The following is a 43,545-nucleotide window of genomic DNA, read 5'->3' on the forward strand; positions in this document are numbered from 1 at the left end:
AGTATTTATTGAAAACCTGTGCGGCGGGATGGGCACGGCCGCTTTCGTCGCCCTGCTGATGACGCTGTGCAATAAGTCGTTCTCGGCCACGCAATTCGCCCTGCTCTCGGCGCTGTCAGCAGTGGGCCGCGTCTATGTCGGTCCGGCGGCAGGCTGGCTGGTTGAGCTGTGGGGCTGGCCGACCTTTTATGCCTTTACCATTGTCGCAGGCGTCCCCGGTTTGCTGTTGCTGTGGGTGTGCCGTAACACGCTGCAGGCGATGCAGCAGAGCGGCGAATTTACCCGACGCACCTTATGGCCGCAGGGCTATCGCTGGACAGTTCGCCTGTTTGGCACGGGCTGCCTGCTGCTGGTAGCATGGCTGCTAACATTGGCGCTGGACGCAGCCGACCTGTGGCAAAGCGGTGCCATCCTGAGCTATCTGTTTGAAGCTGGTATGATATTTGCGCTTTTTGCCGTTATGCTTGGGGTAATACTGGATTGTCTGGCACAGCGAAAAATGTCGCGCGATAATTTGTAATAGCGTCAGGTTATTTGCCGGCGGATATTTATCTGGCAGAAAATATCCGCCGCTGCGTTTTCACCAATAGCATTTTTTTTAACGCGAATTAGAAACATTAAATTAACAATCCTGCGCGATATTTAAATCCGGTGCGCAATTACTTTGTAGAAAATTTATCACCTGAATGATGCAGAATTGTTAAATAAATGGGCATTAAAAGTACGGTTTATGCTTTCCCTGATTTTTCTGCGGTTTCTGTCATCGGTTTTTGTTATATTAATGCCAACTGCTTGTCGCAGTTAATAATTTGTCACCCTGCGCAACATCTGTGACACCCTTAGCAAAAGGTGTCAACAGCCTTCTGACACATCCTTAAGCTGGTTTACACTGCATAAACCTTCCCGTAAAATGCGCGCACACTTAAACGACAATAGAGCCCTTTGTCATTGAGGTCGTTAAATGAGACTCAGGAAATACAATAAAAGTTTGGGGATTTTGTCATTAATTGCAGGCGCTGTATTACTCAGCGGCTGCGATAGTGCGTTGTTAAATCCCAAAGGACAGATTGCACTGGAGCAACGTTCGCTGATTCTGACAGCTTTCGGCTTGATGATGATCGTCGTAATTCCGGCAGTCTTAATGGCTGTGGTGTTCGCCTGGAAATATCGGGCAACCAACACCGATGCGAAGTATAGCCCTAACTGGTCACACTCTAACAAAGTGGAAGCCGTGGTCTGGACCATTCCGATCCTGATCATTGTTTTCCTTGGCGTGCTGACCTGGAAATCAACCCATGCGCTGGAGCCGAGCAAACCGCTGGCCTCGGACGTCAAACCGGTTGAGATCGATGTTGTGGCACTGGACTGGAAATGGCTGTTCATTTACCCGGAGCAGGGTATTGCGACCGTTAACCAGATTGCCTTCCCGGCAAATACTCCGGTGAACTTCAAGATCACCTCCAACTCCGTAATGAACTCCTTCTTTATTCCTACGCTCGGCAGCCAGATCTACGCCATGGCGGGCATGCAGACCAAACTGCACCTGATCGCCAATGAGCCAGGAACGTTCGACGGTATCTCTGCTAACTTCAGCGGTCGCGGTTTCTCTGGTATGAAGTTCAAAGCCATTGCCACCAAAGACGATGCGGAATTCCAGCAGTGGGTTGCCAAAGTTAAAGCGGCACCTAACACGCTGACCACCATGGAAGATTTCGAAAAAGTGGCAACACCAAGCGAAAATCATCCGGTGGAATATTTCTCAACTGCTAATCCGGAACTGTTCAAGCAGGTTATTGATAAGTTCATGATGAGCCACGGGAAAATGGACATGTCGCACGAAGGCATGGACATGAATCACGCCGCTGCTGCGGGAGCCGAGGAATAATACGATGTTCGGAAAATTAACACTGGATGCAGTGCCCTACCATGAGCCCATTATCATGGTTACGGTCGCCGGTATCATCATTGGTGGTCTGGCGCTGATTGCTGCCATTACCTATTTTGGTAAGTGGAAGTATCTGTGGTCGGAGTGGTTAACCTCTATCGACCACAAAAAACTGGGTATCATGTACATCATCATGGCTTTCGTCATGCTGCTGCGTGGCTTCGCCGATGCAGTGATGATGCGTACCCAACAGGTTCTGGCATCTGCCGGAGAAGCGGGCATATTACCCCCCCATCACTACGACCAGATCTTTACCGCGCACGGCGTGATTATGATCTTCTTCGTGGCGATGCCTTTCGTGGTGGGTCTGATGAACATCGCGGTTCCGCTGCAAATCGGTGCCCGTGACGTTGCGTTCCCGTTCCTGAACAACCTGAGCTTCTGGTTCACTGCGATCGGTGTGATCCTGGTTAACCTGTCGCTGGGTGTGGGCGAGTTCGCGCAGACCGGCTGGCTGGCCTATCCGCCGCTTTCGGGTGCGGAGTACAGTCCTGGCGTCGGGGTCGATTACTGGATCTGGAGTCTCCAGCTATCCGGTATCGGTACGACACTGACCGGTATCAACTTCTTCGTGACCATTCTGAAGATGCGTGCGCCGGGCATGGACCTGTTCAAAATGCCTGTCTTCACCTGGGCATCACTGTGCACCAACGTCCTGATCATCGCTGCGTTCCCGGTTCTGACCGTGACGCTGGCACTGTTGACGCTTGACCGTTACCTTGGCTTCCATTTCTTTACTAATGATATGGGCGGTAACATGATGATGTACGTCAACCTGATCTGGGTCTGGGGTCACCCGGAGGTGTACATCCTCGTTCTGCCGGTGTTTGGTGTCTTCTCTGAAGTTACTGCCACCTTCTCGAAAAAGCGTCTGTTTGGTTACACCTCGCTGGTGTGGGCGACCATCGCGATTACCGTACTGTCGTTCATCGTTTGGCTGCACCACTTCTTCACCATGGGTGCGGGCGCGAACGTTAACGCCTTCTTCGGTATCATGACGATGATCATCGCGATTCCAACCGGCGTGAAGATCTTCAACTGGCTGTTCACCATGTATCAGGGTCGTATCGAGTTCAACTCGGCGATGCTGTGGACCATCGGCTTCCTGGTGACCTTCTCAGTGGGTGGTATGACCGGCGTACTGCTGGCAGTACCGGGTGCGGACTTCGTGCTGCACAACAGCCTGTTCCTGATCGCGCACTTCCATAACGTTATCATCGGCGGTGTGGTGTTCGGTTGTATGGCTGGCGTGACCTACTGGTTCCCGAAAGCGTTTGGTTTCACCCTGAACGAAACCTGGGGCAAGCGCGCCTTCTGGTTCTGGATCATCGGCTTCTTTGTTGCCTTTATGCCGCTGTACGCACTGGGCTTCATGGGTATGACCCGTCGTATCAGCCAGGACATCGATCCACAGTTCCACTCTCTGCTGGTTGTTGCAGCAGGCGGTGCGGCACTGATTGCCTGCGGTATCCTGTGCCAGCTTATCCAGTTCTGGGTATCGGTACGTGACCGTGAGCAGAACCGCGATCTGACCGGTGACCCGTGGGGCGGCCGTACGCTGGAGTGGGCAACCTCTTCACCACCACCGTTCTACAACTTTGCTGTAATCCCGCATATCCACGAGCGTGATGCGTTCTGGGAGATGAAAGAGAAAGGCGAAGCGTACAAGCAGCCAGAAAAATATGAAGAGATTCATATGCCGAAAAACAGCGGCGCGGCGATTGTTATTGCAGCCTTCATGACAGTCTTCGGTTTTGCCCTCATCTGGCACATCTGGTGGCTGGCAGGTCTGACTTTCCTGGGCACAATTGTGACCTGGATTGTGAAGAGCTTTGATGAAGACGTGGATTACTACGTACCGGTTGCTGAAATCGAGCAGATCGAGAAGAAGCACTTTGATGACATCAGCAAAGCAGGTCTGAAATAATGTCAACTGAAACCGTAAAACACCACCACGACGCCCATGCGGAGCATGGGCATCACGATGCAGGAGCCAATAAAGTCTTTGGCTTCTGGATCTACCTGATGAGTGACTGCATTATCTTTGCAACCCTGTTTGCGACCTATGCAGTTATGGTCAACAACACTGCCGGTGGCCCGGCAGGTAAAGATATCTTCGAACTGCCGTTCGTACTGGTTGAAACCGCGCTACTGCTGCTGAGCTCCATTACCTATGGTATGGCAGTGATCGCGATGAACAACCAGAACAAGGGTTCGGTCATCAGCTGGCTGGCGTTGACCTTCCTGTTCGGTGCCGGATTTATCGGGATGGAGATCTATGAGTTCCATCATCTGATCGTGGAAGGCTTCGGTCCTGACCGCAGCGGCTTCCTCTCCGGCTTCTTCACGCTGGTTGGTACGCACGGTCTGCACGTGACCTCTGGTCTGATCTGGATGGCTGTGCTGATGTTCCAGATCTCGAAGCGTGGTCTGACCGCAACTAACCGCACCCGTATCATGTGCCTGAGTCTGTTCTGGCACTTCCTGGATGTGGTGTGGATCTGCGTATTCACCGTTGTCTATCTGATGGGGGCCATGTAATGAGTCATTCTGTTAACGAACATGGTGCATCTCACGGTAGCGTGAAGTCTTACATGATCGGTTTCATCCTCTCTATCATCCTGACGGCAATCCCGTTCTGGATGGTAATGGATGGCAGCGCCTCTCACGGCACCATTCTGGGTGTGGTTCTGGTGTGTGCAGTGGTCCAGGTTCTGGTTCACCTGGTGTACTTCCTGCATCTGGACAGCAAATCCGAGGGTGGCTGGAACATGGTGGCCATTGTGTTCTCAGCAGTCATCATCCTGATTGTTGTGATCGGCTCACTGTGGATTATGTGGAACCTCAACTACAACATGATGGCCCACTAAAGAGTCACGCGTAATGATTAAGCAATACCTGCAAGTAACAAAACCAGGAATTATTTTCGGCAATTTAATTTCTGTGATCGGTGGATTCCTGCTGGCTTCGAAAGGCAGCATTGATTACACCCTGTTTCTCGTCTCACTGGTGGGCGTATCGCTGGTTGTCGCATCCGGTTGTGTTTTCAACAATGTGATCGACCGTGATATCGACATCAAGATGGAGAGAACGCGGAACCGTGTTCTGGTCAAAGGCCTGATCTCGGCGAAAGTAAGCCTGGTTTATGCAACCGCATTGGGTATTGCTGGCTTTGCGTTGCTGTATTTTGGCGCTAACCCGCTGGCCATGTGGCTGGCGGTGATGGGCTTCGTCGTTTACGTCGGCATTTACAGCCTCTACATGAAGCGTCATTCGGTCTATGGCACGCTGATTGGTAGCCTCTCCGGCGCAGCGCCGCCGGTCATTGGCTACTGCGCAGTGACCAATGAGTTTGATGCTGGCGCACTGATCTTACTGGCGATCTTTAGCCTGTGGCAGATGCCGCACTCGTATGCGATTGCGATCTTCCGCTTTAAAGATTACCAGGCCGCTAACATTCCGGTTCTGCCGGTCGTGAAAGGCATTTCGGTGGCAAAAAATCATATTACGCTCTACATTCTGGCGTTCATGATTGCCACGCTGATGCTGACGCTGGGCGGTTACGCTGGCTACAAATATCTGGTGGTCGCAGCGGCGGTAAGCGTCTGGTGGCTCGGTATGGCACTCTCAGGTTACAAAACCTCAAATGATAAAGTTTGGGCGCGTAAACTGTTTGTGTTCTCGATTGTCGCCATTACCGCGCTTAGCGTGATGATGTCGGTGGATTTTATGTCCCCGGCCTCTAAAGACCTGCTGACTTACGTCTGGTAAGTCAGACCGTTACTCCGAATAAGGGCGCGACTATCGCGCCCTTTCTTTTTGTTACCACTGCTTAAAAACTATTGTTTTACCCGCCCTGCCCCGCTCCCTAAAATATATGTAGCAAATTTTCAGAGGTTGGAATGAACGACAATAAAATGACCCCGGTAGAGCGTCGGGCAACATGGGGTTTAGGCACGGTTTTTTCCCTGCGTATGCTGGGAATGTTTATGGTCCTGCCGGTCCTCACGACCTACGGCATGGCTTTGCAGGGCGCCAGTGAAACCCTCATCGGGCTGGCAATTGGTATTTATGGTCTGGCGCAGGCGGTGTTTCAGATTCCGTTTGGCCTGCTGTCCGATCGCGTCGGCCGCAAGCCGTTGATTGTCGGCGGGCTGATGCTGTTTGTACTCGGCAGCGTGATCGCCGCCATGACCACCTCTATCTGGGGCGTCATTCTCGGCCGGGCGCTGCAGGGGTCAGGGGCTATCGCCGCAGCGGTAATGGCATTGCTCTCCGATCTTACCCGCGAGCAGAACCGCACGAAAGCCATGGCGTTTATTGGCATCAGCTTCGGCGTCACTTTTGCTATCGCGATGGTGATCGGTCCGATTGTTACTCACGCGCTCGGTCTGCATGCGCTGTTCTGGATGATCGCAATTCTCGCTACCTTAGGCATCGCGATTACGCTGCTGGTGGTACCGAACGCGCCGGGTCACGTTCTGAACCGGGAATCCGGCATGGTAAAAGGCAGTATTCGTACGGTACTCGCCAATCCTAAGCTGCTGAAGCTCAATATCGGTATTCTCTGTCTGCACATCCTGCTGATGTCGAGCTTTGTTGCCCTGCCGGGGCAGTTTGAGCAGGCTGGCTTCCCGGCGGCTGAGCACTGGAAGGTCTATCTGGTGACCATGCTGGTGGCGTTTGTTGCCGTAGTGCCGTTCATCATTTACGCCGAAGTGAAGCGCCGCATGAAGCGCGTATTCGTGGGCTGCGTGGCGCTGATCATCATTGCTGAAATCGTCCTGTGGGGCGCAGCCGGTCACTTCTGGACGCTGGTGATTGGCGTGCAGCTGTTCTTCCTCGCATTCAACCTGATGGAGGCGATTCTGCCTTCGCTAATCAGTAAAGAGTCACCGCCCGGTTATAAAGGCACGGCGATGGGCATCTACTCCACCAGTCAGTTTATTGGCGTTGCGATTGGCGGCAGCTTTGGCGGCTGGGTATTCGGCCACTACGATGCGCAGACGGTATTTCTTATTGGGGCGATTGTGGCAGCCGCCTGGCTGTTTGTGGCGATGTCGATGCAGGAGCCACCTTATGTCAGCAGCCTGCGCCTGGTGCTGAGCGATGCGGTGCTGGCGGTACCGAACCTGGAGAAGCGCCTGCGCGCGCAGCCGGGCGTCACCTCGGTGTTTATCGTGCCGGAAGAGAAAAGCGCTTACATCAAGATAGACAGTAAAGTCACCAGCCGCGTTGAGCTCGAAGCGTTAATCGCCAGCAGCTAATAAAATGGCGGCCATCAGGCCGCCTGCTATCAGAGCGACATATCCACCACAATGCGGCCCTCGATTTTGCCGGCGTGCATACGCGCAAAGATGTCGTTAATGTTGGTCAGCGGCTCAACCGCTACGCTGGCTTTCACCTTATGCCGTCCGGCAAAATCCAGCGCCTCCTGCAGATCTTTACGCGTGCCCACAATGGAGCCGCGCACGGTGATACCATCCAGCACCATATCGAAAATCGACAGGTCAAATTTGCCCGGCGGCAATCCGTTCAGCACCATGGTGCCGCCGCGGCGTAGCGTGCCGATCGCCTGCTCGAACGCTTTTGGCGATACCGCCGTAACCAGCACGCCGTGCGCGCCGCCGAAGCTCTCCTGAAACAGCTGCGCCGGGTCCACCTGCTTTGCATTGGCGGTCACGCTGGCACCCAGGCGTTTGGCGAAGGCCAGCTTGTCGTCATCAATATCCACCGCCGCCACGTTCAATCCCATCGCGACCGCATACTGAATCGCCATATGGCCCAGTCCGCCGATGCCGGATACCACTACCCAGTCACCCGGTTTGGTATCGGTCATCTTCAGGCCTTTATAGACCGTGACGCCCGCGCACAGGATCGGCGCTACCTCGTTAAACTCTACATTATCCGGGATAATACCGACGTAGTTAGCATCAGCGAGACAATATTCGGCGAAACTGCCGTTAACGGAGTAGCCGGCATTCTGCTGGGATAAACAGAGCGTTTCCCAACTATCCAGGCAGTGCTCGCAGTGGCCGCAGGCGGAGTAGAGCCACGGCACGCCAACGCGATCGCCCAGTTTAAGGTGCTTCACGCCCTCCCCCACTGCCACCACCTGGCCCACACCTTCGTGGCCGGGGATAAAGGGTGGATTGGGTTTGATCGGCCAGTCACCTTCGGCGGCATGCAGGTCGGTATGGCATACGCCGGTCGCCGCAATTTTTACCAGAATCTGTCCCGGCCCTACCTGCGGCACCGGCACCTGCTCAATCACCAGCGGTTCACCGAAGGCTTTAACCACGGCGGCTTTCATGGTGGTTTTGATTTGCATCGTCATCTTTCACTCTCCCGTTATATGCATGCGGACTCAGAACAGGCCCAGAGGTGCAGTGCCGTAGCTGACCAGCAGGTTTTTGGTTTGCTGATAGGCGCTGAGCGCCATTTTGTGGGTCTCGCGCCCGACGCCCGACTGTTTATAGCCACCGAACGCCGCATGCGCGGGATAAATGTGATAGCAGTTGGTCCAGACGCGACCCGCTTTGATGCCGCGTCCCATGCGGTAAGCCAGATTGCTGTCGCGCGTCCACACGCCTGCGCCAAGGCCAAACTGGGTTTCATTGGCGATCGCCAGCGCTTCGGCCTCATTTTTAAAGGTAGTCACGCCAATCACCGGGCCAAAAATCTCCTCCTGGAAACAGCGCATCTCATTGGTGCCTTTGATCAGGGTGGGCTGAATATAGAAGCCGTTATCCAGTTCGGCGCTGATGCTGGCGCGCTCACCGCCGGTCAGAATCTGGCCGCCTTCGTCACGCGCGATAGTGATATAAGAGAGGATCTTGTCGAACTGCTGACGTGAAGCCTGCGCGCCAATCATGGTGTCGGTATCAAGCGGATCGCCACGGCGTATCGTTGCCACCTTCTCCAGCACGCGCGCCATAAATGGCTGGTAGATCGATTCATGAATCAGCGCCCGCGATGGCAGGTGCACACTTCGCCCTGGTTAAAGAAGCCGAGCACCAGCCCCTCCACCGCTTTCTCAATGAATTCCTCTTCGCCATCCATCACATCGGCAAAATAGATGTTTGGCGATTTGCCGCCCAGCTCGACGGTACAGGGAATAATATTCTCCGCCGCACAGGCCATGATGTGGCGGCCGACCGGGGTTGAGCCGGTGAAGGCGATTTTGGCGATACGCTTACTGGTCGCCAGCGCCTCACCGGCTTCGCGACCAAAGCCCTGAACCACATTAAGCACACCCGCCGGGAACAGATCGCCGATGATCTCCATCAGCAGCGTGATGGCGAGCGGCGTCTGTTCGGCCGGTTTTAGCACCACGCAGTTGCCCGCCGCCAGCGCAGGCGCCAGTTTCCAGGCCGCCATCAGTAGCGGAAAATTCCACGGGATGATCTGTCCCACCACACCAAGCGGTTCATGGAAGTGATACGCCACGGTGGTCTCATCGATTTCTGCGGTACTGCCCTCCTGCGCGCGCAGGCAACCGGCAAAGTAGCGGAAGTGATCCACTGCCAGCGGCAGATCGGCATTCAGCGTTTCGCGGATCGGCTTGCCGTTGTCCCAGCTCTCGGCAACCGCCAGTTTGTCCAGATTAGCTTCAATGCGATCGGCCACCTGCAGCAGCAGGTTGGCACGCTGCTGTACGCTGGTTTTTCCCCAGGCGTCAGCGGCCTGATGCGCGGCATCCAGCGCCAGATCGATATCGCGCGCATCGGAACGCGGGAACTGCGCGATATCGCTGCCATCCACTGGTGAGGTGTTCATGAAGTAGCGGCCGCTGAGCGGCTCGATGAAGTTGCCCGCAATATAGTTGCCGTAGGTCGCTTTAAAGGTCACTAACGCGCCGGGCGTGCCGGGATGTGCATAACGCATCGCAAACTCCTTAGGGTCAGATAGTGTTATCGGCCAGCAATCGTCTGTGCGTTGCCGTGCTAAACCCTGTTGCAGCGTGCGTGCCACTTTTGCCACGCAATCCCACATCCGTTTAAAAATAAATATTATCAATTAGTTATAAATCTCATCCCTCTTTTACCTCTTTTCCTTACGCAACAATCACGCTAACTGTGTTGCGTATCGCAACACTGAAAGATCCTGAACGCTACAATCCTGCAACACTTTCGTCAGGGCATGAGGTCATCAATGCAGGGAAATTCCGCCGCGTCTGCCGTTAACGCCACCCCGCTGTTAAGCGACTCCTGGTTTCGCAGCCAGCTGTATGGCCTCGACCGCACTGCCGATGATTTTCCCCGGGTTCGCCAGGGTGAACTGGCCGACGTACTGGCCAGTAATGCCGGCTTACAGCAGTTCGCCCAGCCGGTTATTCAGCGGCTGGCGCAGCAGATGGCGCAGCAGCAGTCGGTAGTGGTGCTGTCAGATGCAAGCGGGCTGGTGCTGCATACGTTTGGTGACATGCAATCGATGGAGCGGGCGCAGCAATTTGCACTGGCGCCGGGCAATTTATGGAGCGAGTGTGGCCGCGGCACCAATGCCATTGGTACCGCGCTGGCGATCAATGATGGCTGTGAGATTGACGGTCAGCAGCACTTTCTCACGCTCAACCAGGATCTCTACTGTGCCGCTATGCCACTGCAGATGCCTAACGGACAGATCGCGGGAGTGATCGATATCTCCGGCCCTGCCCACTTCTCCCATGCGCATACGTTTGGCTGGGTGAAAGCTGCAGCGAAACAGATTGAGTATTTGTGGGTGAAACAGAGCCTGCATCCGCAGCAGTGGCTGATGAGCCTGCACGCGCAGCCGCAGGGCATCGATACCGTTGACGAACTGCTGCTGGTGTTCTCCGATAATCTGCTCACTGCCGCTAATCGCCTGGCGATGCGTGAACTGCAGCTGAGCGCGGAACAGCTGGGCAGCCTGACCTTCCAGCAGCTCTTTCCACAGCAGCCGCAGCAGGCCACCAGCGTTCCCCTTACGCTTGATATGAGCCGGCAACGCTACTATTTTCGCCTGCGTGCCCCCGCAGCGGCGCCATTTCGCAGCCCCCGCCGCGCCGGCGCCCGATCTGCCCTTTTCTCTGGGCCGTGAGGGGGAAAAGCTGGTGCGACTGCTTAACGCCGGCGTTTCGCTCTGCATTCACGGAGAGACCGGCAGCGGCAAAGAGTTTGTTAGCCGGGCGCTGCATCAGCAGAGCCGCTGGCGCGAGGGTAATTTTGTCGCCATTAACTGTGCGGCCATCCCGGAAGCGCTCATTGAATCCGAGCTGTTTGGCTATCAGCCAGGTGCCTTCACCGGCGCCAGCAAGAACGGCTATATCGGTAAGATCCGTGAAGCCGACGGCGGCGTGCTGTTTCTGGATGAGATTGGCGACATGCCGCTGGCGCTGCAGACCCGGCTGCTACGCGTATTGCAGGAGAAAGAGGTCGCGCCGCTGGGCTCCAGCCGCAGCTGGCCGGTAAACTTTGCCGTTATCTGCGCCACGCACCGCGACCTGGCACAACGCGTAGCGGCTGGCGAATTTCGTGAGGATCTGCTCTACCGCCTGCAGGAGTTCGCCATGACGATTCCGCCGCTGCGCGACTGGCCGGACGTGCCGGGTTTCATCCGGCGCTTATGGCATGAGCTGGGGGCCGGGGAGCGCGACATTCAGCTCGCGCCGGCTCTGGTCACTTCGCTGGCGCAGCTTCCCTGGCCGGGCAACGTTCGTCAGTTACGCAGTTTGCTGCGCGTATTGCTGGCACTGGCCGATGACGGGGAAGAGGTAACAGAGCGCCATCTGCCGGCAGAGTATCGCCTGACTGCAGCACGGCCCCTGACCGGGCGTCAGCATCAGGACGAGCGGCTCATCCGCGACACCCTGCAGCGCTATAATGGCAACATCAGTAAAGCAGCTGAAGCATTAGGGGTCGCGCGCAGCACGCTCTATCGTCGTGCCGCGCGCGAAAAAGGCGATTAGTCGCGGAAGTTTTTGAACTGGAAAGGCTGGCCGAGGTTGCCGCCGCGCACCAGCGCCATGGCGCCCTGCAGGTCGTCGCGTGATTTGCCGGTGACGCGCAACTCTTCGCCCTGAATCTGCGTCTGCACTTTCAGCTTGCTGTCTTTGATCAGCTTGACGATTTTCTTCGCGACATCACTCTCGATGCCTTTCTTCAGCTTCGCTTCCACGCTCCAGCTCTTGCCGCTGTGCACAATCTCTTCAGGCACTTCGATGGCCGCGCCTTCAATACCGCGCTTCAGCAGCTTTTCCCGCACGATATCCACCAGCTGCTTCACCTGAAAATCAGATTCGCTGGTAATTTTGATGGTCTCACTCTTTTCGTTGAGCTCAATGGTTGCGCTCACGTTACGGAAGTCAAAACGGGTTGAGATCTCACGGTTGGCATTTTCTACCGCGTTACGCACTTCCGGCAGTTCAACTTCGGAAACGATATCGAAAGATGGCATCTTTTCTTCTCCTGATACTAAAGTGACATGCATAATACGCGTCTTATCGCGCTAATAAAACACGAGACGCGGAAAGCTATACTTAATGGATATCCACCCGCCAGCGGGAGGCAAAATGAAAATTACCGTGTTGGGCTGTGGCGCACTGGGGCAGATCTGGCTCGCCGCGCTTGCCCGCCAGGGGCATGATGTTCAGGGCTGGCTGCGCGTGCCGCAGCCTTACTGCTCGGTGAATGTTGTCGATCCGCAAGGTCACATCAGCAATCACACCTTTATTGCGAACGATCCGCTGTTTCTTGCCGCCAGCCAGCTGCTGCTGGTCACGCTGAAGGCCCCGCAGGTGTCGCCTGCCGTGAAAAATCTGCAAAGCGTACTGCCCGCGCATGCGCCTGTTCTGCTGCTGCATAACGGGATGGGTACGGTAGAGGAGCTGAAAGAGCTGACGCAGCCGCTGCTGCGCGGCATTACTACCCACGCAGCGATGCGCGACGGCACCGTGATTAAACATGTGGCGCACGGCATTACGCACATCGGCCCGGCTAACCGTGAGAGCGCCGGACTGAGCGACATCGCGGATGTGCTGCATCAGGCTCTGCCGGACGTCGCCTGGCACGACAATATTGCCTCCGCCAGCTGGCGTAAACTGGCGGTGAACTGCGTCATCAATCCAATGACCGTCGAACATGACTGCCAGAACGGCGCGCTGCGCGCCTGGCCACAGCAGATCGATGCGCTGTGCGAAGAGATCGCCTGGCTGATGGAGCGCGAAGGTCAGCACATTACGCTGGAGAACCTGCGCGACACGATTTATGACGTGATCGACAACACGGCAGCCAACGTTTCGTCAATGCTGCAGGACGTGCGTGCACAGCGCGCCACCGAAATTGATTACATTACCGGCTATCTGCTGCGGCGCGCCCGCGCGCAGGGAATGTCACTGCCGGAGAACACCCGCTTATACGATCTGGTTAAACGTAAGGAGTCCCAATATGAACGCGAACGCATCGGTTCTGGTTTGCCTGGCACATGGCAGTGAAGAGACCGAAGCGGTCACCACCATCGACCTGCTGGTGCGCGCTGGCCTTAATGTCACTACCGCCAGCGTAGAGAGCAACGGCATACGGGAGATCGTCTGTTCGCGCGGCGTGCGTCTGCTGGCGGATGCTGCGCTGGTTGAAGTGGCTGATAACGATTTCGAGGCGATCGTACTGCCGGGTGGCTTAAAAGGGGCTGAGACTTTCCGCGACAGTACGTTGCTGGTCGAAACGGTGCGTCAGTTTCACCTGGCGGGCAAAATTGTGGCCGCTATCTGCGCCGCGCCGGGCACGGTGTTAGTGCCGCACGATCTGTTCCCGGTCGGCAATATGACCGGTTTTCCCGGTCTGAAAGAGACCATCCCGGAGGCAAAATGGATGGAGCGCCGCGTGGTGTGGGATCCGCGCGTGAATTTGCTGACCAGCCAGGGACCGGGAACGGCGATCGATTTTGCCCTGAAGCTGATTGATCTGCTGGTGGATAAGGAGACCGCGCGCGACGTCGCTTCACAGCTGGTTCTGGCGGCGGGGATTTACAATTATCAGGAGTTTGAAGAGCGGTAATTAAAAGGGTCGTCATTTATGACGACCCTACAGATCCGCACAGGGTGTTGTTGGGTGCGCATTCGTGCGCACCGGCGCTAAGGGCGATAAACCTTCACGTTTTTGAATCCCTGCTCATGCAGATAGAGCGCCTGCAAACGGCTCATCACGCCGCGATCGCAATACAGCAGCCAGGTTTTTGTCTGGTCGAGATCGCCAAACTGGGTGCTGAGTTTGTAGAACGGCAGCGATTTCACCTCAACGCCATCCAGCGCCAGCGGCTTATCGTCTTGCTCATCCAGCGAACGGATATCCAGTACGCCATCGTTGCTGCTGAACGACGCCACGGTCTCCACTTCAACCACCTCTTCTTCGGTCTGCTCAGCAATTTCGCGGATATCAACATTGCTGGCCTCCTGCACCACCCGCTCCAGAATCGCAAAGTCGAAGTTCAGCTCTTCCGCTTCGATCTTCGCTTTCACCGCTTTCACCGTCGGGCTTTTCGAGATCACGCCGCAGTACTCCGGCATGGTTTTCGCAAAGTCTTCCGTGCCGATGTGACGCGCGATATCGATGATGTGCTCTTTATCATGCGAGATTAACGGGCGCAGAATCAGCGTGTCGGAGGCATTATCAATCAGGCGCAGGTTGGTCAGCGTCTGGCTGGAGACCTGGCCGAGCGCCTCACCCGTCACCAGCGCCTGCACGCCGTAGCGCTCCGCGACCATGGAGGCGGCGCGCACCATCATACGTTTCAGCACGACGCCCATCTGGCCGTCGTCCACTTTCTCCAGGATCTCACCCACCACCGGCTCAAAGTTGATCGCCACAAAGCGTACGCGGTGTGAACGACCAAAACGCTGCCACAGATAGTGTGCCACCTGACGCACGCCAATCTCATGCGCGGCGCCGCCAAGGTTAAAGAAGCAGTAGTGCACGCGGCAGCCGCGACGCATCAGCATGTAGCTCGACACGCCAGAGTCAAAACCGCCGGAGATCAGTGACAGCACATCTTCCTGAGTGCCAATCGGGAAACCGCCCAGCCCTTCGTAGCGCCCGGTGATCAACAGCAGGCGATCGTCTTCGATCTCCAGATTCACCGTCTCATCCGGTTTTTTCAGCTGCACGCGGGCGCTTTCAATGTGCTGATTAAGCCCACCGCCGACATAGCGCTCCACATCCTGCGAACTGAAGCTATGCTTACCACGACGCTTTACGCGTACGCAGAAGCTTTTGCCTTCCAGGCGCTGGCGGTTCAGTGCCAGCGTCTGCTCGAAGATATCGTGCATGTCGGTATACGCGTGGTCTTCAACCGCCAGCACATGGTGGATACCCGGAATGCGCGTCAGCTCATCGACGATAATCGGGCGCAGCGCCTCTTTTTTCGCACGCACTTCGATGTGGTCCCAGTGGCGCACCACGGCGATCTCTTCATCGAGGCTGCGCAGGGTATTACGAATGTTACCGGTCAGAATTTTGATAAAGCGCAGACGCACCGACTGACTTTTGATGGTGATTTCAGGGAAGAGCTTAATGATAAACTTCATGGCGACACAGCTTCGTTGGGCAAATAAGTGCTAAAACCATGAGCACTTAGCTGGTAAAATCATATAATTGCGGAGTTCGCGATAGCACCCGCATCCGAGGCGCGAAAGTATACCACCTTTGTCGGGTGACTGCTGTAAGCAACCCGTCTCGAATTGATTATTTTGCTAATTAATCCTCGTCGGCTACCATGACCGATTGCAAGATGATTCCTAACCTGTGAGTCGACCTGATTATGCCGAAAAAAGCCGAAGCGCCCGTAAGTTTTGAAAGCGCCCTGCAGCAGCTGGAACAGATTGTCAGCCGCCTGGAAAGTGGTGAGCTGCCGCTGGAGGATGCACTGAACGAATTTGAACGCGGCGTTCAGCTGGCACGCAACGGCCAGCAAACGCTACAGCAGGCTGAACAGCGCGTGCAAATTCTGCTGAGCGACGATAAAGATGCCGCGCTTGCACCTTTTACGCCGGAAAATGAGTGATGGATTTTGTCCAATTACAACGCGCCTATCACGAGCGCGTAAATCTGGCGTTGACGCGCTTTATTGAGCCGCTTCCTTTTCAGAGTTCTCCTCTGGTGAATGCCATGCAATATGGGGCACTATTAGGCGGTAAGCGCCTGCGCCCTTTCCTGGTGTATGCCACGGGTGAAATGCTGCATGCTGATGCAGCAGCCTGGATGCGCCCGCCGCCGCGGTGGAGTGTATTCACGCTTACTCTCTGATTCATGACGATCTGCCTGCGATGGATAACGACGCGTTACGCCGCGGGCAGCCAACCTGCCATATTAAATATGGCGAAGACACGGCAATTCTCGCCGGCGATGCCCTGCAAACTCTGGCGTTTTCGATTCTGGCCGAGCAGCCGATGCCGGGTGTCAGCCCGCAGGCGCGTATTGCGATGATCGCTGAACTGGCGAAGGCCAGCGGCGTGGCAGGCATGTGTGGCGGCCAGGCGCTGGATCTGGCGGCAGAAGGCCAGCACATTGACCTCGCGCAGCTTGAGCAGATTCACCGCCACAAAACCGGCGCGTTAATTCGTGTTGCGGTGCGCCTCGGGGCGCTGGCTGCGGGCGATGCCGGACGTGCGGCGCTGCCGCTGCTTGATACCTACGCTAACGCCATCGGACTGGCGTTTCAGGTGCAGGATGACATTCTGGACGTGATCGGCGATACCGCGGTGATCGGCAAAACCCAGGGTGCCGACCAGGCGCTGGGCAAAAGTACCTATCCGGCCCTGATGGGGCTGGAAAAAGCCCGGGCGAAAACGCAGGATCTCTACCATGACGCGCTCGGCGCGCTGGATGCTCTGGCCGCTCAATCGTATGACACAAGCGCACTACAAGCGCTGGCAAGCTTCGTAATTGAACGCGATAAATAACTTTCATAATGAGTCTCTGATGAGTTTTGATATTGCTAAATACCCGACACTGGCGTTAGCAGGCACGGTCCAGGAGTTACGTTTACTGCCGAAAGAGAAACTTCCGGCCCTGTGCGACGAACTGCGTCAGTATCTGCTGGATAGCGTGAGCCAGTCCTCTGGCCACTTTGCCTCCGGCCTGGGCGTCGTCGAGCTAACAGTCGCGCTGCATTATGTCTATAACACCCCGTTTGACCATCTGGTGTGGGATGTCGGCCACCAGGCCTATCCGCACAAGATTCTGACCGGTCGCCGCGATCGTATCGGCACTATCCGGCAGAAAAATGGCCTGCACCCGTTCCCGTGGCGCGGTGAGAGTGAGTATGACGTGCTGAGCGTCGGCCACTCCTCTACCTCGATCAGCGCCGGGCTCGGCATGGCGGTGGCCGCTGAACGCGAAGGCCAGGGTCGTCGTACCGCCTGTATTATCGGTGATGGCGCGATCACAGCCGGTATGGCGTTTGAAGCGATGAACCATGCCGGTGACATCAAACCGGACATGCTGGTGATCCTCAACGATAACGAGATGTCGATCTCTGAGAACGTCGGCGCACTTAATAATCGTCTGGCGCAGATTCTCTCCGGTAAAACCTACTCGCGTTTACGCGAAGGCGGCAAGCGCGTGCTGGGTGGCCTGCCACCGATCAAAGAGCTGGTCAGGCGCACCGAAGAGCACCTGAAAGGGATGGTTGTGCCGGGCACGCTGTTTGAAGAGCTGGGCTTTAACTATATCGGTCCGGTGGACGGTCACGACGTGTTAACGCTGGTGAGCACGCTGAAGAACATGCGCGATCTGAAGGGGCCGCAGTTCCTGCATATCATGACCAAAAAGGGCAAAGGCTACGCGCCCGCAGAGCAGGACCCGATCACCTGGCACGCCGTGCCTAAATTCGATCCCGCCAGCGGCGAGCTACCCAAAAGCGTGCCTGGCCTGCCGAGCTACTCAAAAATCTTTGGTAACTGGCTCAGCGAAATGGCGGCTGACGATCCGCGTCTGATGGCGGTGACACCGGCAATGCGTGAAGGCTCTGGTATGGTGAGCTACTCGCGCGACTATCCGCAGCAGTATTTCGATGTAGCGATTGCCGAGCAGCACGCAGTGACGTTCGCTGCCGGCATGGCGATTGGCGGCTACAAGCCGGTGGTGGCGATCTACTCCACCTTCCTGCAGCGCGCCTACGATCAGGTTATTCACGATGTCGCCATTCAGAAGCTGCCGGTGCTGTTTGCGATCGATCGCGGCGGCATCGTCGGTGCCGATGGTCAGACGCACCAGGGGGCTTTTGATATCGCCTACCTGCGCTGCGTGCCGGGTATGGTGATCATGACGCCAAGCGATGAGAACGAGTGCCGCCAGATGCTCTACACCGGCTATCACTATCAGGATGGCCCAAGTGCGGTGCGTTATCCGCGCGGCACCGGTACCGGCGCCACGCTGGAGCCGCTCGCCAGCCTGCCGCTGGGTAAAGGGGTCATCAAACGTCGCGGTGAGCAGCTGGCGATTCTGAACTTCGGTACGCTGTTGCCGGAAGCGCAGGCCGCCGCTGAGGCGCTCAATGCCACGCTGGTGGATATGCGGTTTGTGAAGCCGCTGGACGAAGCGCTGATCGCCGAGCTGGCAGCCAGCCATGAAGCGCTGATCACTCTGGAAGAGGGTGCAATCAAAGGCGGCGCCGGCAGCGGCGTCAACGAATACGTGATGGCGAAACGCCTGCGCGTGCCGGTGCTCAACCTCGGCCTGCCGGATGAGTTTATCCCGCAGGGTACGCAGGAGGAGGTCCGCACGGACTATCAGCTGGATGCCGCCGGGATTCAGCAGCAGATCGCCGCCTGGCTGGCGCAGTAACGCCCTCCCCCGCTCCTGCTGCTATGCTTGAGGATAGCTTTCCCCAACGCATAAGAGCAGGAGCCCTTAATGAAAACCGTCCGTTTAGGCCAGACCGACCTCGAGGTTTCACGTCTCTGTTTAGGCTGCATGACCTATGGCGATCCGATGCGTGGAAATCATGCATGGACCCTGCCCGAAGAGAGCAGCCGGCCGCTGATTAAGCAGGCGCTGGACGCTGGCATCAACTTTTTCGACACCGCAAACAGCTACTCCGACGGCAGCAGCGAAGAGATTCTCGGGCGCGCCCTGAAGGATTTCGCCCGGCGCGATCGCGTTGTCGTGGCGACTAAAGTCTATTTTCCGCTGAGCAATCTGTCCCAGGGGCTCTCGCGCAAAAACATCCTGCAATCGATTGATGATAGCCTGACGCGTCTGGGGATGGAGTATGTCGATCTGCTGCAGATTCACCGCTGGGATTACGCCACGCCGGTTGAAGAGACGCTGGCCGCGCTGGATGAGGTGGTGAAAGCGGGCAAGGCGCGCTATATCGGCGCATCCTCAATGCACGCGTCACAGTTTGCGCAGGCGTTAACGCTGCAGCAGCAAAACGGCTGGGCACGCTTTGTCAGCATGCAGGATCAGTACAATCTGATTCAACGTGAGGAGGAGCGTGAGATGCATCCGCTGTGTCAGCGCGAAGGGATCGCCGTGCTGCCGTGGAGTCCGCTGGCGCGCGGCAAACTGACGCGCCCGTGGGGCGAAACTACCGCCCGTTCGGTATCCGATAACGTGATGGAGAAGCTCTACACCGGCACCGAAGAGAACGATGCGGCAATTGCTGAGCGGCTGGCCGCTGTGGCGGCGGATAAAGGTGTGACACGTGCGCAGGTGGCGCTGGCATGGCTGCTGCATAAACCGGCCGTTACCGCGCCGATTATCGGTGCATCGCGCGAGCAGCAGTTTGCCGAGCTGGTAAAAGCGGTGGATGTGGAGCTGAGTTCAACGGATATTGCTGAACTGGAAACGGTTTATCAGCCGCATCCGGTAGTGGGATTCGAGTGATGGTTTAACCAGGTCGCCATGAATGGCGACCCTACAACGAGTAATGCGCATTCATGCGCAGCTGACCAATTAAAGCACCAGCCCTAACCCGTACAGAATCACCGCTGAGATCACCCCGGCGATAATATCGTCCACCATAATCCCCATGCCGCCGTGCACGTTGCGATCAAACCAGCGGATTGGCCAGGGCTTCCACATGTCAAAAATACGGAAAATCACGAAACCGGCCAGCACCCACTGCCAGCTCATGGCAGGAATCGCCATCAGCGTAATCCATATGCCGATAAACTCATCCCAGACGATACTGCCGTGATCGTGCACGCCCATGTCACGCGCTGTGCGGTGGCAGAGATAGACGCCCACGCTGATGCCAATCAGCACCACCAGCGTGTAGAGTTGCAGCGGCAGAAAAGTCATCAGCCACCAGAAGGGGATCGCGGCGACCGATCCGGCCGTGCCGGGCATGATCGGGCTCAGGCCGCTGCCAAAACCGGTCGCCAGCAGATGCCAGGGATTACCCATGCGCAGGCGGCTTTTAGCGACATCTTTATTTCGCGTCAAAGTGATCAAATCCCTTGTGATTAAAGCGGCGCGGCTTGCCGTTCTCCAGCAGCGTCAGCCCTTCCGCTTCCGGTGCAATCTGTCCGATGCAGGTGTAAGGCACACCCAGATGACCAAGCGCCACGTCCAGCGCGCCCCGGTTCACCTCCGGCACGGTAAAGCACAGCTCATAATCCTCACCACCACTCAGCGCCCAGCGCAGCACCTGCTCCGGTTCAAAGTGGTCGCGCAGCGCCGCAGAGAGCGGTAGCGTCTCCAGATTAAGACGCGCCCCCACGCGGCTGGCCGCCAGGATGTGGCCAAGATCGGAGATCAGCCCGTCGGAGAGATCGATGGCGGATGTTGCCAGATTGCGCAGCGCCTGGCCCTGTAAAACGCGCGGCATGGGGCGCAGATGGCGTTTAATCAGCACCTCATGCACTGCCGGATCGTTCAGCCGGTGATGATGCTGCAGCAGCGACAGGCCCGCCGCGCTATCGCCCAGCGTACCCGTCACGAAGATCCAGTCGCCCGGCTTCGCGCCGGCGCGTCTCAGCGCCCGCCCAGCCGGCACCAGGCCATGAATGCCCAGCGTCAGGCTCAGCGGCCCGCGCGTGGTATCGCCGCCAATCAGCTGCATGTCGTAATAATCCAGCAGCTCAAACAGGCTATCGCTGAAGGCAGCCAGCCAGCTCTCGTTAACCTCAGGCAGCGTAAGCGCCAGCGTTAACCACGCCGGATCGGCCCCCATCGCAGCCAGATCGCTGAGATTGACCGCCAGCGCTTTGTAGCCGAGATCGGCCGGATGGATATCGCGTAAGAAGTGAACGCCCGCGACCAGCGTGTCGGTGCTGATCGCCAGCGTCTGTTTTTCAGGCACATTCAGTAACGCGCAGTCGTCACCAATACCCTTCTCCACATCGCGGCGGGAGCTGGTGACGCGGTTAAAATAACGTGCGATCAGTTCAAATTCACCACAGGACATAAATCAGGTCTCAATGAAAAAAGGCCGGTGAACCGGCCTCTTGCACTTATTTTTTGTTGGGTCGAATTTGTGGGGCGGCTTTATCAAGCACGCCGTTAACAAATTTGTGGCTGTCTTCGGCACCAAACACTTTAGCCAGCTCAATACCTTCGTTAATGGCCACTTTATAAGGCACATCAGAACGTTTGCTCAGCTCATACAGAGAGAGACGCAGAATCGCTTTCTCAACCTGGCCCAGCTCTTCCAGCTGGCGCGACAGGTAAGGCTTCATCAGACCGTCCAGGTACGCGCTGTTAGTCGCCACACCGGACAGCAGTTCGCGGAAATAGCTAATATCGACGTCTTTGACGTCTTGTTCCGCCAGAAACTGGTATTCCACATCGGCAATGTCGTTGTTGGACAACTGCCAGGAGTAGAGCGCCTGGACAGCGCACTCACGGGCGCGACGACGAGCAGCAGGTTTCACAAAATTCCCCTTACAAAAATCAGGCTTTGATGGCTTTCAATACGTTAATCATTTCGAGTGCGGTCAGGGCAGCTTCAGCCCCTTTATTGCCCGCTTTAGTGCCGGCGCGTTCAATCGCCTGCTCAATATTTTCGGTGGTCAGTACGCCGAAGGTCACCGGGATTTCGCTGGCCATTGCCACCTGTGCAATGCCAGAGCTGGCTTCACCGGCCACGTATTCGAAGTGGGCCGTGCCGCCACGGATCACCGTGCCCAGCGCAACAATCGCATCGTGCTTACCGGCTTTCGCCAGTGCGCGTGCGGCCAGCGGCAGTTCATAGGCGCCCGGCACCCAGACCACGGTAATATTTTCTGCTTTAACCTGGCCGATACGCTTCAGTGCATCTACCGCACCGTCCAGCAGGCTGTCATTAATGAAGTTGTTAAAACGCGCAATCACGATGGCAATGTTAGCATCAGGCGTGGCAACAGCAGCTTCGATAACTTTCATACATATCCTTTGGGTGTTTGTTTTATGGCCCCGCAGAAGGGGGCGGATTCTATCATACTCTTCGGCGACGCGCTCAGGCTTTTCCGCACATGCTTTAGCGCGGCGTCAGGGTCAGACGCAGGTCATCGCCTACTTTGCGCACGTCGCTAAAATTGAGGGCTGGCGCATCGGCCAGCGCAGTCAGTCCCGGCAGTTCGCACAGGCCGCGCGCGGCGTTACCCAGCAGCTTCGGCGCCAGGTAAATAATCAGCTCATCCACCAGTCCGGCCTGCAGCAGCGCACCGGCCAACCCGGCGCCCGCCTCCACCCACACGCTGTTGATCTGGCGCTGGCCGAGCAGCATCATCATTGCCACCAGGTCGAGCTGCGTATCACGCACGGGTACGGCAATCTGCGTGACGCTTTGCGGCCAGGCTTGCTGATCCGGGGCGCTGCGCATCAGCCAGGTTTCGCCCGGCTGGGCAATCAGGCGGTGCTGCGGCGTAACGCGCTGCTGACTATCGATCACCACCCGCACCGGCTGGCGCAACGCGCTCTCCTCTGTCAGCGCCTGCGCTTCCGCGTTCAGTTCGTTCCAGCGCACCGTCAGGGCGGGATCGTCAGCCAGTACGGTGGCGCTGGTGGTAAGAATAGCGGAACTCTGCGCGCGCAGGCGTTGCACATCGCGTCGTGCGGCGGCAGACGTGATCCACTGACTCTCACCGCTCGCCATGGCGATGCGCCCATCAAGGGAAGCGCCCAGCTTCAGCTGAATCCACGGAAACCCGGTGCGCATACGTTTCAGAAAACCGCGGTTTATGGCCTCGGCCTCGCTCATCATCAGACCGTGGCTCACCTCAATGCCCGCTTGCTGCAGGCGGTACAAGCCGCGCCCGGCAACCTGTGGATTGGGATCCTGCATCGCGGCCACCACGCGGCTGACGCCGGCGGCAATCAGCGCATCGCAGCATGGCGGCGTGCGGCCATGATGGCTGCAGGGCTCAAGCGTGACGTACGCCGTCGCGCCTGCGGCTTTATCGCCCGCCATGCGCAGCGCATGCACTTCTGCATGCGGTTCACCGGCGCGATGGTGCCAGCCCTCTCCCACAATCTCGCCGTCGCGCACAATCACGCAGCCAACATTCGGGTTTGGTGTGGTGGTGAAACGTCCGCGGCGTGCCAGCTCCAGCGCGCGCGCCATATAGCGTTCGTCGGTCATGGTTTAATCCTGTAAACGGGCGATCTCTTCGCCAAAATCGCGGATATCTTCAAAGCTGCGATAAACCGAAGCAAAACGAATGTAGGCGACTTTATCCAGCTTCTTCAGCTCTTCCATCACCAGATTCCCGATCTGCTTGCTGGGGATCTCCCGTTCGCCGGTGGCGCGCAGCTGAGTTTTGATATGGTTGACGGCGTTATCTACCGCGTCGGCGCTGACCGGACGCTTCTCCAGCGCCTTCATCATGCCGCTGGCGAGCTTATCCTCATTAAAGGGTTCGCGCACATCGTTGCTTTTTACCACGCGCGGCATCACCAGCTCAGCCACTTCGAAGGTGGTGAAGCGCTCATGACACACCAGACACTGGCGGCGGCGGCGCACCGAGGAGCCTTCACTCACCAGACGCGAATCGATCACTTTGGTGTCCACAGCGGAGCAGAATGGGCAATGCATGGCGTTTCCTGTCGCGAGAATTTTTGGTCAGATAGTGTAGCGCGTTCCCGGTTGCAACAAAACAGAGCACACCGAATCGGGCCTGCTCCACTACGGTGCCAGCCGGTTATGAGCAAAATGAGAAAATTTACTAAGCTTACAGAGCCAATCCGGCACATTGACAGGAGGAACTATGGGTCTGTTTAATTTTGTAAAAGAAGCGGGAGAGAAGCTGTGGGACGCCGTCAGCGGCGGCGATGACCAAAGCAAAAAACTGCAGGAACACATCAATAAGCTCGGTTTGCCCGATAGCGACAAGGTGAAAGTGGATGTGCAGGGCGATACCGTTACCGTCAGCGGCGACGGCATTTCGCAGGAGCTGAAAGAGAAAATCCTCGTGGCTGCCGGGAACGTGGCCGGTATCACGCAAGTCGATGATAAGGTTACCGCCAGCGATGCCGCTGCGCAGGCCGAGTTCTATACGGTGAAAAAAGGCGATACCCTGAGTGCGATTTCGAAGCAGGTTTACGGTAATGCTAATGAATACAACAAGATTTTCGAAGCAAACAAGCCAATGCTGACGCATCCTGATAAGATCTATCCAGGCCAGGTTTTACGTATCCCTAAATAATCGAAAGGACATTGCATGACGCGCAGGATGTTATGGGCTCCGGCAGTACTCTCTCTGCTGGTGCTGAGTGGTTGCAGTTCGCCTCCCACTTCGCCGCAGGTGAAAGAGCTGCATCAGGAAGTGAGCCAGCTTAACCAGCAGATGCGCAAGCTGACGACGCAGGCAGCGGCGCTGGAGATCCAGGGGCAGCTGAACAGTCAGTCAACCCAGGGCGCATGGCTGCTGCCGCAGGCAAATACGCCGGTTGAGCTGCAAACCCAGCTGGGGAAACTGCGACTTACGCTGTCGCGCGTGGAGGGTGAGGCCAGCGGTAGCCGTGCCAATCTGAACGTGCGCTCAACGGATGATCGGCCCGTACCGGCGTTCAGCGCTACGGTAGTATGGGGTGAACTTGATCCGGCCAGCGGTAAGCCGCTGTCGGCAAGCAGCCTTAGCCAGCCCATTAACGTCCCTGCTACTCTGATGCCGCGCAGTTCGGTCACCGTACCGCTACGCCTCAGCGGCTTGTCACCCGAGCAGCTCGGCTACGTGCGCGTGCATGATGTGCTGCCCGCCGCCAGCCATGAAGTGACACCCTGACGCGGGCACCGTAAACCCGATGCGCGGCCCTGTGCAACGGGCATAAAAAAACGGGCTGTCCACACCGGACAGCCCGTTCTGTTTTACGGCCAGAGTTACGGCAGAATCGAGGGCTGATCGGCGCCTTCTTTCTCCACTTTCTGCACCAGCATGTGTTCACGCTTCATCCCCAGTTTCAGCGCCAGCGCGGATGAAACATAGATAGATGAGATGGTACCGATGGTGACACCGATCAACATGGTCAGCGAGAAGCCTTTCAGCAGTGCGCCACCAAAGATGAACAGAATCAGGATCATCGCCAGCGTGGTGATGGAGGTGATCAGCGTACGGCTCAGCGTCTGGGTCAGCGACACGTTGGTGATGTCGTAAGAGGAGCCGCGACGGATTTTGCGGAAGTTCTCACGAATACGGTCCGAGACCACGATCTTATCGTTGAGCGAGTAACCAATCACCGACATCAGTGAAGCCACAATCGTCAGATCAATCTCGACGTGGAACAGCGACAGAATACCGCAGGTGATGATGACGTCATGCGCCAGCGCCAGCACGGTACCCAGCGCCAGGCGCCACTCAAAACGGAAACCGATGTAGATCAGGATCGCAATCAGCGCCGAAAGCAGCGCCATCGCACCGGCCTGCGCCAGATCGGTCCCCACGCTTGGGCCAACGAACTCCACACGCTTCACGGTAGCGCTCTGCTGGGTGGTCTGGTTGATCGACGCCAGCACTTTATTGCCCAGTTCGGTACCTGCATTACCGGTTGTCGGTGGCATACGCACCATCACATCGCGGCTGCTGCCGAAGTTCTGCACCAGCGGCTCTTCAAAGCCCGCTTTCACTAAACCTTCACGCAGCGCATCCAGATCCGCCGGTTTTTCCAGGTTGATCTCAATCACCGTCCCGCCGGTAAAATCGAGGCCCCAGTTGAAGCCCCGCACGCCGATAATGGCGATAGCTGCCACAATCAGCAGACCGGAGATGATAAAGGCCAGCGTATCCCAGCGCATAAAGTCGACGACTTTACGCCCGTGGTTTAGCTGCTCAATACTATATTCCTGTGCCACAACGCACTCCTCAGATAGACAGCTTGTTGATGCGTTTGCCGCCGTACACCAGGTTAACGATGGCACGTGTGCCGACGATAGCGGTGAACATGGAGGTCGCAATACCGATAGCGGTGGTGATCGCGAAGCCTTTGATTGAACCCGTACCGACCGCATAAAGAATGATGACTTTAATCAGCGTCGTCACGTTAGCATCGACGATACTGGAGAAGGCGCCTTTGTAGCCCTCATGAATCGCCTGCTGCACGGAGCGTCCGTTACGCAACTCTTCTTTAATACGTTCGTTAATCAACACGTTCGCATCGACCGCTACCGCCAGCGTCAACACAATACCGGCAATACCCGGCATGGTGAGCGTCGCGCCAGGCAGCAGTGACATGATGCCGACAATCAGCACCAGGTTGCACAGCAGTGCGCTGGTGGCAATCAGGCCGAACTTTTTGTAGAACACCACCATAAACAGAATGGAGGCGATCAGACCCCACAGACAGGCTTCGAGTCCCTGCGTGATGTTCTGCTGGCCCATGGTTGGACCAATAGTACGCTCTTCAACAATCTGAATTGGCGCAATCAGCGCACCGGCACGCAGCAGCAGCGACAGCTGACGGGCTTCGTTCGGGTTGCTGATGCCGGTGATACGGAAGCTGTTACCGAGACGTGACTGAATGTTCGCCACGTTGATCACCTCTTCCTGCTTCACCAGAATGGCACGGCCGTTGGCGTCTTTTTTACCGCTGTCCTTGTACTCCACAAACAGGGTCGCCATCGGTTTACCGATATTGTCCTTGGTGAAGTTCGACATGATGTTACCGCCCGCGCCGTCAAGTGAGATATTAACCTGCGGCTGGTTGTACTCATCCATGCTGGACGTGGAGTCAGTGATATGGTCACCGGTCAGGATCACACGCTTATACAGCACCACCGGCTGCCCTTCGCGCGTTTTCTTCACCTCTGAATCACCCGGCACGCGGCCGCTGGCGGCGGCACCCGGATCCACACTGGTGTTAACCAGACGGAACTCCAGCGTCGCGGTAGCGCCCAGAATCTCTTTGGCGCGTGCGGTGTCCTGAATACCCGGCAGCTCAACCACAATGCGGTCAGAGCCCTGACGCTGTACCAGCGGCTCGGCAACGCCAAGCTGGTTTACACGGTTACGCAGGATGTTGATGTTCTGCTGCACCGCATATTCGCGCGCTTCGCTGAGGCGGGCATCGGTCATCACCGCGCGCAGCGTATCGCTGCCCACGCTGGTGAACACCAGATCGCGGTGGCGCGGCGTCAGATAGCTAATCGCTGCGTCACGGCTGGCGCCGTCGCGGAAGCGAACTTCTGTGCCGTAGTTAGCAATTTTCGTGACGTTCGTATACGGAATGCTTTTGTCGCGCAGATCGCTGCGCAGGCCATCGGCATTCTGCTCCTGCAGTTTGCCCAGGGCGGTATCCATATCCACTTCCATCAGGAAGTGTACGCCGCCGCGCAGATCGAGACCGAGTTTCATCGGCTCTGCGGCCAGCAGGGTTAACCAGCGTGGGGTTGCTGGCGCAAGGTTAAGCGCCACCACGAAATCTTCACCCAGTGCGTTAGTGATAGCTTCACGCGCACGCAGCTGGACATCGGTGTTAGCAAAACGGGCCAGGATGGCGCCATTTTCCAGAGCGAGGGATTTGCTCTGAATATTGTCTTGTTTTAATACGTTCTGGATCTGATCCAACGTTTGCTCACTGGCGGCGCTTCCGCGCGCACCAGTGATCTGAACGGCCGGATCCTCACCATAAAGGTTCGGAAGCGCATACAGCAGGCCGATGAGAATCACGGCGACCAGCATGACGTACTTCCATAAAGGATAACGGTTTAACACGGCAGTTCCCTTAGGGAAGAAAAATTACAGCGCCTTCATCGTACCTTTCGGCAGAACGGCGGCCACGAAATCACGTTTGATAACTACTTCAGTGGTGTCGTTCAGGGCGATAGCGATATAGCCGGTTTCAGCCACTTTAGTTACGCGCCCTACCAGGCCACCATTGGTCAGCACTTCGTCACCTTTAGAGATGGAATCCATCAGCTTCTTGTGATCTTTTGAGCGCTTCTGCTGCGGACGCAGAATCATGAAGTAGAAGATCAGACCAAAAACCACCAGCATGATCACCAGAGAATACGGACTTCCCTGAGACGGAGCGCCTGCTGCGGCCACGGCGTCAGAAATGAAAAAGCTCATTAAATTTCCCTCATTGATAAAATTATCAGACGTTTAACGGTGGAACCGCTTTACCCGTCCGTTGGTAGAACTCGCTAACAAAGTGCTCTAATTTACCCTCTTCAATGGCCTGGCGTAAACCCGCCATCAGACGCTGGTAATAGCGCAGATTGTGGATGGTGTTGAGACGTGCGCCGAGTATTTCGTTACAGCGATCAAGATGATGCAAGTAGGCGCGTGTATAATTGCGACAGGTGTAACAATCACACTCCGCATCCAGCGGCGCGGTGTCATCTTTGTACTTCGCGTTACGGATTTTTACGATGCCATCGGTGACAAACAGATGGCCGTTGCGTGCATTACGCGTAGGCATAACGCAGTCAAACATATCGATACCGCGGCGAACGCCTTCCACCAGATCTTCCGGTTTGCCGACGCCCATCAAATAACGCGGTTTATCCTGCGGAATTTGCGGACAGACGTGTTCCAGGATACGGTGCATGTCCTCTTTCGGTTCACCCACCGCCAGGCCGCCCACAGCGTACCCATCAAAGCCAATCTCTACCAGACCTTTAACCGAGACATCTCGTAAATCTTCGTAAACCCCACCCTGAATAATGCCAAACAGCGCATTTTTGTTACCCAGCGAGTCGAAGCGATCGCGGCTGCGTTGCGCCCAGCGCAGCGACATCTCCATGGAGCGTTTCGCGTAGTCCCAGTCCGCCGGATAAGGCGTGCACTCATCAAAGATCATGACGATGTCGGAGCCGAGATCGTACTGAATCTCCATCGACTTCTCCGGATCGAGGAAGATCGGATCGCCGTTGATTGGGTTACGAAAATGCACGCCCGCTTCGGTGATTTTACGAATGTCGCCAAGGCTGAACACCTGGAAGCCGCCGGAGTCGGTCAGGATGGGCCCCTGCCAGTTCATGAAGTCATGCAGGTCACCGTGCAGCTTCATGATCGCCTGGCCCGGACGCAGCCACAGGTGGAAGGTGTTGCCAAGCAGGATCTGCGCGCCGGTCTCTTTGACCTCTTCCGGCGTCATCCCTTTTACCGTGCCGTAGGTGCCCACCGGCATAAACGCCGGGGTTTCAACGACGCCACGATCAAAGACCAGACGTCCACGGCGCGCGCGCCCGTCGGTAGTATCTAATTCAAATTTCACAATAACCTCTAATCAGAGAAACAGTCTGATGGGTAGCTCAGGACCCGACAGTTTCGTCAGGTGCCTGCGGATTACGGGTGATGTACATCGCATCCCCGTAGCTAAAGAAACGGTACTGCTCCGCCACGGCGCTCTGGTAGGCTGCCATGGTATTTTTATAGCCGGCAAAGGCGGACACCAGCATGATCAGCGTGGATTCGGGCAGATGGAAGTTGGTGATCAGCGCATCGATCACCTGATAGTGATAGCCCGGATAGATAAAGATTTGGGTATCATCAAAGAACGGGGCCAGCAGCGCATCCTGACAAGCCTTCGCGGCGCTCTCCAGCGAACGAACCGAAGTGGTGCCCACCGCAACCACTTTATTCCCGCGCGCTTTACACGCCAGCACGGCATCAACCACATCCTGCGGCACTTCAGCATATTCGGAGTGCATGATGTGATCATTAATGTTCTCTACGCGTACCGGCTGGAAAGTGCCTGCGCCGACGTGCAGCGTCACAAACGCCATCTCCACACCTTTCTCCCTGAGTGCCGCCAGCAGCGGTTCGTCAAAGTGCAGACCGGCAGTCGGTGCCGCTACTGCGCCAGGGCGCGCGCTGTACACCGTCTGATAGAGTTCACGGTCCGCCTCTTCATCCGGGCGATCGATATAGGGCGGCAGCGGCATATGCCCAACGCTGTTGAGGATATCCAGTACCGCACGATCGTCCGCGAAGGCGATCTCAAACAGCGCATCGTGACGCGCGACCATTGTCGCTTTCACGCTCTCATCATCGCCCAGCAGCAGCTCAGCGCCCGGCTTCGGCGCTTTCGACGCGCGCACGTGTGCCAGCACACGCTTGTCATCCAGCATGCGTTCAACCAGCATCTCGATTTTTCCGCCGCTGGCTTTACGGCCGTAGACGCGCGCCGGAATCACGCGGGTGTTGTTGAACACCAGCAGATCGCCGGGGTTCAGTTTATCCAGCACATCAGTAAAGACGCCGTGGTTCAGCGCACCGCTCGGGCCATCCAGCGACAGCAAGCGGCATCCGCTACGCTGCGCCTGCGGATAGTGGGCAATCAAAGATTCCGGCAACTCAAAAGCAAAATCGGCTACACGCATGCATCACTTCTTCAGGACTCAAAAAACAGGCGGCATAGTTTAGCCGAAAAGCGGCGAATTCTGAACAACTGGCTGCGCCTGGTGGATTCTGCTTATAATGCGCCATGAACTTTCTTGCTCACCTTCACCTCGCCTCGCTGGCAAACAGCTCGCTGCTGGGTAACCTGATGGCCGACTTCGTGCGCGGCAATGTCCAGTCACAGTGGCCGGAGGCGGTTGTCGCCGGCATCGCTATGCATCGCCGGCTCGATGTGCTCACCGACAATCTGCCGGAAGTGCGGGAAGCGCGCGAGCTGTTCCGCGCGGAAACGCGCCGCGTTGCGCCGATTACGCTGGATGTCGTGTGGGATCACTTCCTGGCGCTGCACTGGGATAAGATGCATCCGCAGCAGTCGCTGCCGGCGTTTACCGCCGCTGCCGAGCACGCCATCGTGCCGCAGCTGGCCGGGACACCGGAGAGCTTTATTGAGCTCAACGCCGTGATGTGGCGCGAACGCTGGTTTGAGCACTACGCTGAACCGGCGCGTATCGCACGCGTGCTGAGCGGTATGGCGCATCGCCGTCCGCGTCTGGCCGCGCTGCGCGACTCCGCGCAGGATTTCATTGATAACTACGCGCAACTCGAACCGCTATTCTTCCGGTTCTACCCACGCTTAATGGCGGATGCGCGCGCGCAACGGCTGTAACCGCCCTTTTCTCCTCTGCCGCACCGCCTCCTCTTGTCAGCCGCCGCTAACTGCGGCTTAATGAAGCCTTGCTTAACTTTCGTTAACTCAGTCACACAGCCATTTCGCCTTTTTCGGCGTTTTTTGCCACGTCGATTGCCAGAAAATGATAAGAGGGAAAGATGTCATCAGCCACGCTAACCGAACTCGACGCACGTTATCACTTCGCCTGCGATGTTGCCAAAACGGCCGCCAGCCGCGCCCTGGCATGGTATCAGCAGCGCCACCAGCTGGTGGTTGAACACAAAAAAGATCTGCAGGATGTGGTCAGCGAGGCTGACCGTAACGTTGAGCAGTTGGTTAAGCACCTCATTTACGAACGTTTTCCTGACGATGCGGTGCTGGGTGAAGAGAGCGGCGGCGATACCGGCAACGCCCGCTTTATCTGGGTCATCGATCCCATTGATGGTACCAGTAGCTTCCTCAACGGCCTGCATAACTGGTGCGTCTCGCTGGCGATTGTGTGTGAAAACGAGCCGGTTATCGGCGTAGTCAGCGATCCCAACCATCACGAAACGTTTCACGCCTGCCGTGGTAAAGGGGCCTGGGTAAATGACAAACGTATCCAGGCCCATAGCGCGCAGCGGCTGGACCAGGGGCTGCTGGGGTTAAGCAGCGCTAACAGCCAGCCGGCTGAACCGCTGCTGCACTTTATCAGCGGATTGCTGGCGCAGGGCGGCATGTTCATCCGCAATGGATCGGGCGCACTGATGAGCGCCTGGGCCGCCGCGGGCCGTCTGATTGGCTATTACGAGGCGCATATGAACCCGTGGGATGGGCTGCCAGGCATCGTGCTGATGCGCGAAGCGGGTGGCATAACCAACGACTATCTCAGTCAGGATGGGCTGAAAAAGGGCAATCCGGTGCTGCTGGCAAACGCGGTGATCTATCCGCAGCTCAAAACCCTGTTGCCGGCGTTGCCCACGCTATGATGCGCCGGGTCCTGCTGACCGCCCTGCTCGGGTTGATGGCGCTCCCGGCGCTGGCTCATGAGCGTTATCAGCTGGAAAAAGTGGTGGAGATCAGCCGCCACGGCGTGCGTCCACCTACGCCGGGCAACCGTAAAGAGATAGAGGCAGCCACGCAGCGCCCGTGGCCCCGGTGGCGCACCGCCGATGGCGAACTCACGCCGCATGGCTATGCCGCAGTAGTTAATATCGGGCGCTGGCAAGGCGATCACTACCGCCAGCTCGGCCTGTTACATGCCGGCTGTCCTGATGCCGGAGAGATCTACGTGCGTGCCAGCCCGCTGCAGCGCACACGGGCAACCGCCGCTGCGCTGGTTGAAGGCGCGTTTCCCGGCTGCGACGTTGCGGTGCATCACGTGGCCGGCGAGGTCGATCCGCTGTTTCAGAGCGGTAAGCTGGCCTTTGCACAGACCGATCCCGCGCAGGAGTATGCCGCCGTTGCCGCAAAAGCGGGCGATCTTGCAGCGCTGCAGCGGCGCCTGCAGCCGGAGATCACGCTGCTCAGACAGGCAGTATGTGCGCAAGATTGCGCCATCTTTGACCAACCCTGGCAGCTCAAACAGACCAAAAGTGGTCACACCTGGGTGCAGGGATTGAGCGTGCTGGCGAGTATGACGGAGACGCTCCGCCTCGGCTGGAGTGAGAACCTGCCGTATGCCCGGCTGGCGTGGGGCAACATTACCTCCGCGCAGCAGATCAGCGCCCTGCTGCCGCTGCTGACCGCCAGTTACGATCTCAGTAACGATGTCCCCTATGTGGCGCAGAAGCGGGCATCGATTCTGCTCGATGCGGTAATGAAGGGCCTGGAAAACAGCAAAGCCTCACCGGATACGCGCTGGCTGCTGCTGGTGGCGCACGATACCAACATCGCAATGCTGCGCACGCTAATGCAGTTCAGCTGGCAGCTGCCGGGATACGCGCGCGGCAATATTCCCCCCGGCGGCAATCTGGTGTTTGAACGCTGGCGCGATACGCACACGCATCAGCGATGGCTGCGTATCTATTTTCAGGCGCAAAGTCTGGATGCATTACGTCAGCTGACGCCGGTGGATGATCGGCATCCGCTGCTGCGCGAAGAGTGGCATCAGCAAAACTGTCAGGTTACAGCGGTTGGCACACTGTGTCCTTATCAATCCGTGATGGATCAGTTGCGTAAGGCGATAGACCACACGGCGCTGAGCCGCGTGGATTACCCGCTGCCGTAGTCTGCCTCTGTAAGCCAGTCCTGAGGCTGGCTTATCTTTTGCTAAATAAGTGATTAGCCCCGATCAGGCAATTTTCGCCCTGCTCTGCGACTTTTCTATATTTCCTGCCGCATCGCTAAACGGCCGCGTTTTCGCGTACGCTTTTAGCGTCAATCATCCCTTAGTTCTACTTCCTTTTTTTCTGTTTTGACACGCTTTTCGGCGACAGGATGCGCCGGAATTTTTTTATCTGCAGAGGGGATGAGATCAGGAGTGGCGCCCGCAGGCTGGCCACGGGGCGCAACAGAGGCGGCATTGAACGCCGCCAGTGGGGTTAACCTTTACGCTTTTTCGCCAGCGGCCACGCCAGCAGCAGCAGCGCTATCCACGCAAACCCGACGTAAAGTGAGATGCGCGTATCCGGGAAGTAGCCAATCAGCGCAATGATAAAGGCCAGGAACAGCACGCCAACCCAGGCGGTAGCGCTGCCGCCCGGCACGGCAAACTGCAGCTTGCTGGCCTGCCCTTTACCAATTTTGCGGCGAAAAGCAATCTGCGACAGCAGAATCATGATCCACACCCATACGGTAGCAAAGGTGGCCAGCGAGGCGATCACCAGGAACACTTTTTCCGGCATCAGGTAGTTGAGATAGACCGCAATCAGCATCGCTGCCATCATCACCAGCACCGTGACCCACGGAATTCCGCGATCGGAGACCTTCTGGAACATCTTCGGTGCATGGCCCTGCTGCGCCATGCCGTGCAGCATCCGCCCCACACCAAACACATCGCTGTTAATCGCCGAAAGCGATGCCGTGAGCACCACAAAGTTGAGGATTGATGCCGCTGCCGCAATGCCCAGATGCTGGAACGTCAGCACAAACGGGCTGCCAGCCGTCCCGACCTGGTTCCACGGGTAGATTGACATGATGACGAACAGCGTCCCGACATAGAACACCAGGATACGCAGCGGAACGGAGTTGATTGCACGCGGAATCGACTTCGCCGGCTCTTCGGCTTCACCGGCTGTAATACCGATAATTTCAATACCGCCATAGGCAAACATCACCATCTGCAGCGACAGCAGCATGCCGACAATGCCGTGGGCGAAGAAGCCGCCGTTGCTCCACAGATTATGGATACCGGTAGGTTGGCCGCCGTTGCCGATGCCCCAGAAGATCATGCCAAAACCGGCCACAATCATGATAATGATGGTGGCGACCTTGAAGAAGGAGAACCAGAACTCCACTTCGCCAAACACCTTCACGCTCATCAGGTTAATGGCCCCGATAATCAGTACCACGGACAGCACCCATATCCAGTGCGGCACGTCAGGGAACCATACGCCCATGTAGATACCAAACGCGGTCACGTCGGCAATCGCCACTATCAGGATTTCAAAACAGTATGTCCAGCCGGTGATGTAACCCGCCAGCGGGCCGAGATAGTCCTGCGCATAGCGCGAAAACGAACTGGCCTGGGGATTGTTTACCGACATCTCACCCAGCGCACGCATGATGATGTACGCCACGGCACCGCCGATGATGTACGCCAGCAGTACGCTGGGGCCTGCCATTTTGATGGCATCAGCCGAACCGTAAAACAGCCCGGTGCCGATTGCCGATCCCAGCGCCATAAAACGGATATGGCGTGTGCTCAGTCCGCGTTTGAGCGTATTGGTTTCTTGCATAACAAACAGTACCTGTGAAAATGAAAAAACCACGGGCAAGCCCGTGGTCGAAAATAACAGCGATGTCGTTTACTGCTGAACGGCCACGCGCTGCGGGCCTTTCACGCGATCAACCACCGCGGCAATCACCAGCATCGCCAGCGACGGTGGCAGCCAGGAGAGTCCCTGGTCAGCCAGCGGCAGGTGCTGACTAAACAGCGGTAACGCATCCTTGAAGCTGGTAGTTTTAATGGCATCAACAATACCGAACACCAGGCTGACCAGCATGGTCGGCGCGATGATACGCGTGCTGCGATTCCACCAGTTCAGGGTAAAGCTCAGCACCACCAGTACGATGCACGGCGGATAGATCGCCGTCAGCACCGGAATGGAGATCTGAATCAGATGGCTCAATCCCAGGTTCGAGACCAGCATTGAGAACAGACCCAGAATAAACACCAGCGCTTTATACGACAACGGCAGGTATTGCGCAAAAAATTCTGCACAGGCGCAGGTCAGGCCAACGGCTGTAACCATACAGGCAACGAAGATCAGCGCGGCGAGGAACATGCTGCCCATGCCGCCAAAGGTCTGCTGCACATAAGCGTGCAGAATGGCTGCGCCGTTGGCGTTTTGATCCACGATGGCACCGCTGTCCGAGCCCAGCTTGAACAGGCTCAGGTAGACCAGCGTCAGGCCGACACCGGCAATCACACCGGCCAGCATGGTATAGCGGGTCAGCAGTTTGGCATCCTGCACACCGCGTGAGCGTGCGGCGTTAACGATCACAATCCCAAACACCAGGCGCCCAGCGTGTCCATGGTCAGGTAGCCATTCACAAAGCCGCTGGAGAAAGCAGCACGCTGGTAGTCGGCGGTGGCGGGCGATAAACCACCGGCAGGCCAAATCAGCGCGGCAAGGCCGAGAATGGTCAGCGCCACGATTTTCAGCGGTGCCAGGAAGTGCCCTACGGTATCCAGTAGTTTGCCCGGATAGAGTGAGATGCCGATCACCAGCACGAAGTAGATCAGGCTGTAGATAAACAGTGGCAGCGGGCCGTCACCGGTCAGCGGCGCAATCCCGACTTCAAACGAGACGGTAGCCGTACGCGGCGTGGCGAACAGCGGACCTACCGCCAGATAACAGACGGTAGCCAGCAGTAAGCCAGCGGCTTTACCGATTGGCGAGCTTAGCGCATCAATGCCACCGCCGACGCGCGCCAGCGCGATAACGGTCATAACCGGCAGACCAACGGCGGTGATCAGGAAGCCGAGCGCGGCAATCCAGACGTGTTCGCCAGACTGAATGCCCACCATCGGCGGGAAGATGATATTGCCTGCGCCAACAAACAGGGCAAACGTCATAAAGCCCAGCGCAAGGATATCCTTAGGGGTTAAACGATATGTCATAAACTTCTGTACTGCCTGTAGCTGATGTTGCGGTGGAAGTTGGGTTCGTGTTGTCCCCTGAATGCGCGAAAACAATGGCTTATCTGGCATGACCAGTGCGTTATGCGGGCCGAATCGGTACAGCGCAGGTGATTTAAACTGCTTTTCTTCTGTTCACAGAGGGATGAATTGACAACGGCGCAAATTAAAACGTTTATAGCGAAGAAAGGCAATACGGGATCGGAAAACCAGAATGATATAGCAAGAAAGTGCCATAAGGCAGTAGAACAAGGGGGAATAGTCAGGAAACACCTGAGATGATTTGCTTAAAGTTTCCGCAAGGCGGGAGAAATCTTTGCAACAATGCGCTGTAACATGCACAAAAGGCGCGATTTACGCGCCTGTCTGCACAACTTTACACCACTACCACACCTGAGCAGCGATATCGACAACCAGACGAATCTTCTGCCACTGCTGCGCTTCACTCAGGCTGTTGCCCTCTTCCGTGGAGGCAAAGCCACACTGCGGGCTGAGGCAGATCTGATCCAGGCTGACATACTGTGCAGCTTCCTGCAGGCGTGCTTTCACCTGTGCGGGATCTTCCGGTTCACCGGTTTTCGTGGTGATTAACCCCAGCACTACCTGCTGGTGGCCCGGCCTGATGAAACGCAGCGGTTCGAAGCCACCAGAGCGTTCGTTATCGTATTCAAGGAAGAACGCATCGATATTGACCGTGCCGAACAGGATCTCCGCCACCGGCTCGTAGCCACCTTCAGAGATCCAGGTGGAGCGGAAGTTGCCGCGACACACATGCAGACCAACCGTCAGATCCGCCGGTTTCCCCTCCAGCGCCTTGTTCAGTACCTCTGCATAGATGCGGGCCAGCGCCTGCGGATCTTCACCGCGCTCGCGAATCTGCTGCTGCTGTTCCGCAGAGCACAGGTATGCCCAGACGGTGTCATCCAGCTGCAGATAGCGGCAGCCCGCGGCGTAAAACGCGGCGATCGCCTCTTTATAGGTCTGCGCCAGATCGGCGAAGTACACCTCCAGATCCGGGTAGACGGTGGCATCAATGACCTTACGACCGCCGCGGAAGTGGAGCACGCTTGGGCTGGGGATGGTCATTTTAGCGACGGCATCACCCGCTACGCTCTGCAGGAAACGGAAGTGCTCCAGCATCGGGTGCTGTGGATTGAACGCTACTTTGCCGGTTACTTTTACGCCGTGGGCTTTGGTCTGTACGCCGTTGAACTGAATCCCCTGATCCGCTTCGAACAGCTCAACGCCGTGCAGATCGCCGAAGAAGTCAAAGTGCCACCAGGCGCGGCGAAATTCGCCGTCGGTCACCACCTGCAGGCCATTGGCGCGCTGCTGCGCAACGACATCACGAATCGCGTTGTCTTCCACCTCACGCAGCCGATCGGCGCTTAACGCCCCTGCTGCAAACTGCTCGCGCGCCTGCTTAATGGCGGCCGGACGCAGGAAACTGCCAACGGTATCGGCGCGGAACGGGGCGGTATTGCGTTGCATAGAGTTCACTCCTCTCCGACGGCATTGTTCCGTCAGGGTATAATTTCAGCGGGTTATTTACAGCCATCTGGACGGCTAAATGTCCAGAGAGAGTGACATGCGGCGTTCACCGGAGCAATGGAAGAAAATTCACGACGCGTGAAATAAATTCATGTTCGGATGTACGGACCTCATTTCTCTTCAATGGCCGCACGCGCCTGGGCCATCTGGCTGTCTGAGAGCGGCAGATAGCCAGCCTCGGTGACGCGGCGCTGCCCTTGCGGTGACAGCACCTGGTGCAGAAATGCATTGACCAACGGCGGCAGCGGTTTGCCCGGGGGTTTATTGACGTAGATATAGAGTGGACGTGACCACGGATAGCGGCCACTGCGGATCGAATCAGCATCCGGCATGACGCTGGCGCCGGACGCCGTGGTAATGGGCACCATCTTTACGCCGCTCAGGTGAAAGCCAAAGCTGGCGTAGCCGATGCTGTTGGGCGTGCTGGCAACAGCCTGTACCACAGCGGCGGAGCCGGGAAACTCAGCCACGTCAGCACGGAAATCGCCCCGGCACAGCGCCTGCTGTTTGAAGAAGCCCCAGGTACCGGAGGCGGAGTTACGCCCAAATCGCTGAATGCTGCGCGCTGCCCAGTGCGGCTCGCTCAGGCCGAGATCGCCCCAGCGCTGCGGCACTTTCAGTGCACCACATAAGCGGGTGGCGGAGAACAGCGCATCAAGCTGTGGCTGATCGATATGCGTCAGCGGATTGTCCTGATTGACCACCACCACCAGCGCATCCATGGCCACGGGTACTGCCAGCGGCGCATAGCCGTAGCGCGAGATAAACAGCTGGCGCTCATCCACCTGCATCGGGCGGCTCATCGCCCCAAGCTGTGCCGCTCCGGCCGCCAGCGCCGTGGGTGCCGTCGATGATCCGGCTGCCTGTACCTGTACGTTAACGCCCGGTGACTGCAGGCTGAAATCCTCGCCCCACAGCGTCATCAGATAGCCAAGCGTATCGGAGCCGACGCTGCTCAGGTTGCCGGTCAGCATGGTTTGTTGTGCCTGCGCCAGCACAGAAAAAGAGAGCAGAAGGGAGAGCAGCAGCGATTTCATGAATTTTTCCGCAGTTTAGGTCAGCTGGATGTTATCACACCGCGCATTGTGTTGCGGCCCGCTGCCGCACGCAATGCCGCCCCTGAAGATGTGCCTTCCCTTACGAAACTCTCTCCTGCACGGCGCCGGATACAATCAGCCGTGGCGGCAGCTGAAAACTAAAGCAGGTCTCCTGATGCGGAATACTGGTGATCTCCAGCCGGGCATTGTGGTGCCCCAGGGCATGTTTCACGATCGCCAGCCCCAGCCCGCTGCCGCCGGTGGCACGCGAACGCGCTTTGTCTACGCGATAAAAACGCTCGGTCAAACGCGGCAGATGCTCCTCGCTGATGCCGGGCCCGTTATCACAAACGCTAAACTGCGCGCCCTGCTTTGTGCGTAGCCAGCTGATGTCAATACGCGTGCCATCCGGCGTGTGGTTCACCGCGTTATAGACCAGGTTGGAGATGGCGCTGCGCAGCTGTTCGTCGTTGCCGAACACTTTCAGATGGGGATCGGTATGGAAATGGATGCTATGACGCCCATGGCTCAACGTCTCCGCTTCACGCTGCAGCAGCAGCAGCATGGTCGGCACATCCACGGTCTCTTTCAGATCGATGGCGGGTGCAGCCTCAATGCGTGACAGCGTAAGCAGCTGTTTCACCAGGCTGTCCATGCGGCGCGTCTGCTCCTGCATGGTGCTCAGCGCTCTGCTGCGGGTTCGCTCATTCATGCCGGCGTCATCCATCATCTCAAGATACCCCTGCAGCACGGTCAGCGGCGTACGCAGCTCATGGCTCACGTTAGCGAAGAAGTTACGGCGAGCACCCTCCAGCTGGTGCATCTGCGTAACATCACGGGCCACCATCAGCCACTGCCCTTCGCTGTAGGGCATGACGCGGAACTCCATATGACGCTGGTTGTTCTGCACCAGCGTCAGCGGCTTGTTAAAGTCGCGCTGGCGAATATAGCGGGAGAACTCAGGATAGCGCAGCAGATTGAGGATATTCTGGCCGTTATCTTCCGGCCAGCGCAGCCCAAGGTGCTGTTGCGCCAGGCCGTTACACCAGAATATCGTCCCCTCTTCGGTGGTCAGCACCACCGCATCCGGCAGCGACTCAGCGCCACTGCGGAAACGCTTAATCAGATTACCCAGTTCACGCCGCCGCCGTCGGTTGCGCAGCTGCATCTGATACAGGCCGTAAAACAGCGGTTCCCAGCTGCCGCGACCGGTGGGCGGCGTCATCGAACGATCTACCCACAGCCAGTACGACAACCGCATCAGATTTTTAAAGTGCCAAAACAGCACGCCACCTACCGCCAGCAGCAAAAACCACGGCAGGTAGCCAAGCAACAGCCCCAGCAGCAGCGCCGGCAGACACGCCAGCGCCAGCTCGGTCAGTAATCTCTTCCAGGAGAGTCGTTCCAGCACGGTGCAGAACTCCGTTTAGTAGCGGGCAGAGAAACGATACCCTGTTCCGCGAACGGTTTGTACCATGCGATCGTGGCCGGAGGTCTCCAGCGCTTTACGTAAGCGCCGGATGTGGACATCAACGGTGCGGTCTTCGACATACACATTGGTGCCCCACACGTGATTCAGAAGCTGTTCGCGGCTGTAAACGCGTTCCGGATGGGTCATAAAGAAGTGCAGCAATTTATACTCGGTCGGGCCCATCTCCAGCGACGTGGTCTCGGACATCACCCGGTGCGAGGAGGGATCCAGGCTCAGCCCCTGCATCTCAATGACCTCTTCCACCGCCATCGGGGAGATACGGCGCATCACGGCTTTAATACGTGCCATCAGCTCTTTGGGGGAAAACGGCTTAGTGATGTAATCATCAGCGCCTACTTCCAGACCGCGTACGCGATCTTCCTCTTCGCCGCGCGCCGTTAGCATCATCACCGGAATATCCCGCGTCATCGCTTCACGTTTCAGATGCTTGATAAACTGAATGCCGCTACCGCCCGGTAACATCCAGTCCAGCAGGATCAGATCTGGCCAGGGTTCGATCAGCTTACCAATCGCGCTGTCATAATCTTCCGCCTCGATAGGCTGGTAATCATTCTGTTCCAGCACGAAACATAACATTTCACGGATGGGAGCTTCGTCTTCCACAACCAAAATGCGCTTAGCCATTATTACTCCTGCTGTTGTGACTCGCTGTCACTGGGATTTGCGGCGTCATTATGCGTCAGTTTTATGACACTTTTATGAAAAACCCAACCCGTGATAAATAGATAAGAAACACAAATGTGACAACAAAAATCGCTTTTTTTCCTTTGCTGGCGAAGTCGTTATACTTGCCCATCGTTTTATTCGCAGGAACCGTTGATGCGCATCATTCATACCGCTGACTGGCATCTTGGTCAGTTCTTTTACAGCAAAAGCCGCGCCGCAGAGCACCAGGCCTTTCTCGACTGGCTGCTGCTGCAGATTGCGGAGCATCAGGTTGATGCGCTTATCATTGCCGGCGATCTGTTTGATACCGGTTCGCCGCCCAGCTATGCACGTGAAATGTTCAACCGGTTTGTGGTGGCGCTTCAGCCGTGCGGCTGCCAGCTGATTGTGCTGGCCGGCAACCACGATTCGGTGGCCACGCTGAATGAGTCCCGCGAGCTGCTGGCCTGCCTCAATACGCGCGTCATTACCAGCGCCACGCCGCAGGGCGAACAGCAGGTGTTAACGCTGCACCAGCGTGACGGTACGCCCGCCGCCGTGCTGTGCGCGATCCCCTATTTACGCCCGCGCGACATTCTGCGCAGCCAGGCCGGCCAGTCGGGGCGTGAAAAACAGCGCTCGCTGCTGGAGGCCATTGAACAGCACTATCAGCACTGTTACGCCGCCGCGCTGGCACAGCGGGAAGCGCTGGGTCTGAAGGTACCGATTATCGCCACCGGCCATCTCACCACCGTAGGCGTGAGCAAAAGCGACTCGGTGCGTGACATCTATATCGGCACGCTCGATGCGTTTCCGGCGCAGGCATTTCCGCCGGCAGATTACATCGCGCTGGGCCATATTCATCGTGCGCAGCGCATCGCGAACAGCGACCATATTCGCTATAGCGGCTCACCCGTACCGCTTAGCTTTGATGAGCTGGGGCGCGAGAAAAGCGTCTTTCTGCTGGACTTCAGCCACCAGCTCGACAGCGTTACGCCGCTGAGCGTGCCCGTGTTCCAGCCAATGCAGGTGCTGAAAGGCTCAATGGCAGAGATTGAAGTGCAGCTGGCGCAGTTCCGCGATGGCGAAAGCGCGCGGCCGGTATGGCTGGATATTGAGATCACCACGCAGGAGTATCTCAGTGATTTACAGCGCCGCATTGAACAGCTAACTGAAGCCCTGCCGGTTGAGGTGCTGCTGGTGCGCCGCAGCCGCGAACAGCGCCGCAGCAGCCTGGCGCGGCTGGAGAACGAAACCCTGAGCGAACTCAAGGTTGAAGAGGTCTTTGCCCGCCGCCTGGCGCAGGAAGATCAGCTGGATGCGGAGCAGAGTGAGCAGCTGACCCGGCTGTTCCGCAGCACGCTGGCGGCGCTGGAGGATCCATCCGCATGAAGATACTGACGTTACGGTTTAAAAACCTCAATGCCCTGCGCGGCGAGTGGCTGATCGACTTCCGCTGTGAGCCCTTTGCCAGCAATGGCCTGTTTGCCATTACCGGCGCGACCGGCGCAGGTAAAACCACCCTGCTTGATGCCATCTGCCTGGCGCTCTATCACCAGACGCCGCGTCTCGGCGGATTATCGCAGAGCGAAAACCAGCTGATGACGCGTGATACGGCAGAGTGTCTGGCCGAAGTGGAGTTTGAGATCAAGGGCGAAGCGTGGCGCGCCTTCTGGAGCCAGAACCGCGCGCGCGGTCAGGTCGATGGCAAACTACAGGCGCCGCGCGTTGAGCTGGCGCGCGTGGCGGATAACCAAATCGTGGCGGATAAAGTGGGCGACAAGCTCAAAGCGATTGAAACGCTGTCCGGGCTGGATTTCGCCCGCTTTACCCGCTCCATGATGCTGTCACAGGGGCAGTTTGCCGCCTTCCTGAATGCCAAACCCGGCGAGCGGGCCGAGCTGCTGGAGGAGCTGACCGGCACCGAGATCTACGGCCAGATATCCATGCAAATTTTTGAGCGCTGGCGTACCGCACGCGGCGAGCTGGATACCCTGCGCGCCCGCGCAGGCGGCATGTCGCTGCTGGATGAAGCGCAGCGTACGGCGCTTAATGAGCAGCTGGCGCAGCTCAGCGCGCAGGAGCAGGTGCTAAACGAACAGCTGACGCAGGCGCAAACGCAGCAGCAGTGGCTGACGCAGGCACAGCAGCTGGCAGAGGAGCAGCAGCAGGCCGCCGCCGCGCTGCAGGCTGCAGCGCGG

At 57.3% G+C, this 43,545-nt stretch carries 38 protein-coding genes and 4 pseudogenes (1 of these 42 cut by a window edge); 21 read left to right on the forward strand and 21 right to left on the reverse strand.

Features of this window, described 5'->3' with window-relative positions:
* The 7 genes from ampG to HA48_RS05250 all read left to right on the forward strand — a co-directional run.
* Window positions 1-520: the final stretch of a muropeptide MFS transporter AmpG gene (ampG, locus tag HA48_RS05220; RefSeq protein WP_128600084.1), read on the forward strand. 965 nt of this gene lie to the left of the window's left edge; the window shows 520 of its 1,485 coding nt (coding positions 966-1,485); its start codon lies beyond the left edge, outside the window; its stop codon occupies window positions 518-520.
* Between the two features lie 441 nt (window positions 521-961).
* On the forward strand, window positions 962-1,885 hold the full coding sequence (cyoA, locus tag HA48_RS05225) for a cytochrome o ubiquinol oxidase subunit II (RefSeq protein WP_128600085.1): 924 nt from the start codon (window positions 962-964) through the stop codon (window positions 1,883-1,885).
* Between the two features lie 4 nt (window positions 1,886-1,889).
* Complete coding sequence (cyoB, locus tag HA48_RS05230; RefSeq protein WP_128600086.1) at window positions 1,890-3,872, forward strand: cytochrome o ubiquinol oxidase subunit I; 1,983 nt, start codon at window positions 1,890-1,892, stop codon at window positions 3,870-3,872.
* Window positions 3,872-4,486 carry a cytochrome o ubiquinol oxidase subunit III gene (locus tag HA48_RS05235; protein ID WP_128600087.1) on the forward strand — a complete coding sequence of 205 codons (615 nt, stop codon included), beginning with the start codon at window positions 3,872-3,874 and terminating at the stop codon, window positions 4,484-4,486. Before cyoB ends, HA48_RS05235 begins: the two co-directional genes overlap by 1 nt.
* Entirely contained in the window at window positions 4,486-4,815 is a 330-nt protein-coding gene (locus tag HA48_RS05240; RefSeq protein WP_022549333.1) for a cytochrome o ubiquinol oxidase subunit IV, read from the forward strand. Before HA48_RS05235 ends, HA48_RS05240 begins: the two co-directional genes overlap by 1 nt.
* Before the next feature lie 13 nt (window positions 4,816-4,828).
* Entirely contained in the window at window positions 4,829-5,716 is an 888-nt protein-coding gene (gene cyoE / locus HA48_RS05245; RefSeq protein ID WP_128600088.1) for a heme o synthase, read from the forward strand.
* Between the two features lie 131 nt (window positions 5,717-5,847).
* Window positions 5,848-7,212: an MFS transporter gene (locus tag HA48_RS05250; protein ID WP_128600089.1), complete on the forward strand. Its 1,365-nt coding sequence runs from the start codon at window positions 5,848-5,850 to the stop codon at window positions 7,210-7,212.
* Window positions 7,213-7,241: 29 nt separating this feature from the next.
* Here the strand turns inward: HA48_RS05250 and adhP are convergent, their stop codons facing one another.
* The gene (gene adhP, locus HA48_RS05255) at window positions 7,242-8,282 is read right to left on the reverse strand and encodes an alcohol dehydrogenase AdhP (protein WP_128600090.1); all 1,041 of its coding nucleotides are present in this window, start codon (window positions 8,280-8,282) and stop codon (window positions 7,242-7,244) included.
* Between the two features lie 30 nt (window positions 8,283-8,312).
* Window positions 8,313-9,832: pseudogene (exaC, locus tag HA48_RS05260) on the reverse strand (acetaldehyde dehydrogenase ExaC).
* A 267-nt stretch (window positions 9,833-10,099) separates the two neighbouring features.
* Between exaC and HA48_RS05265 the strand changes: the two are divergent.
* Window positions 10,100-11,873, forward strand: a pseudogene (locus HA48_RS05265) (sigma-54-dependent Fis family transcriptional regulator).
* Here HA48_RS05265 and HA48_RS05270 read toward each other — a convergent pair.
* On the reverse strand, window positions 11,870-12,361 hold the full coding sequence (locus HA48_RS05270; protein WP_128600091.1) for a YajQ family cyclic di-GMP-binding protein: 492 nt from the start codon (window positions 12,359-12,361) through the stop codon (window positions 11,870-11,872). The pseudogene HA48_RS05265 and the gene HA48_RS05270 overlap by 4 nt on opposite strands.
* Before the next feature lie 115 nt (window positions 12,362-12,476).
* Between HA48_RS05270 and panE the strand changes: the two genes are divergently transcribed.
* Both panE and yajL read left to right on the forward strand, forming a co-directional pair.
* Entirely contained in the window at window positions 12,477-13,397 is a 921-nt protein-coding gene (gene panE, locus HA48_RS05275) for a 2-dehydropantoate 2-reductase (protein WP_128600092.1), read from the forward strand.
* Window positions 13,351-13,959 carry a protein deglycase YajL gene (yajL, locus tag HA48_RS05280; RefSeq protein ID WP_128600093.1) on the forward strand — a complete coding sequence of 203 codons (609 nt, stop codon included), beginning with the start codon at window positions 13,351-13,353 and terminating at the stop codon, window positions 13,957-13,959. Before panE ends, yajL begins: the two co-directional genes overlap by 47 nt.
* Window positions 13,960-14,036: 77 nt before the next feature.
* Here yajL and thiI read toward each other — a convergent pair whose 3' ends face one another.
* Window positions 14,037-15,485: a tRNA uracil 4-sulfurtransferase ThiI gene (gene thiI, locus HA48_RS05285; RefSeq protein WP_128600094.1), complete on the reverse strand. Its 1,449-nt coding sequence runs from the start codon at window positions 15,483-15,485 to the stop codon at window positions 14,037-14,039.
* Between the two features lie 233 nt (window positions 15,486-15,718).
* On the opposite strand from thiI, the gene xseB reads away from it, so the two are divergent.
* The 4 genes and pseudogenes from xseB (at window position 15,719) to HA48_RS05305 (ending at window position 19,788) form a co-directional block, all read left to right on the forward strand.
* Complete coding sequence (gene xseB / locus HA48_RS05290) at window positions 15,719-15,961, forward strand: exodeoxyribonuclease VII small subunit (RefSeq protein ID WP_128600095.1); 243 nt, start codon at window positions 15,719-15,721, stop codon at window positions 15,959-15,961.
* Window positions 15,961-16,859: pseudogene (ispA, locus tag HA48_RS05295) on the forward strand ((2E,6E)-farnesyl diphosphate synthase). The gene xseB and the pseudogene ispA overlap by 1 nt, the downstream one beginning before the upstream one ends.
* Before the next feature lie 19 nt (window positions 16,860-16,878).
* Window positions 16,879-18,744, forward strand: a complete 1,866-nt coding sequence (dxs, locus tag HA48_RS05300; RefSeq protein ID WP_128600096.1) for a 1-deoxy-D-xylulose-5-phosphate synthase — start codon at window positions 16,879-16,881, stop codon at window positions 18,742-18,744.
* A 69-nt stretch (window positions 18,745-18,813) separates the two neighbouring features.
* Window positions 18,814-19,788 carry an aldo/keto reductase gene (locus tag HA48_RS05305; protein WP_128600097.1) on the forward strand — a complete coding sequence of 325 codons (975 nt, stop codon included), beginning with the start codon at window positions 18,814-18,816 and terminating at the stop codon, window positions 19,786-19,788.
* 69 nt (window positions 19,789-19,857) lie between these two features.
* On the opposite strand, the gene pgpA is transcribed toward HA48_RS05305, so the two are convergent.
* The 6 genes from pgpA to nrdR form a co-directional block, all read right to left on the reverse strand.
* Window positions 19,858-20,349: a phosphatidylglycerophosphatase A gene (gene pgpA / locus HA48_RS05310; protein WP_128600098.1), complete on the reverse strand. Its 492-nt coding sequence runs from the start codon at window positions 20,347-20,349 to the stop codon at window positions 19,858-19,860.
* Window positions 20,336-21,313 (reverse strand): thiamine-phosphate kinase, encoded by a 978-nt coding sequence (gene thiL / locus HA48_RS05315; protein WP_128600099.1) that lies wholly within the window; start codon window positions 21,311-21,313, stop codon window positions 20,336-20,338. Before thiL ends, pgpA begins: the two co-directional genes overlap by 14 nt.
* Window positions 21,314-21,359: 46 nt before the next feature.
* Complete coding sequence (nusB, locus tag HA48_RS05320; RefSeq protein ID WP_128600100.1) at window positions 21,360-21,779, reverse strand: transcription antitermination factor NusB; 420 nt, start codon at window positions 21,777-21,779, stop codon at window positions 21,360-21,362.
* A 19-nt stretch (window positions 21,780-21,798) separates the two neighbouring features.
* Window positions 21,799-22,269: a 6,7-dimethyl-8-ribityllumazine synthase gene (gene ribH / locus HA48_RS05325; RefSeq protein WP_128600101.1), complete on the reverse strand. Its 471-nt coding sequence runs from the start codon at window positions 22,267-22,269 to the stop codon at window positions 21,799-21,801.
* A 94-nt stretch (window positions 22,270-22,363) separates the two neighbouring features.
* Window positions 22,364-23,467, reverse strand: coding sequence for a bifunctional diaminohydroxyphosphoribosylaminopyrimidine deaminase/5-amino-6-(5-phosphoribosylamino)uracil reductase RibD (gene ribD, locus HA48_RS05330; protein ID WP_128600102.1), 1,104 nt, complete (start codon window positions 23,465-23,467; stop codon window positions 22,364-22,366).
* 3 nt (window positions 23,468-23,470) lie between these two features.
* Window positions 23,471-23,920, reverse strand: a complete 450-nt coding sequence (gene nrdR / locus HA48_RS05335) for a transcriptional regulator NrdR (RefSeq protein ID WP_128600103.1) — start codon at window positions 23,918-23,920, stop codon at window positions 23,471-23,473.
* A gap of 172 nt (window positions 23,921-24,092) precedes the next feature.
* Here nrdR and lysM point away from each other — a divergent pair, with 172 nt between their 5' ends.
* On the forward strand, window positions 24,093-24,530 hold the full coding sequence (lysM, locus tag HA48_RS05340; RefSeq protein ID WP_128600104.1) for a peptidoglycan-binding protein LysM: 438 nt from the start codon (window positions 24,093-24,095) through the stop codon (window positions 24,528-24,530).
* A 15-nt stretch (window positions 24,531-24,545) separates the two neighbouring features.
* Complete coding sequence (locus tag HA48_RS05345; protein WP_128600105.1) at window positions 24,546-25,109, forward strand: SadB/YajI family lipoprotein; 564 nt, start codon at window positions 24,546-24,548, stop codon at window positions 25,107-25,109.
* Window positions 25,110-25,204: 95 nt separating this feature from the next.
* Here HA48_RS05345 and secF read toward each other — a convergent pair whose 3' ends face one another.
* The 5 genes from secF to queA are packed head-to-tail and all read right to left on the reverse strand — an operon-like array spanning window position 25,205 to window position 30,646.
* Window positions 25,205-26,173 (reverse strand): protein translocase subunit SecF, encoded by a 969-nt coding sequence (secF, locus tag HA48_RS05350; RefSeq protein WP_128600106.1) that lies wholly within the window; start codon window positions 26,171-26,173, stop codon window positions 25,205-25,207.
* A gap of 10 nt (window positions 26,174-26,183) precedes the next feature.
* On the reverse strand, window positions 26,184-28,031 hold the full coding sequence (secD, locus tag HA48_RS05355) for a protein translocase subunit SecD (protein ID WP_128600107.1): 1,848 nt from the start codon (window positions 28,029-28,031) through the stop codon (window positions 26,184-26,186).
* A 24-nt stretch (window positions 28,032-28,055) separates the two neighbouring features.
* Window positions 28,056-28,388, reverse strand: a complete 333-nt coding sequence (gene yajC, locus HA48_RS05360) for a preprotein translocase subunit YajC (protein WP_128600108.1) — start codon at window positions 28,386-28,388, stop codon at window positions 28,056-28,058.
* A gap of 25 nt (window positions 28,389-28,413) precedes the next feature.
* Window positions 28,414-29,538: a tRNA guanosine(34) transglycosylase Tgt gene (tgt, locus tag HA48_RS05365; protein ID WP_128600109.1), complete on the reverse strand. Its 1,125-nt coding sequence runs from the start codon at window positions 29,536-29,538 to the stop codon at window positions 28,414-28,416.
* Window positions 29,539-29,575: 37 nt separating this feature from the next.
* The gene (queA, locus tag HA48_RS05370; protein ID WP_128600110.1) at window positions 29,576-30,646 is read right to left on the reverse strand and encodes a tRNA preQ1(34) S-adenosylmethionine ribosyltransferase-isomerase QueA; all 1,071 of its coding nucleotides are present in this window, start codon (window positions 30,644-30,646) and stop codon (window positions 29,576-29,578) included.
* Window positions 30,647-30,750: 104 nt separating this feature from the next.
* Between queA and HA48_RS05375 the strand changes: the two genes are divergently transcribed.
* From HA48_RS05375 to HA48_RS05385, 3 genes are all read left to right on the forward strand, one after another.
* Window positions 30,751-31,332 carry an acyl carrier protein phosphodiesterase gene (locus HA48_RS05375; protein WP_128600111.1) on the forward strand — a complete coding sequence of 194 codons (582 nt, stop codon included), beginning with the start codon at window positions 30,751-30,753 and terminating at the stop codon, window positions 31,330-31,332.
* A 161-nt stretch (window positions 31,333-31,493) separates the two neighbouring features.
* A complete protein-coding gene (locus HA48_RS05380) occupies window positions 31,494-32,303 on the forward strand; it encodes an inositol monophosphatase family protein (protein ID WP_128600112.1) in 810 nt (269 codons plus the stop codon).
* Entirely contained in the window at window positions 32,303-33,544 is a 1,242-nt protein-coding gene (locus HA48_RS05385; RefSeq protein WP_425270657.1) for a histidine-type phosphatase, read from the forward strand. Before HA48_RS05380 ends, HA48_RS05385 begins: the two co-directional genes overlap by 1 nt.
* Window positions 33,545-33,857: 313 nt before the next feature.
* On the opposite strand, the gene proY is transcribed toward HA48_RS05385, so the two are convergent.
* The 6 genes and pseudogenes from proY to phoB all read right to left on the reverse strand — a co-directional run bounded on the left by proY (window position 33,858) and on the right by phoB (window position 41,323).
* Entirely contained in the window at window positions 33,858-35,213 is a 1,356-nt protein-coding gene (gene proY, locus HA48_RS05390) for a proline-specific permease ProY (RefSeq protein ID WP_128600114.1), read from the reverse strand.
* A gap of 69 nt (window positions 35,214-35,282) precedes the next feature.
* A pseudogene (gene brnQ / locus HA48_RS05395) lies at window positions 35,283-36,601 on the reverse strand (branched-chain amino acid transport system II carrier protein).
* A gap of 402 nt (window positions 36,602-37,003) precedes the next feature.
* The gene (locus HA48_RS05400) at window positions 37,004-38,110 is read right to left on the reverse strand and encodes a cobalamin-independent methionine synthase II family protein (protein WP_128600115.1); all 1,107 of its coding nucleotides are present in this window, start codon (window positions 38,108-38,110) and stop codon (window positions 37,004-37,006) included.
* Window positions 38,111-38,280: 170 nt separating this feature from the next.
* Window positions 38,281-39,207 carry a PstS family phosphate ABC transporter substrate-binding protein gene (locus HA48_RS05405; RefSeq protein WP_128600116.1) on the reverse strand — a complete coding sequence of 309 codons (927 nt, stop codon included), beginning with the start codon at window positions 39,205-39,207 and terminating at the stop codon, window positions 38,281-38,283.
* 100 nt (window positions 39,208-39,307) lie between these two features.
* On the reverse strand, window positions 39,308-40,618 hold the full coding sequence (gene phoR, locus HA48_RS05410) for a phosphate regulon sensor histidine kinase PhoR (protein WP_128600117.1): 1,311 nt from the start codon (window positions 40,616-40,618) through the stop codon (window positions 39,308-39,310).
* A gap of 15 nt (window positions 40,619-40,633) precedes the next feature.
* Entirely contained in the window at window positions 40,634-41,323 is a 690-nt protein-coding gene (gene phoB / locus HA48_RS05415; protein ID WP_128600118.1) for a phosphate response regulator transcription factor PhoB, read from the reverse strand.
* A 195-nt stretch (window positions 41,324-41,518) separates the two neighbouring features.
* Between phoB and sbcD the strand changes: the two genes are divergently transcribed.
* Complete coding sequence (gene sbcD / locus HA48_RS05420) at window positions 41,519-42,736, forward strand: exonuclease subunit SbcD (RefSeq protein WP_128600119.1); 1,218 nt, start codon at window positions 41,519-41,521, stop codon at window positions 42,734-42,736.
* A partial coding sequence (locus HA48_RS05425) for an AAA family ATPase (RefSeq protein WP_158086959.1) occupies window positions 42,733-43,545 on the forward strand: 813 nt, incomplete at its 3' end. The genes sbcD and HA48_RS05425, both read left to right, overlap by 4 nt.

It is taken from the genome of Pantoea wallisii, assembly GCF_002095485.1.
Lineage (GTDB): Bacteria > Pseudomonadota > Gammaproteobacteria > Enterobacterales > Enterobacteriaceae > Pantoea > Pantoea wallisii.

Coding starts and splice junctions, on each gene's coding strand:
- cyoA (WP_128600085.1), top strand. CDS start 962: ATGAGACTCAGGAAATACAATAAAAGTTTGGGGATTTTGTCATTAATT.
- cyoB (WP_128600086.1), top strand. CDS start 1,890: ATGTTCGGAAAATTAACACTGGATGCAGTGCCCTACCATGAGCCCATT.
- HA48_RS05235 (WP_128600087.1), top strand. CDS start 3,872: ATGTCAACTGAAACCGTAAAACACCACCACGACGCCCATGCGGAGCAT.
- HA48_RS05240 (WP_022549333.1), top strand. CDS start 4,486: ATGAGTCATTCTGTTAACGAACATGGTGCATCTCACGGTAGCGTGAAG.
- cyoE (WP_128600088.1), top strand. CDS start 4,829: ATGATTAAGCAATACCTGCAAGTAACAAAACCAGGAATTATTTTCGGC.
- HA48_RS05250 (WP_128600089.1), top strand. CDS start 5,848: ATGAACGACAATAAAATGACCCCGGTAGAGCGTCGGGCAACATGGGGT.
- adhP (WP_128600090.1), bottom strand. CDS start 8,282: ATGACGATGCAAATCAAAACCACCATGAAAGCCGCCGTGGTTAAAGCC.
- HA48_RS05270 (WP_128600091.1), bottom strand. CDS start 12,361: ATGCCATCTTTCGATATCGTTTCCGAAGTTGAACTGCCGGAAGTGCGT.
- panE (WP_128600092.1), top strand. CDS start 12,477: ATGAAAATTACCGTGTTGGGCTGTGGCGCACTGGGGCAGATCTGGCTC.
- yajL (WP_128600093.1), top strand. CDS start 13,351: ATGAACGCGAACGCATCGGTTCTGGTTTGCCTGGCACATGGCAGTGAA.
- thiI (WP_128600094.1), bottom strand. CDS start 15,485: ATGAAGTTTATCATTAAGCTCTTCCCTGAAATCACCATCAAAAGTCAG.
- xseB (WP_128600095.1), top strand. CDS start 15,719: ATGCCGAAAAAAGCCGAAGCGCCCGTAAGTTTTGAAAGCGCCCTGCAG.
- dxs (WP_128600096.1), top strand. CDS start 16,879: ATGAGTTTTGATATTGCTAAATACCCGACACTGGCGTTAGCAGGCACG.
- HA48_RS05305 (WP_128600097.1), top strand. CDS start 18,814: ATGAAAACCGTCCGTTTAGGCCAGACCGACCTCGAGGTTTCACGTCTC.
- thiL (WP_128600099.1), bottom strand. CDS start 21,313: ATGTCCTGTGGTGAATTTGAACTGATCGCACGTTATTTTAACCGCGTC.
- ribH (WP_128600101.1), bottom strand. CDS start 22,269: ATGAAAGTTATCGAAGCTGCTGTTGCCACGCCTGATGCTAACATTGCC.
- ribD (WP_128600102.1), bottom strand. CDS start 23,467: ATGACCGACGAACGCTATATGGCGCGCGCGCTGGAGCTGGCACGCCGC.
- nrdR (WP_128600103.1), bottom strand. CDS start 23,920: ATGCATTGCCCATTCTGCTCCGCTGTGGACACCAAAGTGATCGATTCG.
- lysM (WP_128600104.1), top strand. CDS start 24,093: ATGGGTCTGTTTAATTTTGTAAAAGAAGCGGGAGAGAAGCTGTGGGAC.
- HA48_RS05345 (WP_128600105.1), top strand. CDS start 24,546: ATGACGCGCAGGATGTTATGGGCTCCGGCAGTACTCTCTCTGCTGGTG.
- yajC (WP_128600108.1), bottom strand. CDS start 28,388: ATGAGCTTTTTCATTTCTGACGCCGTGGCCGCAGCAGGCGCTCCGTCT.
- queA (WP_128600110.1), bottom strand. CDS start 30,646: ATGCGTGTAGCCGATTTTGCTTTTGAGTTGCCGGAATCTTTGATTGCC.
- HA48_RS05375 (WP_128600111.1), top strand. CDS start 30,751: ATGAACTTTCTTGCTCACCTTCACCTCGCCTCGCTGGCAAACAGCTCG.
- HA48_RS05380 (WP_128600112.1), top strand. CDS start 31,494: ATGTCATCAGCCACGCTAACCGAACTCGACGCACGTTATCACTTCGCC.
- HA48_RS05385 (WP_425270657.1), top strand. CDS start 32,303: ATGCGCCGGGTCCTGCTGACCGCCCTGCTCGGGTTGATGGCGCTCCCG.
- proY (WP_128600114.1), bottom strand. CDS start 35,213: ATGCAAGAAACCAATACGCTCAAACGCGGACTGAGCACACGCCATATC.
- HA48_RS05400 (WP_128600115.1), bottom strand. CDS start 38,110: ATGCAACGCAATACCGCCCCGTTCCGCGCCGATACCGTTGGCAGTTTC.
- HA48_RS05405 (WP_128600116.1), bottom strand. CDS start 39,207: ATGAAATCGCTGCTGCTCTCCCTTCTGCTCTCTTTTTCTGTGCTGGCG.
- phoB (WP_128600118.1), bottom strand. CDS start 41,323: ATGGCTAAGCGCATTTTGGTTGTGGAAGACGAAGCTCCCATCCGTGAA.
- sbcD (WP_128600119.1), top strand. CDS start 41,519: ATGCGCATCATTCATACCGCTGACTGGCATCTTGGTCAGTTCTTTTAC.